Raw genomic sequence first — 54,662 nt, forward strand, 5'->3', positions numbered from 1 at the left:
AGCAGGAGGTGGCGCACACCGAACTCATGACGGCATAGTCGAACCAGCAGAGCCTCACGCGAGAACCGAGCTACACCACTCCGCGGGACGTGACCGGGGCGCAGCCCGCTGGGGCGCAGCCCGCTGGAAGCGGCGTGGGCGTGGCGTCCGGGGCACAGCGCGGGGTGCGGGTGCGACGGAGCACGACCCGGGGCGGCACCCCCCGGGGCGGCACCACCCGGGGCGGCACGACCCGGGACGGCACGACCCGGGACGGCACGACCCGGGACGGCACATCAGAGGCGGTGCGACCGGAGATGCTGCGCCTCGGGCGGTGCGACCGGAGGCGGGGTGGGGGTGATTGGGGGTTATGGGGTTGCTTCGGGGGTGTTTGGCTTTTGCGGGGTGGGGATGTCTGGCTTATTCGATATTCGTGTGGTTTTGTTCTTGATATCGGTACTAGTCCAGAGATTGCGGGAAAGTTCGCGGTTACTCGGGCTTGATGAATACCACAATTCCGTCGTTCTCGCCCGCACGCTGCCACCCCAGGCGCTCATACAGGCGAATGGCGTCGGGGGCGTTCACGGAGGTCAGGAGCCAGCCCCGACTTTGGCCGCACAAAAGGTGCAGAATGCGTCCCGCCAGGCCCCGGCCGCGGGCGCGCGGAGCGACGGCCAGCTCGTCCACCTGGAGGGCGCCGGCCAGCATCCGGGACACCCCGTCCGGGCCGAGCGCCGCGAGCACCTTGCCGTAGCTGCGGCTCTGCGGCAGGGGGGTCGCCGTCGGCCAGGCCGTCCCGAACCCGCACGGGCCCGCGTCGTCGACGGCCAGCACCGCACGGAAACCGGGACGGGCCGCGTCGGCGGCGAACCGGACGCCGAACTCGGCGACCTCGCCCTCCCCCTCGTTCCACGGCGGCCCGGTGAACACCTCGCGGTAGAGGTCGATCAGCTCCGCCCGGCGCGCGAGCGCCTGCTCGCCGGTCAGCAGTTCAAGCCGTACGTCCGTACGTTCCGTCACACTCCACCTCACTGTCTAGTAGCGGTACGACAGTGACGATAGCGGACGTCCGGCCAAACCGGCACCCCCAGGTCCGCGGCGCCGGACGCCCGGAGCGCATGTTCCCGGCAGCGCCGCATTTTCGGGGCGACAGTGCTAGGGAATGATCGAGTCACAGTAAAGCGACACCACCGCTCTTTGTCGCAATAAAACTGGACAAGTCGGCTGTAAGGGCCTGGTAAATCTGGTCAAGCTTTAGGAGCTCATGCCTGTCTTGTCAGAACTCCGAACTCAATGCGCGGGTAAGACTGCTCATGCCGGAGACCGACGGCAGTCGAGAAGTCCCGCGGCGGTTCTGGAAACTTCTGAACGGAAAGCGCGATGAAATCAATGATGAAGAAGCCGGCGGCCGTGCTCGCCACGAGCGCGTGCCTGCTGCTGGGTGGCGGCCAGATGCCGGCCGCTCAGGCCAGCACGGCCGGCACGGCGTCGTATCAGAGCCCAGCCGATGAGAAGCCGGTCCTCCGGGGCGGCTGCGGCTGGCGACACTGCGGTCCTCGCTGGTGGGGCCCGCGCTGGGGCGGCTGGTGGGGCGGCGGTCACCACCACGACCACGACCACGACCACCACCACCGCGTAGGCCCGCGTGGTCCCCAGGGCCCGCGTGGTCCGGAAGGCCCTCCCGGCCGTTCCGTCCACAAGCCGGACCACGACAACGACGACCACGGCCGCGACGACCATGGCCGCGACGACGACCACAACGAGGACGACGACTGGGGCGAGTGGGGCGAGAACTTCGACGGGTTCTAAATGAACCGCGGCGAAGTTCCCGCTGACACACCAGCACGCTGAACGGCGGGGTTCCCGGCGACATGAGCACACCGGCCGTCCGGACGAAGACCGGCTCCCGGTCCGGCGACCGGCCACGCGCCCATGTCCCGGCGAACCCCGCCCTGCAGTCCCCGCCCTGCCGCCCCCACCGCGCACGCCCCTGTCCCGCACACCTCACCCCTGCATGCCCCCACCGCGCACGCCCCTGTCCCGCACACCTCACCCCTGCATGCCTCCACCCCGCACGCCCTCGCCGCTGCATGCCCCGCCCCGCAGGCCCCCGCCCCCACCAGCACCGGAAGCCCCTCCGGACGCCCCCGCCCCACCTCCCCGCCGACCGGGCGCCGCGCCGCCGGACCGGGAACCGGACGGTAATGCCTTTTCTCATCGGCTGGGCTATGGTCGGCCTTATGACGGGACCGTGCAGAACGCCACGAGGCCCCATCGCGCTGTGTTGCGTGGTGGGCCTGGTTCTGCTGTCCCTGCTGGTCGCCGGCCCTTCCTACGCCGACGACCAGACGATCCCGCGCCCCCTGTCCGCCGGTCACGCATGGACCCCGGACCAGAGCGGCGACCGGATGCCGAGCCTGCCGCCCCAGGCGTCCAGCGGCCGTGAGCACCACGTGCTGTCGCTGTGGCCGCCGCTGCGCGGCGCGCGGCACGCCGAGGCCGCCCACCTCGCGCTGCTCCCGGCGCCCGGTTCCGACGCGGCCGCGATCCGCGACCCGCAGCAGGTCGGGCACCGCACCGCGGGCTCGCGCAGCCCGCCGCTGATCTAGCTCCCTCCCTCTTCACGAGTCGCCGCCTCCCGGCCCGCCGAGCGCGCCGCGGGGCCGGTCGTCGCGCCCGGCCCACGCACGGCCGGGTCCACGCGTCGCCCGGCCGCCCGCGGGTTCCGCGCGTTCCCGTACGGCCGGAGGTCGCCGTCGTGGCGTCCCCGCGTGCCGGGATGCGCCCTTTTCTCTCGTCCTTCGCATACGAGTTCTCCGCATACGAGTTCTCCGCGTACGAGTTGTCCGCGTACGAGTTGTCCGCGTACGAGTTCTCCGCGCCAGAGCAAGGAGCCGATCATCGTCATGTCCGACGCCGGATCAGTCCACGAACACTCACCGCGAACATCCGCGGTGCACCGCGCTCACGTGGTGCTCGACCTGGGCACCTCACGCACCCGTTCGCTGTCCCTGGACGGGTTCGCCATCGCCGACCGTCCCTCGGCGGTCGTGGTCCCGTCGCCGGAGAGCGCGGCCGGGATCCCGGTCCGCCCGATCCGCCGCGGCATGGTCGTCGACCCGGGCGCCTGCCTGCGGCTGGTCCATCTCGTGCTGCAGGACGCCTGGCTGGCCGGCGGCCGGCCGCTGGAGCACGTGATGGCCGCGGTGCCGAGGGCCGCGACGGGCAGCGATCGTCAGGCGGTGCGCGCGGCCGTCGCCGAGGCGGCCGGCTGCCAGGTGACGCTGGTCGAGGCGCCGCTGGCCGCAGCCGCGGGCGCCGGTCTGGACGTCGCGGGGCCGGGACCGTACCTGCTGCTGGACGTCGGGGCGGGCATCGTCGAGGCCGTCGTCGTCAGCGGCGGCGCGGTCAGTGACGCGGCGGCGCTCCAGCTCAGCGCCACGACGAGCGCGGGCCTGCTGCCGGACGCGCTGGACGGCGTCGTGGAGATGACCGCCGGCCTGCTGCGCCGCCAGCCCGCCCACCTCCGCCCGGCCGTCCGCGACCACGGCCTGACCGTCACCGGCGGGGGCGCGCTCCAGACGCGGCTGCTGGACCGCCTGCACACCGCCCTTCGCACGCGGATCAACGCCGCGCCGGAGCCGCAGCACGCCACCGTCCGCGGCTTGCTGCGCCTGTGCCTGCGCCCCGCGGCGCCCGTCATCGCCCTCTGAACCCCCGCAATTCACAGCGCGGAAAGGAAACCACCATGACCGACCACCTCAGCACCGTGCAGCTCCAGTCCCTGCGCCAGGACATCGACGAGCAGCTTGAGCGGCGCAGCCGCCACCTGCTGGGCCTGCAGGCCGCGGCCCAGGACGGCAACGGCGCCGACGACACCTGGCAGGAGCTGCTGGTCTCCCTCGCCACCGCCGACCGGGCCATCGCCGAGCTCACCCAGGCCCGCGACCGGCTGACGGCCGGCTCGTACGGCCGCTGCTCGCACTGCGAGGCGGGGATCCCGTTCGAACGGCTCAAGATCCGCCCGCTGGCCCGGTTCTGCATCAACTGCCAGCGCCAGCACGAAGCCGCCTGACCCCGGGACCGGCCGCCCTTCGCGACGTCGGGCGGCCGGTCCACCGACGGCGGCCGAATGGACAGGAATATGCAGACCGGTCTAGTGTGTGCCGCATGGCGGCCAAGGGGGACGAGACGCGGGCGCGCATCATCGCGGCGGCCCGGACGCTGGTGGAGGCCCAGGGCAGTCACGGCACCGGCCTCAACGAGGTGCTGGCGGTGGCCGGCGCGCCTCGCGGGTCGCTCTACCACCACTTCCCCGGCGGCAAGGACCAGCTGGTGGGCGAGGCGCTCGCCGCCGCCGGGCGCGAGGTCGACGCCATGATCGACGACCTGGCCGGCACGCTGCCGGGCGCCAGGGAGCTCGTGCCGGCCGTCCTCGACGCGCTGGCCGACAGGATGGTGGCGGCCGGGTACGCCAAGGGCTGCCCGGTGGCGACCGTGGCCCTGGAGGTCGCCTCCTCCAACGAGCAGCTGCGGCGCGTCTGCGCCGGCATCTACGAAGGCTGGCAGCGCAGACTGGCCGACGCCCTGCGCGCCGACGGGCACGTCACGGCTGACAACACGGCCGGCGACACGGCCGGTGACACGGCCGGTGACACTGCTGACGACGCGGCCGACGAGCTGGCGGCGACCGTGCTCGCGCTGATCGAGGGCGCGCTGGTGCTGGCCCGTGCGAGCCGGTCCCGGACGCCCGTCGAACGGGTCCGCCGCCAGGTCGTCAGGCTGCTGGCCTGAACCGGCGGTTTTTCGTACCTCCAAAATATGCAGATCGGTCTAGAGAGGAATCGTCATGGAAGACGCCGTGGTGTTCGGCGCGACCGGCCTCATCGGCAGATGGACGGTCCTGCACCTGCTGGAACAGGGCCGCGCCGTGACGGCCGTCGTCCGCCGCGCGGACGGCGGGCTGGGCCGCTGGCTGCGCGAGCAGGGCGTGCCCGGCACGCGGCTCACGGTCGTCGAGGGCGACGTCACGGCCGGGCCCGGCCTGGGGCTGAGCGGGTCCGCCGAAGAGACGGCGGGCGTGCGGGACGTGTTCAACGCCGCCGGCGTCTACCGCTTCGGCATGGGACGCGAGGAGGCCAGGACGGTCAACGTCGAAGGCGCGCTCAACGTGCTGAACTGGGCCGCCGCCCGTCCCGCGCTGCGCCGGCTGGTGCACGTGTCGGGCTACCGCGTGGGGCTGGACCCGCGGCCGCGCCATCCGCTCCCGGAGGCCGAACTGGCGGCCCTGTACCGGGACAAAGGGGCGTACGAGGGCTCCAAGGTCGAGGGGGACGCCGCCGTACGGGTCGCCGCGGCGCGGCTCGGCGTGCCGCTGACCGTGGTGAACCCGAGCAGCGTCATCGGCCATTCGCTGACCGGCGAGGCCGGCCAGTACCTCGGGCTGGCCTCGCTGGTCCGCGACCTGTGGGCGGGACGGCTGCCCGCGCTGCCGGGCAGCGCCCGTACGTTCGTCCCGGTGGTGACGGTGGACCATTTCGCCCGGTTCATGGCTGCCGTGCCCGAGCACGACCCCGAGCCCGGCGGCCTGCACTGGGTGCTCGATCCCGCCACGCCCGACCTGCCCGACCTGATCCGGCTGCTCGCCGGCCACCTCGGCGTACGCGCGCCCCGCATGCGCGTGCCGGTGGGCGTGATCCGCCGCCTGCCGTCCGCGCTGACCGGCGCCGAGCCCGAGACGCTGGGCTTCCTGACCGAGGACCGGTATGACACGGGCTCGGCCGACCGGGTCGCCGCGTCCGCGGGGCTGCGGCGGCCACCCGTCGAGCACGCGTTGCGCCGCTGGGCCGACCGGCTGGTCGCCGACCGCTTCGGGGCCGCTCCGGCCGCGCGTCCCGGCGGTTTCCACAGCGTGGCGGGGTCGCGTACGTACGTGGCGGGCGAGCGCACGTCGCCGCGGCTGGTCCTGCTGCACGGGCTTCCGCTCGACGGCGACTCCTGGAACGGCGTGCTCGGCGAACTGGACGGCACCCCGCCCGCGGCCCGCCCCGACGCTGCCGCGGACCGGATTCCTGCGGGTCGCCCAGGAGCTGGCGCGGACCGGTTTCCCGCGCTCGTCGCCGACCTGCCGGGGCTGGGGCGTTCCTCGCCCGCCGAAGGCGCGGCCTCGGACTGGCTGGCCGGGTTGCTGGAGCCCGTGCGCACCCGTCCGGTGATCGTCGCGCACTCGGCCGCCGCCGCCCCGGCGCTCCGGTACGCCGCCGCCCATCCCGGCCGGATCGCCGCCCTGATCCTGGTGTCGCCGTACTTCCTCCAGCGCCGGCCGTCCGCGCTCACGCTGCTGCTCGCGGCCCCGCTCCTCGGGAGGATGGGCCCCGACCGGCTCGCGTCCGCCCTCCTCGGCCCGGCGTCCCCGCCCGAGGACGCGCGGCGGGCGGTCGCGAGCGCCGCGGCCGGGCTCCGCCGTCCCGGGGCCGCCAGGCGCACCGCCCGCGTGCTGCGCGCCGCGCACCGCCCCGCCGAGCGCGCCGCGCTCCGCACGCTGCTCGGCGGCCCGGTCCCCGTGCACCTCGTGGCCGGTGAGCTGGACCCGCTGACCGGCAGCCCCGTCCCGGTGACGGTCGTCCCGGGGGCCGGGCACCACCCGCACCTCACCCACCCGGCCGCCGTCGCGGAGATCGTGCGTCAGGTCCTCCTCCGGCCCGCCGTGGACGATTGCCCTCCGCCGTCCATGCCTGACATCATGACCGGCCCACTCCCTCACCACCTCAGGGAATCATGAGCTCCGTCACCTACACCGAGCCCGCCGAGCCCCAACCCGAGATCCCGCTCGCCGGCGGCGACGTCACCGAAGGCGTCGTACGCGTCGGCGACACCGTGCGCCGCACCGTGGGGCCCAACGCCCCGCTGGTCCACGCCCTGCTGGGGCACCTGGCGGAGGCCGGGTTCGCGGGCGCGCCGCGGTTCCTCGGCATCGACGCCGCCGGCCGCGAGGTGCTGACCTTCGTGCCCGGCGAGGTCGCCGGGCGGCCGCGGCCCGCGTGGCTGGCCGACGAGGAGCGGCTGGCCTCCGTGGGCCGGCTGATCCGGGCCTACCACGAGGCGGTGGCGGGGTTCGTCCCGCCCGACGGCGTGCGGGCGGACTTCGGGTTCACCGAGCCGCCGGGCATGCCGCCCGCGCCGCCGTACCCGCCGGAGCTGGTCGGGCACCTGGACTACACGCCGGACAACATCGTCTTCCGCGACGGCGTGGCGGCCGGGCTGATCGACTTCGACATCGCCAGGCCGGCCACCCGGGCGGAGGAGCTGATGAGCGCGATGATGTACTGGGCGCCGCTGGGCGACCCCGCCGACGCCGACCCGCCCCTGCGCGGGCTGGACGTGCCGCGCCGCTGCCGCCTGCTCGCCGACGCGTACGGGATGTCCGGCGTCGACCGTTCGCGCCTGGTCGAGGTGGCCGTGCTGCGCACCCGGCGGTCGTGGTTCTCGATGCGGCAGATCGCCGAGGAGCGGGGCGGCGGCTGGGCCCGGATGTGGCAGGAGGGCGTCGGCGACCTGATCAAGCGGCGCGAGGCGTGGCTGGAGCGCCACGGCCCGGCGATCGAGGCCGCGCTCACCGCCCCCTGACCGCCCCTCCCCCGGAGCGGCGTCCGCCCTACTGGCCGGGCGGCGGCAGGCGCAGGGCGAGCAGCGCGATGTCGTCGGTACGCGGCGACGGCGCCAGCGCGAGCACCTGCTCGCAGAAGTCCTGGAGCGGACGGCGGGCCAGCGTCGCGGCGTGCCGGCGCAGCCGGGCCAGGCTGTTGTCCAGGTTGACGCCGGGCACCTCGACCAGCCCGTCGGTGTAGAGCAGCAGCGTGCTGCCGGGCGGCAGCGGCGCCAGGGCGTCGTGGCGGGTCACGTCGTCGAGATGCACGCCCAGCAGCAGCGACTGGCCCTCCTCCAGGTAGCGGGCCTGCCCGTGCGCGGTGACCAGCAGCGGCGGCAGGTGGCCGGCGCTGGTCCAGCGCAGGATCCGCGTGTCGGGATCGCTCCCCGGCTGCGGCGGCTCGATCCGGGCCAGGATGGCCGAGGCCGTGAGGGCGTCGCTGGCCACGGCCATGACCTTGTTGAGCCGGTCGAGGATCAGGCTGGGCGACTCCTTGTGGTCGCAGGCCAGGGCGCGCAGCATGTTGCGGAGCTGGGCCATCTGCCCGGCGGCCTCCAGGTCGTGGCCGGCGACGTCGCCGATGGCCAGCGCGGTGACGCCGTCGGGGAGCACGAACGCGTCGTACCAGTCGCCGCCCACCTGGGAGCCGGCCGGGGCCGCCAGGTAGCGTGCGGCGAGCTGCAGGTGATCGACCTGGGGCAGCGCGGTCAGCAGGTGGCGCTGCATGGTGTCGACGATGTCGCGCTGCTGGCCGAACAGGCAGGCGTTGTCGGCGGCCAGCGCCGCGGTGCGGGCGATGTCGGCCACCAGCTCCACGTCGGCCTCCGTGTACGGCCGCGCCGGGTCGGTGCGCGCCACCGTCAGGGCGCCCAGCACGCGGCGCGGCGTGCGCAGCGGCGCCACGATCGCCGACGAGCCGCCCAGCACGTTGAACAGGGCGTCGTGGGCGGCGGCCAGCGGCCCGTCGGGCGGCGCGGCGATCTGCTCGGGCCCCAGCAGCAGGGCCTGCTCCCCGCGCAGCACCCGGACCAGCGCCGACCGGGAGGGGCCCTTCGGCAACGACGGCAGCTCGGCGAACCAGGACGGGTCCACCGGCGCGGCCCCGGCGCAGGCCATGGCCAGGCGGCGCAGCTCGCGCGGCCCGAGGAACATGTCCACCGCCGCCCAGTCGGCCAGGCGCGGCACCAGCAGCCGGCCGAGCCGCGTCATCGCCTCGCGCACGTCCAGCGTCTGGGTGAGGACGGTGCTGATCTCGGTCAGCAGGCGGAACTGCTCGGTCAGCTTCTGGGCGCGGGCGAGCTCTTCGGCCTGCCGGCCGGCCGCGTCGAGGCGTTCGACGACGTCGATGAAGACCACGACGACGCCGGCCGGCTCGCCGTCGTGGTGGAGGGGCGAGGCCAGCCAGGCGACCGGGAGCAGCCGGCCGCCGGCGGTGGCGAAGGTGGCGAACTCGCTGCGCGCGGACCGGTCCTGCCGGCACACCGTCACCAGCTCGCAGCCGGAGCGGGGCGGGAGGCTGCCGTCGAGGCGGCGGTGCAGCGTCTGGTGCGCGTCGGCGCCGCGCAGTTCGTCGGCGGTGAAGCCGAGCAGGGCCGCCGCCCCCGGGTTGACCCACGTGATGCGGCCGGCGAGATCGGTGAGGTAGATGCCCATGCCCGTGCCGTCGAAGGCCGCCCGCAGCAGCCACTCCGCCGGCTGGGCGCCGGAACCGGAGCCGTCCGGCCGGTGTCCGACGTCGCCCCGATCAGCCATCATCACACTACGTTATCGGATGATTACTGACATGCCGACTTCGTGTACCCGGGAACGTGCCGGGCCGGCGCCGGCCGGGCTAGGACCAGGGGAAGGCGCCGCCGGCCATGCTGATGAGGCGGCGATCGGCGGCGCCGGGGGTCTCCGAGGGCACCAGCATGCGCAGCCGCAGCCGCGAGCCGAGGCCGGTCTGCTCCAGCGCGACCGAGTCGCACAGCTGCTGGATCACCCACAGGCCGAACCCGTGGGACGCGGTCGGGTCGACGTCGGCGGCGTCGAGGTGGTCGGGGGTCAGGCGGCCCGCGGTGTCCAGGATCTCCACGCAGACGCCGATCGGGTCCCGGGTCGCGGTGACCAGGCCGGCCGAGCCGCCATGGTCGAGGACGTTGGTGACGGCCTCGTTCACCGCGAGCACCAGGTCCTCCAGCCGCTCGCCGGACAGTCCGCTGTGGTGGCCGTGGATGCGCACCAGGTCACGGATGAACGCCAGATCGGCGCTGATGGGACAGCGCAGCTCGAACTCCACAAGCATGATCGTCTCGTCTATCGGGCGTCGGGAAGGGGTACGCCGGCCCCTCTCAGCTTTCCCGCCGAGTGATCGTCAAACGCGGCCGACCGCTCGGCCCGGCTCGCGGACGGCTCAGGGCATGACCGCTTGGGCGAGGGCGATGCCGCACCAGGCCGCTCCCAGGCCGGCCGCGATGCCGGCCACGGCGTTGAGCGCGGCGTAGGTGCGGGCGCCGTTCTGCAGCAGCCGCAGGGTCTCGTAACCGAAGGTGGAGTACGTGGTCAGCGCCCCGCACAGGCCGGTGCCCAGGAGGGCCTGCGCCCCGCCGGTGGCGGGCAGCGCCAGCAGGAAGCCGAGCAGCGCCGACCCCGTCACGTTCACGGTGAAGGTGCCCCACGGGAACAGGCTGTCGTGCCGGGCCTGGACGGCCCGGTCGATCAGGTAGCGGGCGGGCGCGCCCACGGCGGCGCCCAGCACCACCAGCAGCAACGTCGTCACGGACGCCTCCCACCGCGCGGACCCCGCGCGGCCTGCTCGGGAGCGGCCTCATCGGGGACGGCTTGGTCGGGGGCGGTGGCGAACCGGCCGAGCAGCCCGCGGCCGAGCACCTGGCCCAGGAAGACCGCGGCCAGGGCGGTGACCAGCGTGACCGCCAGGTAGGCGAGCGCCGTGCGCGGCTCCCCCGCGGCCAGCGCCCCCTGGGCGTCGGCGATGGAGGTGGAGAACGTGGTGAACCCGCCCAGAACCCCCACCCCCAGGAACGGCCGGGTCAGCGGATGGGCCTGCCAGACCTCGGTGATGGCCACCATCAGCAGCCCGATCAGCAGGCAGCCGGTGACGTTGACGGCCAGCGTCGGCCAGGCGAACCCGCCGCGCGGCACCGGGAAGGCGGTCAGGACGGCGTAGCGGGCGAGCGCGCCCAGCACGCCGCCGGCCGCGATGACGGACAGCGTGGCGACCGGGGCGCGGGCCAGCTCGCCGCGCTGGGCGGGCACGTGGAGATCGACGTCGGGGTCGACCGCGGCCCGCGGATCGACCTGCGCACCCCGGATGCCGCCGGCGGCATGCGCGCCACCGGCCTCGACGCCTTCGACCGGGGACGGGCCGCCGATCGCCGCCCCTTCGGCGGCGGCGTGCGCCCGGCCGCGTTCAGGCTCGGGTGCGGGCTCGGGGGGACGGGCGTGGGTCATCAGGCATCTCCTACCAGCACATGAGCGTGGCACATCTCTGGCAGGGACCGTTGGCGGCGACACCGCGGTTACCCCCGGACGGGCGGGAGGCGGCGGGCCCCACCGCCGCGGCTCCCGGCACGGGAAGCCGCCCCCATCATACCGGCGACCACCCCGAACCCACCGCCGAGGAGCTTCCCCCACAGGCAGCCGGGGCGTCAGCCGCTGAGCGACAGCCAGACGCGGTCGGGCAGGACGCGGGCCGCCTCGTCCAGGTCGATGTCGGGCGCGCCCGCCAGCCACCGCCTGCTCACCTCGGCCACCGGCCCGATCAGCAGCATCTCCACCTGCGCCGCCGGCAGCCGGGCCACCGCCCCCTCTGCCATGCGCGCGCCGATCCAGGCGTTCAGCCTGCCCAGCCGGGACGCCTTGGCCGCGGCGATGCGCTCGGCGTACGGACCGAGGTCCAGCGCGTACGGCGCGGCGTGGATGAAGCGGGCCTTGTCCGGGTGCGAAGCGGTGAAGCCGAGGTAGGCCGTCACGGCGCGGCGCACGCCGTCACGGGCGTCGGCGGTCTCCTCGGTGACGGCGACCAGCGCGTCGAGCAGCTCGTCCATGCACCGGCTGTACAGCGCGGCGGCCAGCCCTTCCAGGCTGCCGAAGTGGTGGTAGACGCTGCCCATGCTGACGCCGCTGCGCGTGGTCACCGCCCGGAGGGTGAAGTCGGCGGGGTAGACGTCCAGGGCGGTGTCCAGGAGCCTGCGCACGGTCTCCTCGCTGCGCCGGTGCCGGGTCATCGCACCGCGGCCAGCGTCTCGGCCTCGTCCCAGACGCGCCGGGCCAGGTCGGCGTCCAGCGCCGGGCCCTGCAACGGGACCTCGCGGTCCTGGTCGAAGTACCGGCCGGTGCCGGGAGCCCCGGTCAGGGAGACGACGTGCCGGGCGCCCTCCTCGGGCGCGGCCCAGCTGCGCTTGGCGGCCTTGAGCAGCCAGCCGAGCGGGCCGCGGCGGTCGCCGAGCCCGGTGCGGATGACGCCGGGGTGCACGGCGTCGATCGTGATCCCGGCCGTCCGCCAGCGTTCGGCGAACAGGGGCACGGTCAGCAGGTTGCACAGCTTGGTGTCGGCGTACGTGCGCATCGGCGAGAAGTCGGCGCCCACGGCCGTGCGTCCGGGTTCGGCCCGGCCCTTGGCGTACAGGCCGGCGGTGACCTGCACCACGCGGCCGAGCCGGTCCTCCAGCAGGTGGTTGAGCAGGAACGGCGCCAGGTGGTTGACCGCGAACGACTCCTCCAGCCCGTCGTCGGTCAGGACCCGGCGGGCGGGCCAGCGGCCGGCGTTGTGGACGAGCACGTCGATGCGCGGGCAGCGATCCAGCAGGTCGCCGGCCAGCCGCCGGACCGACTCCGCCGTGGTCAGGTCGCCCGCCACGACCTCGACGTCCCCCGCCATCCGCGCGGCGGCCTCGCGGCCCCGCTCCGCGTCCCGCGCGACCAGCAGCACCTTGTGCCCGTCGGCGGCCAGCCGTTCGCACACCGCGTACCCGATGCCCCGGTTGCCGCCGGTCACCACCATGATCGACACATCAGAGCATTTTTCTAGAGAAATGATCTAATTTCAAGAAGGCGGCCCGTCCGGCTTGACCTGGAGTTCGCTCCAGCCCCCAGACTCCCCTTCCGGGGCCTCGTACAGAACGCCACGAACTGGGGAGACAGCATGAAGTACCGGACGATCGGCACGAACCCGGACACCCGCCGCGAGGTGAGCGCGCTCGCCCTCGGGGCGATGTTGTTCGGCTCGGTGACCGACGAGAAGACGTCGTTCGCCCTCCTCGACCGCTACGTCGAGGCCGGCGGGACGTTCATCGACACGTCCGACAACTACGCCTTCTGGGTGGACGGCGGCCAGGGCGGGCAGAGCGAGGAGCTGCTCGGCCGCTGGCGGCGCTCCAGCGGCGCCGGGGACGAGATCGTGATCGCCACCAAGCTGGGCGCGCGGCCGCTCGCGCCGGGCACCAGCTACGTCGACAACGCCGAGGGCCTGTCCGCCAAGGTCATCAGGGAGTCGGCCGAGCGCAGCCGCGAACGCCTCGGCGTCGACCGCATCGACCTGCTCTACGCCCACATCGAGGACCGCACGGTGGAGGTGGCCGAGACCGTCGAGGGCTTCGGCGCCCTGGTGGCCGAGGGCACGGTCGGCCTGCTCGGGGCGAGCAACCACGCGATCTGGCGGGTGGAGCGGGCCCGCGCCCTGGCCGCCGCGTCGGGGGTGGCCGGGTACGAGGTGCTGCAGTACCAGCACAGCCTGCTGCGCCCGCGCTTCGACATGCCGGAGTCGATCTTCCAGGACGGCAGCCTCGGCCACGCCGGAGCCGAGCTGCTGAGCTACCTGCGCGCCGAGCCGGCCCTCACCCTGGTCGCCTACTCGCCGCTGCTCGGCGGGGCCTACACCCGGCAGGACAAGCCGCTGCCGCCGGACTACGACCACCCCGGCACCCCGGCCCGCATGGCGGTGCTGCGCGAGGTCGCGAAGGAGTGCGGGGCCAGCATGAACCAGGTGGTGCTGGCCTGGCAGATCGGCTCGGCGTTCCCGGTGATCCCGCTGGTCGGGGCCTCGTCGGTGGCCCAGCTGGAGGAGAGCCTGGCCGCCGTGGACCTGGAGCTGACCGCCGACCAGCGCGCCCGCCTCGACGCCGCCCACTGACCCGCGCCCGCCCCGGCGCCGGAAGGGCTCGGGGAGGCCGCCGGGGCGCCGTGCCTGAGCCCGGTTCGCCCGGGTAAGGATGGGGCTCATGTTCATCAAAGCGTGTCTGAACGGCAGCCGGACGGCGGGCGAGCACCCCCGGCTGCCCCTGACGCCCGCCGAGCTGGCCGCCGACGCCCTGGCCGTGCGGCGGGCGGGGGCGGCCGCGGTGCACGTCCATCCGCGGGACGCGGCGGGGCGCGAGTCCCTGGCCGCCGCCGACATCGGGGCGGCGGCGTCGGCCGTCAGGGCGGCGGCGCCGGGGCTGCCCGTGGGCGTGTCCACCGGCCTGTGGATCACCGGCGGCGACGCCGCGGCCCGCCTGGACGCGGTGACCGCCTGGGCGGAGCTGCCCGCCGGCGCCCGTCCTGACTTCGCCTCGGTGAACCTGTCGGAGCCGGGGTTCGGCGAGCTGGCGCGGGTGTTGCTGGCGGCGGGGATCGGGGTCGAGGCGGGCGTGTGGACGCCGGCCGACGCCGCGACACTGACCGCCTCGGGGCTGGCCGGACGGATGACGCGCATCCTCGTCGAGGTGATCGACGCGCCGGCCGAGGAGGCCGTCCCCCGGGCCGCGGCCGTTCTCGACCGCCTGGACGGCTCGCCCGCTCCCCGCCTGCTGCACGGCGAGGGGCCGGCGACGTGGCCGCTCGTGGCGGAGGCCGTACGGCGGGGCCTGGCCACCCGGATCGGCCTGGAGGACACCCTGCTCGCCCCGGACGGCGGCCCGGCCGAGGACAACGCCGCGCTCATCCGCCACGTCCTGGCCCTGGCCCGCCCCGGCGGGCAGAACGCGGCGCCCGCCGGTCGGTAGGGGCAGCCCCCGCATGAGGGCGGGTGGTGCCGTGACTGTGGCGAAGCCGCCGATTCGCCACAGTCGGGAAATAACTTGATCGACGCGACAAGGAGTCCCGATGCCTTCCACCGCAGCCCGGCGCGCACTCGCCCTGCTCGTGATCGTCCCGCTGGCGCTCGCGCCGATGGCCCCGGCGTTCGCCGCCGGCCGGGCGCCGTCGGTGCAGTCGCGGCTGGACGCCCTCACCGCCTCCCCCGACGTGCCCGGCGCCGTGGCCTACATCCGCCACCCGGACGGCCGGACCGCGACGGTCGTCTCCGGCACCGCGCGGCGCGGCACGAAGCAGCCCATGCCCGGCGCCGACGGCCGGTTCAGGATCGCCAGCGTGAGCAAGTCGATCATCGCGGCGACCGTGCTGAAGCTGGCCGACCAGGGCAAGGTGAACCTGGACGAGCCGGTCGAGACGTACCTGCCGGGGGTCATCCGCGGCAAGGGCGTCGACGGACGGGACATCACCGTGAAGATGCTCCTGCAGCAGACCAGCGGCCTGCCCGACTTCACCCCCGCCGCCGACTGGTCGAAGATCGGCAAGCAGGACCTGCTCAAGCTGGCCCTCTCCCTCGAACCGACGCCCCGCGGCCGGTTCGCCTACTCCAACACCAACTACATGGTCCTCGGCCTGGTCGCGCAGGCGGTGACCGGGCGCGACTTCCGCGTGGTCAGCCGCGACCTGGTGCTGAAGCCGCTGGGCATGCGGGACACGTACTGGCCGGCCGAGGGCGAGACCGGCATCCGCGGCCCGCACGCGCACACCTACGGCGTGCACCCGCTGCACCCCGGGGACGGCGTCGTCGACGTGACCCGGCTGCCCGGCCACGCGTTCGGCGCCAGCGGCGGGCTGGTCTCGACGCCGCGTGACCTGAACACGTTCTGGCGGGCGCAGTCCGTCAGGTCCGGTTCGTACGTCGACGTCGACCGGCCCGGCTGGCCCAAGGGCGCCCGCTACGGCTACGGCGTCATGGAGATCCCGCTGAGCTGCGGCGGGAAGCTGTGGGGGCACGGCGGCGACGTCCCGGGCGTGTCCACCTTCAGCGGCCGCGACCGCGCGGGCCGCACGGTCACCGTGTACACGACGGGCTCGGCCAACGGCGGCAAGGCCCGCGACCTCCTGATCGCCGCCTTCGACACCGCCCTCTGCACCCGCTGACCGGCGTTCCGGCGGCCCCGCCGACCGGCGTTCCGGCAGACCCGCCGACCGGGGTTCCGGCAGACCAGCGCGCCCGTCAGGCGGACCGGCGGCTCAGCACGGGGTCGGCGATCAGCCGGGCCGCCGGGCACAACGTCTGGCCGTGCTCCCGGAACAGCTCGTCCCGGGAGCCGAAGTACCCCAGGTCGGCGCGGACCCGGGCGGACAGGTCGCACTGGGGCGAGGACGTGCCGTCCCAGTCCACGACCGTCCGGGTGACGGCGTCGAAGAGGGTCTCGGGGCCGTCGTTGCCGAAGCCGGAGGTGGCGCACAGGCCGTCGAACAGCTCCGAGATCGGCACCCAGGCCCCGTCGAGCAGGAACTCCGGCCAGGCCAGGATGACGTCGTCGGGGACCAGCGCCCGCATCCGGGGGAAGCGCGAGTGCCAGAACGCGCCGTCCACCACCCGGCCCCTGACGCGGGTGGCGATCCCCCGTCCGCGGGCCAGCGCCTCCAGCACGGCCATGCGCTGGCTGCACGAGCCCCGGCCGCGGGCGACGGTCACGGAGACCGGCTGCTCGTCGTTCATCGCGTACACCGGGCGGATGGTCCGGCCGACCAGGCTGTGCGCGGCGCGCACCAGGGCGCGCGACGGCGTCCCCTCGCCGGGGAGCCGCGCGGCCAGGGCGGTGACGCGGGGGTGACGCCAATCGAGGATGGGTGTGGCAGCGGTGCCTGATAATCCACCTTCGCTCATGCCTGCCACGGTAACCCGCCCCTTCCGGGCCCGTCCCGCCGCCCCCGGTCGCGGGCGGGGCAGCGGTTCATGTCGGGGCGGGGCAGGGCGGGGGCAGGGCGGGGCAACGCGCGGTCGGGGGCCGGGGGCCCTCCGTCGGTATGGGCGACTTTGGGGAAATTTCCGATTTCGCCATCATTTCTGACCACAACCCGCAATGATCAAGGTCGGCCGGATGCCCACGGGGGGCGCACCGACCGTTGATTGGAGCCCCATTTTGCGGAGAAGACTCCCACTGTTCGCCACCGCCTTCGTGGCGCTGGCGGCGTTGATCCCGGTTCCGGCGGCGAACGCGGCGACGACCGCGAAACCCGCCACCACCACGACGAACGCCATCACCTGGGCGCCCTGCGAGGAGGAGCCCAGCGCCGAGTGCGGCAAGCTGACCGTGCCCATCGACTGGGCCCAGCCGAGCGGGCCCTCGATCGACCTCGCGGTCGCCCGGCGCAAGGCCACCGACCCGGCCGCCAGGGTCGGCTCGCTGGTGATCAACCCCGGCGGTCCGGGCGGGTCCGGCGTGGAGGCCGTCTACGGCGCTCCCGGGTCCTACACCGAGGAACTGCAGCAGCGGTTCGACATCGTCGGCTTCGACCCGCGCGGCGTGGGCCGCAGCCACCCGGTCATCTGCTCGGCGTCGGTCTACAACCAGATGCCGCCGACCGTCATGCGCAGCCAGGCCGACTTCGACGCCTGGAACGCCTTCACCAAGAAGCTGCACCCGGACTGCCGGGCCCGTACCGGCCCGCTCTACGACCACGTGGACTCCGTCTCCGTGGCCCGTGACATGGACGCCCTCCGCGCCGCCCTCGGCGAGGAGAAGCTCACCTACTACGGCATCTCGTACGGCACCCTGATCGGCCAGATGTACGCCGAGCTGTTCCCCGGCCGCATCCGGGCGCTCGCCCTCGACAGCAACATGGACCACAGCCTCGGCGTGAAGGGCTTCTTCGCCACCGAGGCCCTGGCCGTCGAGGACGGCTTCGACCAGTTCGTCGGCTGGTGCGAGCAGGACCCCAGTTGCGTGCTGAACGGCCGCGACATCCGCGCGATCTGGAAGAGCCTGCTGGACAAGGCCCGCCGCGGCGAGCTCGTCTACCCGAGCACCGGTCAGCGGATGACCGAGCTGCAGGTCATCTACAACGCCGCGCTGGGCAACGAGGGCCCCGACTGGCGCACGCTGAGCGAAGTGATCAACTGGCTGAACGGCGGCCCGGCCCCCGAGTGGGTGCCCCCGCTGCCCGGCCGGGGCCCGGTGGAGGGGGACGTCGCCGAACTGCCGACCCGGATCCTCTGCCAGGACTACAACCTCAAGGTGAACAGCTACGCCGAGTACGCCGACCTCATGCGTACCGCCGGCCTGCTGGCGCCGGACACGAAGTACCACCCGTACCCGACCGACGACCTGCCCATCTGCCTCAACTCGGGCGCCCCCGCCAACCCGCCGCACACGCTGCGGTACACCGGCCAGGCCCCGCTGCTGCTCGGCAACTCGATCCACGACCCGGCCACGCCCTGGATCTGGGCCGCCAACGCCACCCGCCAGCTCGGCGCGAAGGCCGTGCTGCTCACGTACGAGGGCTGGGGTCACCGCATCTACGGCAAGGACAAGTGCCAGACCGACATCATCGACCAGTACCTCATCGACCTGAAGGTTCCGCCGCAGGGCACCCGCTGCGCCGTGGGCACGCCTGAGGAGACGCTCAAGAAGCAGACGAAGCGGGCGTGGCCGTCCGACTCGCTGCCCTGGGCCGGATAGTCCGCACGTCCCGGGTACGGCCCCTTCGCGGGCCGTACCCGTCCCCACAAAGGGATATTTGCCCTGGCCAACCCCTCGGTATGGACAATTCAGCGTAAGAAGGTAGCTGACGAGGGGGTGAGCCATGATCGAGGTCAAGAGCATCGACAAGCCCGACGAACGGCGCGACTTCCCGAAGGGCCACCTGGAGATCTGCGAGCTGAGCGGCCTGACCTTCGGCGTCGCCACGTTCGAGCCGGGATGGCGCTGGTCGGAGTCCGTCCGGCCGATCGCCGGCACGTCGTCCTGCCAGGTGCACCACAACGGGTTCGTGGTCTCGGGCCGGATGCGCCTGCGCATGGACGACGGCACCGAGGCCGAGGCGGGGCCGGGCGAGGTCTTCGTCTGCCCGCCCGGACACGACGCCTGGGTGGTCGGGGACGAGCAGGTCGTCCTGTACGACTTCGCGGGCGGCGCCGCCGGCTACGCCAAGGCGAGGAACGGCTGACGCCGCGCGCGCTGCGGACGGGCGCCGCCTAGGCGGGCGCGTGCGACCGTCTGGGAATGATCTCCTCCAGCGCCTCGGCGACGGTGGAGCGTACGCCGAGACGTCCTTCCAGGCCGGTGATGCGCATCAGTCTGGCCGGTTGCGGGGTCGGCGCGGCGACCATCACCGTCCGTCCCGTGGCGGTGATGCGTTTCCACGCGCCGATCAGCGCGCCGAGTCCGGCCGAGTCCATGAAGCCGACGTCGGACAGGTCGATCAAAGTGACGGCGGCCGGCGTGCCGTCGAGATAGCCGGTCGCCCAATCCTCGATGGCGCCGGCGGTGTGCAGGTCAAGGTCCCCGGCCGGGTGCAGAACGACCGTTTCCCCTGCGGAGTTCGCCAGGAGCCGGAAAGTGTCCACTTTCACTGCTATCACTTCCCTCCTTGGTCCGCTCTCCCCTGCTCATCGGCCGACAAACCCCGCGACCCGCCCGCCGGACGCAGCACCGCTGCTCAATGCGGATTTTTTCGCGAAGTAATTAGCGGTGCTCGGCGCGGCAATTCCCGGTGCGAATGCGCGGCCATTTCTTCGACGCCGGACGCATGCCCGTACATGAGTAAAGAAATGCTGGGCAGCGGTAATGGAACGTGTTCGCCGACGTTCGAGGAGAGTGAGAACCATGGTCCTGCTCGGCCTGCTGCTCATGGTCGCCGGGTCGGCCGCCGTGGTCGTCCTGTTCACCCAGACGACGACCACCGCAACCGCCGCCCTGACGCTGATGGGCGTCACCTTCCGGGTGGGCGACCTGGAGCTGTTCGCCGCGGGGGCCGCGACCGCGGCCGCGTTCATCTTCGGCGCCTTCCTGATCGCCGCCGGGACGGGCCGCAGGCTGGCCCGCCGCCGCGAACTGCGCCGCCTGCTGGCCGAGCGCGCCGACGACCGGGCCGCCACCGACCAGACCGTCACGGACCAGAGCGCCACGGACCGGGCCGCCACGGACAAGGCCGCCACGGACAAGGCCGCCACGGACCGGGACGAGCGCCGCACGACGGACCAGCCCGCCGACCGTCTGGTGGCCACCGGGCGCACCGCCGACCGGCAGCCCGGCTCCGCCCCCGCCGCCCGTCACCGGACCCCGGCCGACCGCCTGGTCGCCGGCCGCCGCCGCCCGGCCACCGGCTGACCTGACGACCGAGCCGGGCCCGGACCTGGCTCCCGGGACGTAACAGGACGGGACGGATCAAGCGGGCAGGGCATCGACAGTGGGGACCACCAGGCCGAACAGGTCGCCGATCGTCGTCAGGGCGGCCTCGTGCAGCACGTCGGCAGCCAACGGCGCGCCGCCGGGGCCGGCCAGTGTGCGGGTGGCGCAGGCGTCGGCGACGACCGTGGGACGGTAGCCCAGCCGGAAGGCCCCCTGGGCGGTGAAGGTCACGCACATGTGGGTCATGAACCCCGCCAGCACCAGGTCGGGCCCGGCCTCCATGCCCGCCAGGACGTCCTGGAGCCCGGTCTCGTGGAAGGCGTCGGGGAACGTCTTGACCACCACCGGCTCCCCGTCGCGCGGCGCGACCGGCGCGCTGATCGCCCCGATCCCGGCGCGGACGTCGTAGGGGCTGCCGGGGCCGCCGTCGTTGACGACGTGCACGACGCGGGCCCCGGCGGCGCGGGCGCGCTCCAGCAGGCGGGCGCCGGCGGCGAGGGCCCGCCCGGCGTCCGGCAGGGCCATGACGCCGGTGCTGTAGGTGTTCTGGTAGTCGATGAGCACGAGGGTCGAGTCGGCCAGCCGGGCGGGCTCGGCCGGCAGGCCGACGACCTGGCGCAGGGTGGGCGAGACGGTGCTGCTCATGGCAGGGGGTTTCCTTTCTGGCAGGCTCGCGCCGCCGCCCGGCCGGACGGCGTACGCGAAGAGTGACGGGATCAGGCCACCGTGCGGAAACGGCGGCGGTAGGTGCCGGGGCCGGTGCCCAGACGGCGGCGGAAGGCGCGGTGCAGGGTCTCCACCGAGCCGAGCCCGCTGTCGGCGGCCACCCGGGGCAGCGACAGGTCGGTGGTCTCCAGCAGCCGGCGCGCCACCTCCACGCGCGCCGACTCGACGTACGCGGCCGGGGTGAAGCCGGTCTGCTGCCGGAACACCCGGGTGAACTGGCGCTGGCTCAGCCCCATCCGCGCCGCCAGCTCGACCGTGGTCAGCTCCTCGGCCAGGTGCTCGGCGATCCACAGGCGCAGGTCGTCGATGTCGCGGCGGCCCGAGGCGGCCCGGGTCAGCGGCACGCTGAACTGGCTCTGGCCGCCCTGGCGCTTGAGGTAGACGACCAGTTCGCGGGCCACCGCGAGGGCCGTCTCCTCGCCGTGGTCCTCGGCCACCAGCGCGAGGGTCAGGTCGAGGCAGGCGCTGATGCCCGCGCCCGTCCAGATCCGGCCGCTGGAGCGCAGGAAGATCGGGTCGGGGTCGACGGTGACCCGGGGGTGGTCGGCGGCCAGTTGCCCGGCGGTGGACCAGTGGGTGGTGGCGGTCAGGCCGTCCAGGAGGCCGGCCTCGGCCAGGATGTGCGCGCCGACGCACACCGAGGCCACCCGGCGGGCGCCGGGAGCGGTCCGCCGTACCCAGGCGACCACCTCGGCGTCGGTCAGGGCGCGCGGCCCGTCGGGCGTGACGGTCACCGCGCCGGGCACCACCAGGGTGTCCACCTGGTCACCGACCTGGTCGAAGGTCAGGTCGGCGACCAGCCGCACCCCGGCGGACGTGGTGACCTGGCCGCCCTGGGGCCCGGCCAGCCGCACGTCGTACAGAGCGCGACCGGCGACCCGGTTGGCCAGGGCGAACACCTCGGCCGGGCCGGTGACGTCGAGCAGGTCGACGTCCGGGAAGAGCGCGATGACGACGCGGTGGGCAGCGGGCATGACCCGATTCTCACCGAACCGGCGGAATGTCCGCAACGACAGTTATCTGGCAGATTTGGCCATCGAGCAGGGGACGGACCCGGTCAGCCGGCGTGCAGGTCGGCCGGTTCGCCGAGCCGCAGGGCCAGCAGGGCGACGTCGTCGGTGAAGCCGTCGCCCCGGTGGACGAGCAGCAGCTCGCACATGTCCTCCAGGGGCAGGTGGCGCAGCCTGGAGGCGGTGTGGATCAGGCTCTCCATGCCCCGGTCGAGACCGTGCGCGGGGTCCTCGACGAGCCCGTCGGTGTAGAGCAGCAGCGTGGATCCGGCCGGGATGACCTGCTCGTGGTCGGGCCGCGCCAGGTCGGGGGTGACGCCGAGGGGATGGCCGCCCTCGGCCCGCAGGTAGCGGGCGGGACCGCCGACGGGGAGCAGCAGCGGGGGCAGGTGCCCGGCGGTGGCCCACCTGAGCCGCCAGTCGGTGCCGCCGTACTCCTCCAGGCGGGCCAGCAGCACCGTCGCCATCGGGCCGCCGTGCAGGGCGTGCAGGATCTCGTCGAGCCGGCGCAGGATGTGGGACGGCGGCTCGCAGTGCTCGTAGGCCAGCACCCGCAGCATGTTGCTGATCTGGCTCATGACGGTGGCCGAGCGCAGGTCGTGGCCCATCACGTCGCCGACCATCAGGCAGGGCACGCCGTCGGGCAGGACGATCGCGTCGTACCAGTCGCCGCCGATGCGCGGGACGGTGCTGGAGGGCAGGTAGCGGGCGCAGGCCCACAGGCCGTTCAGTTCGGGCAGCGACGGCAGCAGGCTGCGCTGGAACTCCTCGGTGTTGCGGCGGATGCGCTCGTAGAGGCGGGCGTTCTCGATGGCGACGCCGGCCGCGCTGGCCAGCGCCGCGACGATCCGCTCGTCGTCGCCGGTGAACGGCAGGCCCGACCGCTTGTCGGCGAAGTACAGGTTGCCGTACACGGTGCCGCGGACCAGGATCGGCGTGCCCAGCAGGGTGCGCATCACCGGATGGCCGGGAGGGTACTCGCGGAAGCCGGGGTGGGCGAGCACGTCGTCCACGCGCAGCGGCCTGGGCCGGGCCATCAGCTCCTGGAGCAGGCCGTGGCTGGTCGGCAGGCGGCCGACGGCGTCGTACACCTCTTCGGTGACGCCGTAGGTGAACAGGTCGGCGAACTCGCCCTCGTCGTTGAGCACGCCGAGGGCGCCGTACCGGGCGTCCACCAGGTCGGCCGAGACCTCCACGATCGTGCGGAGGGCGGCGTTCAGCTCCAGCTCGGAACTGATCGCGAGGACCGCCTCCAGCAGGCGCGCCATCCGGCCGTGCAGATCCTCGATCTGCGTCAGGCTCGCCTGCAGCCGCCGGAGCTTCTCGGCGCCGAACGGCCCCAGGTCCCCGCCGTACGCGCCGCCCTCCGGCCGCTGTCCGCCCACCCCACCCCCCGAGATGCCCCTGCCCAGGTCCATGCCCCCGGTCACCGGCATGACACCTGCTCAAGGGCACTGCGGAAGGCGCCTCAGAGCACCTTGGAGGAGGCGGCCGCCCAGGTGTTGCAGGAGCCCGGGTCGCCGGTGGCGAAGCCGCGCTTGATCCAGGAGCGGATGGTGGCGGTCCTGCCCCACGAGCTGTACTTGCCCAGCTTGTCCCCCGCGGGAAGGGTGAGGAGATAGTCCCAGTCCTTCTTCGACCTGCCCTCCAGGGGCCACACGCTCTTGATGAAGGCGCCGCTCAGGCAGTCGGTCTGGAGATTCTTACGCCGGTCCTGCTCACGTCCTTCCGCCTTGGTGGGGTACGGGATCACGTCGTAGGCGTCGTAGATCCCGACGAGGTTCTGCACGTGGTAGGCGTACATCCCGGCCGCCGTGTGGAGCAGCCACAGGTCGCTCGGGTCGTCGGTCCAGCTCTTGCCGATCTGGAAGACCAGCGTGCGCGTCTTCTCGCAGTACCACGTCTGCGAGTCGTCGTCGCCCACGGAGATTCCGCAGTACTTCTTGGGGATGCGGTCCATGTGCCGCACCTTCACCGGCTCGTACGGCAGCCCGGCCGCGGTCAGGTGCTGTTCCCAGGTCGTCTCCAGGCAGGCGACGACCGCGTCCACGTAGGCGCGGGCCTGCTTGAGGTTGCGGCGCTTCACCGGCGGCTCGGCGCAGGTGGTCGTGGGCAGCGGGCCCGCCTCGTAGAGGGGGTTGGCGACCAGCTTGGGGTGCTTGACCGGGTAGGCCGCACTCTCCGCGGCGGCCGTGCCGGCCAGGGAGGCCGTGAGCACGCCCGCCATCGTCAAGATCATGAGGGGTTTCACGAAGGGTGACAATAGGGCCAGAACGCGACTGCCACAAGGCGGTCAGCCGCTCACGGTGGTGACGGTGAGTTGCGGGGCTGAGTGGATCTCGGCGTCGGTGAAGCGTTCGGTGACCCAGCCTCCCTTGGAGAACAGGGTGGTCTGGTCGGTGTGGTGGGGGGAGTTCGGGTTCGCGGACAGGGAGTAGGTGAGGACGGTGCGGGTGCGCGGACCGTCCGGGGTGAGCTCGACGGCCATCATGAAGCTGGAGCCGGTGTTCACCTCGGGGTAGCGCCCGTCCTTGCCGAGCGGGCCGGAGTTGCGGACGCGGTCGAAGCAGCCCTCCCCCTCGGTGCAGCCGGGGATGGGGATCGACGCGTAGTGCTGGGCCTGGCCGGCGGTCAGCGTCAGGGGCAGGCGGTTGTCCAGGAAGAACAGCACGGCGTCGGCCAGGGCGCGCCGCACGGCGGGGTCGTCCCGCCTGAGGCCGCGCGGCGTGGTGAGCGGCCGGGCGGGGTCGAACGGCACCCGCCACCAGCTCCGCGGCGGCTCGCCGGGCTTGACGGGGGCCTGGAGTCCGTCGAAGAACCGCCGCCAGAGCACCGCCCCCTCGCCGTCCAGGGTGGCGCGCCCGTCCCAGCGGGTCAGGGTCCGGCAGGCGTCCCGTACGTCCACCCGCTCCCCCGAGGAGGCCCGCAGCTCGCGGTGCTCCCGGCACAACGCCTTCAGGTCCGCGCGCATGAGCTCGAAGCCGAGATTGCGCTTGCTGCGCGCGGTGGCCTGGAGCGTCTCCAGGGTGAAGCCGGGGCCGCCGAGCCCGTCGGCGCCCTTGAGCCGCCGGTCGATCATGTCCAGGCTGACCCGGGGCCGCAGCTCCACGTCGGTCCGTACGGCGCCCCAGACCTGGTCGTAGCCGGTCAGCGGCGCGGCCGGGTTCGTCATCCACGGACTGTTGTTGGAGTTGGCGACGTAGTCGGCGCGGGTCAGGCCGGGCTGGTTGCGGGGGCCGAAGATGCCCGGCACGACCGCGTCGGCGTCCTTGCCCCACAGGCACGCCGAGGTCGAGCCGTCCAGGACGAACGCGTCGATCGACGGGTCGGGCGACGGCTTGGCGCACCGGCGGGCCTGGGCGTCGGTGACGTGCGGGACGACGGAGGCGTCGGCGAAGGACGCCGTCCCCCCGACGTCGGTGGCCAGCGTGTAGACGAACGGCAGGCCCTGGTGGGCGTCCTGGGCGGCGCGCAGCCCGCGCACGTCGCCGGCCTTGGCCATCGCCAGCCATTCGTCGGCCGCCCGCAGGTTGGCGGCGTTGACGTCGGCCAGCGCGTAGGCGTACCCGTCGCCGCGCCCGGCGGCCAGCACCGGGCCGTAGCGGGAGGTGAGCAGGGTGCGCGAGACGAAGGTGCCGTCCTGGAGCGGCACCACGACCTCCTGGCGGCCCATCGGCTCGGGCCGGCCGTCCACCAGGTAGGTGGTGGGGTCGCCCTGCGCCAGTTCGAGCCGGTAGAGGGTGAACCGCTGGGCGTGGGAGACGGTGTGAGTCCAGGCGACGGTCCTGTTGTGGCCGATCTGCACGACGGGGGTGCCGTACAGGCTGCCGCCGGCGACGTCCAGCACGCCGGGGATGGTGAGCTGCACCTGGTAGAAGCGGCGGACGCCGTTCCACGGGAAGTGCGGGTCGGCCAGCAGCATGCCGTGGCCGTCGCGGGTGGCCTCGCGGCCCAGCGCCCAGCCGTTGCTGCCGGGGGCGCGGCGCGGGCCGTCGTCGCCGCCGTCGCCGCCGACGATGGCCTCCTTGAGCGCCGAGCTGCCCGACATGCGGCCTAGGTCGAGCAGGTTGGCCCAGACGTCCTCGGCGGTGATCGGGCCGACCCAGGACTTGCCGCGGCAGGTGGGGTCGGGCAGGTTGGCCACGCCGGTGTCGTCGAGGTAGCGGTTGTAGCCGGCCACGTACCCGTCGACCAGCTCGCGCAGCTCCGCGCTCGGCCCGATGGGGGCGGGCCGGGCCAGCAGCCGCCGGACGACGCCGGAGTCGGCGACGCTGCGGTGGTAGAGGTCGCTGGTGAGGTTGGCGACCGGGCGCACCGGGTCGTCGGAGCGGGCCTGCGGGCCGAAGTGGCGGGATCGCTCGCCGCGCAACGTCACCACCCACGAGGCCAGCACGCACAGGTTGTCCTGGGCGAAGGCGTACCCGTAGCCGAAGCCCAGGCCGCCGTGGTCCTTGGCGGACACGTGCGGGACGCCGTACTCGGTGCGCCGGATCTCGGCCGAGTAGCGGCCGTCGGCGGCCCCGGCCGGCGGGGCCGTGAGCAGGCCGGCGACCAGGACGAGCACGATCGCCGCGCAGGGCTTTCGCAGCTTCATGGGGCTCCTATTCGAAACGCGCGTTGTCGGGCGAGGTCATGCGCCGCAGCAGCGGCAGGACGGTCGAGATCACCAGCAGGGACGCGGCCAGCCCGCCGCCGACGCCGGCGAAGTAGGCGGGCCCCGGCATCGCCAGGGAGGCCCCCTTCATGGCCAGGGCGTCGATGAACGGCGCCGCCACCCCGAACCCGGCCCCGGCCGCCACGACGGCCGCCAGGACGAGCGGCAACGCCGACTCCAGCAGCACGACCGCGCCCAGGGTGCGGCCGGGCGTGCCGGCCAGCCGCAGCAGCGTGAACGGCTGGCGGCGTTCCACCAGCCCGCCGCCGACCGCCACCAGCAGGCTGCAGCCGCCGGCGAGCAGGGTCAGCGCGACCATGGCCAGCGCGATGTTCTCGGCCTGCGTGTAGAGCGCCGCCCGGACCTGGGCGACCTCGTCGAACGTCATCGGCGGGCCGGTGCTCTGCCCGGCCAGCAGGGTGCGGATCTCCTCCAGGGTCGCCGGGTCGGCCATGGTGACCAGCACGGAGGACAGGTTGAGCCCGTCGGCCGAGACGGGCTCGCTGTCGGGCCCGGCCAGGGGGATCAGCTTGTCGATGGTGAGCGGGTTGTCGGCCTCCACCACCCGGTCGAACCGTCCGGCGACCGCCCGCGCGCCCGGCGGGCACTGCCCGAGCGCCGGGAAGCGGGCCAGGTCGGCGCACTCGACGACCGCCCGGGGCGGCGGCGGCCGCTCGGGGTCGATCACCCGGTTCTCCTCCTCCTTCGCGGCGTGGATCGGCAGCACGCCGACGCCCGGATAGGCGCGGAGCCGGGCCACCAGCTCGGCCCCGGCCCGCGGCGGCAACCCGCCGCCGCCGAGGTCGCCGAGCGGGGCACGCAGCATGCCGGACAGCGTGCCGCCGGCGACCGCCCGCTGGCCGTCCACCACGGCGGGCACGATCCCGGCGATGGCCGTCCCGATGAACACCGCGAGGACGAGCCCGCTCACCGACCTGAAGGCGGCCTTCGGGTCGGCGGCCAGCCGCCGGGCGGCCAGCAGCGTCGCCGCTCCGCCGGTCAGCCGGGCGGCCAGGCGGGCGGCCAGCATCGTCAGCCATGGACCTGCCAGGATCAGCCCGATCATGATCAGCGCCAGGCCCGCCGAGGCCGGCCCGGCGTTCGGCTTGCGGTCGCCGGTCTGGAACATCGGCACCGCGAACAGCGCCAGCCCGGCCAGCAGCGGGATCGCCCGCCAGGCGCGCGGCGGCCGTTGGGCGCCCTTCCTGAGCGCGCCCAGCGGCGAGATCCGGACCCGGCGCAGCGACCACAGCGCGCTCACCCCGGCCAGCAGCGGGACGCCGGCGAGCACGGCCGCGTACTGCCAGGCGGCCGGCGTCACCGTGTCGGGGAAGAACCGGGAGCCGGTGACGCGGACGGCGGCGACCGCCGGACGCAGCAGGAGGAAGAGCGCGATCCCGGCGAGCGTGCCGGTCAGCGCGCCGAGCGCGGAGTCCACCGCGGCGAACAGGTTGACCTGCCGGGACGTCCCGCCCACCAGCCGGATCGCGGCGAAGCGGGCCTCGCGGCGGGCGGCGGCCAGCCGGGTGGCGGTGGTGACCAGCACGAGCAGCGGCAGCAGCAGCCCGACGGCCGCGATCGCGAACCCGAAGTGGTAGATGTCGGCGTCGCCGTCGACGGCGGGCTCGTCGGCCGTCGTGTCGACCTGCCGGGTGCCGAGCAGGGCGGCGACCTGCTCGGGCGTGCGGCCGATCACGATGGTCAGGTCGTCGGGGCCGGTGAGCGCGGCGCGGCCGATCGTCCCGGCCCTCGTGCCGGGGAAGCGGTCGGCGAGCTGCGCGCGCGGCGCCGAGTCCAGCAGTTCGGCCAGCGCCGGGGAGACGTGGTACTGGCCGGGCGCGGGCATGCGGGAGAGCCCGGGGACGACGGGAGCCCGGCCGCCGAGCGCGGCGGCGTCGAGCCGCCTGATCGGGCGTCCGGCGTAGTAGTCCTCGTGGTAGTTCCACAGGGCGCCGGTGGCGGTGGCGTCGAGGGCCCAGCCGCTGGGGGCGGTGCCGCGGGTGCACTCCCAGCAGGTGCGCTCGCCGGCCGTCTGGAAGGCGTTGAACAGGGAGAGCGTGGCCAGCAGCACCGCCACGCCGACCGCCACGCCCGCGACGATCAGCGCGAGCCGGGCGGCCGCCTCCCTGCCTCCGGCCAGCGACAGCCGCAGGCCGAGGGCGATCACCGTGCGACCTGACCGGCGAAGGGGTCGGTGAGCCGGCCGTCGCGGACGATGACCTCCCGGTCGGCGCAGGAGGCGACGCGGGCGTCGTGGGTCACCACGAGCACGGTCGTGCCCTCCTCGCGCGCCAGGCCGACCAGCAGTTCCATGACGTGCTCGCCGGTCAGCGAGTCGAGCGAGCCGGTCGGCTCGTCGGCGAACAGCACCCGCGGCCCGGTCACCAGCGCCCTGGCGATCGCCACCCGCTGCGCCTGCCCGCCGGACAGCTCGCCGATGCGCCGCCCGCCCAGGCCGGCCAGCTCCAGCCGCTCCAGCCAGCCCGCCGCCCGCCGATACGCCTCCTTGCGCCGGGTACGCGCGAGCAGCAGCGGCAGGGCGACGTTATCGGCCGCGGTGAGCTCCGGCACGAGCTGCCCGAACTGGAACACGAAGCCGAACGCCGTGCGCCGCAGCCGGGTGCGCCGGTCGTCGCTCATGGTGTCCAGGCGGCGGCCGTCGAACCACACCTCGCCGCTGTCGGGCGTGAAGATCCCGGCCAGGCAGTGCAGCAGCGTCGACTTGCCCGAGCCGCTGGGGCCCATGACCGCCACGATCTCCCCGGCCGCCACCTCCAGGCCGGCCTCCCGCAGCGCCGGGGTGCGGCCGAAGGAGCGGCTGATCCCGCGGGCCTCCAGGATCACGACGCCCCCCGCACCAGCTCGGCCAGCGCGTCCAGCCGCGCCTGGGTGACGTCGATCCAGCGCAGGTCGGCTTCCAGGTGGAACATGCCGTGGTCGGCCAGCAGCGCGTCGGCCAGCGAGTCCCCCCGCTTGATCTGCGCGAACTCGCGCATGCGCCGCAGGTGGGTGGCGCGCTGGAGGTCGAGGTAGGCCGCCGCGTCGCGGCCCAGCATCAGCGCCAGCACGACCTTGGTGAACAGCACGGTCTGCAGGTACGGCTCGGCCGCGACCGGCTCGCTCAGCCACGCCTCGACCTCGCGCGCGCCGACGGGGGTGATCGCGTAGCGCTTGCGCTCGGGGCCGTCGCCGGGCTCGCTCTCCCCGGCGGTGACCTTGCCGTCCCTGGCCAGCCGGCCGAGGGTGGAGTACACCTGGCCGAAGGGCAGTGACTTGCCGCGGCCGAAGTAGGTGTCGTAGTCGCGCTTCAGGTCGTAGCCGTGGCTCGGCTCCCGCTCAAGGAGTCCGAGCAGCGCAAGAGGGACGCTCATGCCCCCGCACTATATACCGAGGGTATATACGGGGGGCATAATCGCGGTGAAGCCGGTGCGCTTCCCTCAGGAGGTGGCGCTGGGCGCCGGCGTCGGCTGGTGGTCGCCGCCGTGCCGGGGGCCGCCCTTGCCGCCGTCCCTGTCGCCGTTCCTGTCGCCCCAGTGGCCGTCGCCGTGGGGGTGCCGGCCGCGGCCTTCGCGGGCGGTCACGTCGTGGACGGTGACGGCGGTGGCCGTGCCGCCGGTGACCTTGGCGCTGACCATGACCTTCTGGCCGGCCTTGATCGCGTCGATGCCCTGGTCGCGGTTGATCCGGGTGCCGGCGTCGACGGCGTACTCCTTGGTGTAGCCGTCCGCGCTCTTGACCGTGACGGAGTTCTGGCCGACGGCGGTGACGTCGCCGTACTGGGTGGCCACGGTCACGTACGCGCCCCGCCCGTCGGGGACGACGAACTCGCCGTGGACGGGCGGGCCGCCGAAGCCGCGTCCCCAGCCGCGTCCCTTGTCGGACGGCGAGCCCGACGGGACGGCCGACGGGCTCCCGGCGGCCGGCGGCGGGCCGGTGGGCGAAGGCGACGGCGACGGCGACGGCGAGAGCGCCGAGGCGGCGGCCACGCCGGCGCCGGTGGCCAGGACGACCGCGGTGGTCGCGGCGAGCAGTACGGAGCGGGGGAATCGGCGCCTGGGCGGTTCGTTCTCCAGGGTCTCCGCCTTGCCGAATCCGTCAGGCCCAGAGGTCATGATCTTTCCTCTCTATGGGATACAACACCACAACCCTGCCCTGAACCACCTAAAACGGTCGTAAACACCCATCGACCTGCGGCCCGCGTCCCCGCACGCGGGCCGCACCGGCCGCTAGGACGCCGAGACGCGCACCAGCGCGCGGTCGCCGTCACGCAGGACGGCGATCCGGGTGCCGGTGTCCGGCACCTTCACCCCGAGCTGCGGCAGATCCGGGTGCCAGTAGACGCCACGGTGGTCGTCGAACACCGCGACGCCCGGACGCGCCGGGAACACGGCGGGAACGCCCGCCGAGTGCAGCCGGAGCCGGTCCGTGCGCGCGTTGCCGAACGGCGCGTCGAACACCTGGAGCCGCGCCCCCGCCGCCGCCCCGCTGGCCCAGCGCAGCGGCTCGGGCCGGGCGTCGACGGGCAGGATCATGCCCTCGCCGGGGTGGTCGCGGGTGGTGTTGTCGCCGTACCAGGCGTCCCAGAGCCAGATGAGCACGCCCTGCTGGTACGGGTAGTGCTCGACCCGCTGGCTGCCGGTCCACCCGAAGTTGTACGGCCCGGTCCGCAGGTAGGCGTTGTACCCGGTGTAGCGCCGGTTCTCGGCGAGGTAGGCCCGGGAGAAGCGCTGCACGCCCACCTCGCCGCTGCGGGCGAAGCCGACCGCCGTCCACTCGCCCTCGCCCTGCTCGACGTCGTCGGCGAACACGCCGGGCACCTGGACGTCGTCCAGCCGGAAGCCGGACTCGGAGGTGTTGGAGTCGGTCGAGTAGCGGAAGCGGAACCAGATCCGGCCGCCCGCGTACGGGCTCAGGTCGTAGGCGATCTCCCGCCAGTCGGAGCTTCCGGTGAGCGGCTGCCCGACCGGCGTCCAGGCCGCGCCGTCGCGGGAGACCTCGGCGTACAGGAAGTCGTAGCCCTGCTCGATCGCGTAGGCCGCGTGCGCCTTGAGCGTCGGCTCGGTGGCCCGGGACAGGTCGATCTGCCGGGTGAGCGTCTGCTCAAGGTTGTCGCCCTTGCCGCTCCACCACTGCCACTCCCCCTGGTACGGACGGCCCAGCGGGGTGCTGATCTCGCGCGCCGGCAGGTCCACCACGAGCGCCTGTGGATCGCGGGTGTTGTAGGAGCCGACGCCGAGGGTGTGCGTGGAGGGGGTGGCCGCGCGGGCCCGGTCGTAGGCCAGCCAGCCGAGCTGGAGCTTGCTCCAGGCGTCCAGGTCGCCGGCGTACTCGCCGAGCGGGCCGGTCCGCGAGCTCAGGTAGGAGCCGGACGACATCAGCGACCAGAAGTTGACCGAGTTGTCCCCGCCGCCCGCGTACAGGTCGGGCAGGCCGAGGTCGTGGCCGAACTCGTGGGCGGTCAGGCCGACGCCGCTGTTCTCGCCGACCGTCAGGTAGTCGCCGACCCAGATGCCGGTGTCGCCGATCTGGGTGCCGCCGTTGCGGTTGCCCTCGGGGCCGGCCTGGCCGCGCTCGGGCCAGTAGGCGAAGTAGCGGTGGGCCCAGACGGCGTCCGCGCCCTGCGCGCCGCCGCCCCAGGTCTCGTCCACGCCGGCGTGCACGACCTGGTAGTGGTCCAGGTAGCCGTCGGGCTCGTCGAAGTCGCCGTCGTTGTCGTGGTCGTAGCGGTCCCAGACGTCGTACTTGGCCAGTTCGGCGCGGATCTGGTCCGTGGTCCTGCCCTTGGCCTTCTCGGCCTCGTACCAGGCGTTGGCCGAGTCGCGCACCAGGTCCCAGTTGTTCCAGCAGATGCCGCCCTCCTCGGGGGCGCACCGGTCGCTGCCGTAGCGGGCCTCGTTGTACGGCACGCGCACCCAGTCGCTGACGTAGCCGTCGAGGTCGTAGCGGCCGGAGGACTGGAGGCGGTAGTAGTCGCGCAGGGAGTTGCCGCCGGTCGCGAAGTAGGACTTCGCGTAGGAGGCGCGGTCGAAGTCGGGACGCCAGAGGGTGTGGTTGTCGTCGGTGCCGCGCGGGTCGGGGATCGCGTTGTGGCGGGGGCCGGGCTGGCCGCCGTACTTGATCTGGCCGTCGATCTTCGTCTCGTTGTCCACCTTGTCGCCGAACTCGGCCAGGACGACGAAGACCTGGTCCTTGCGTTCCTGGGCGAGCTCGACGTAGCGGTGGCCGACCTTGACCGAGCGGCCGGGCCGCCCCTTGGCCGCCACCGCCGCGTCCGGGGATAAGACGCCTTCGACGGCCTGCCTGCGCAGCGCCGCCTGCTCGCGTTGCTGCGGGCTGAGCGGGGAGATCTCCCTGCTCACCTTCTTCACGGGCGGCGCCGCGGTCTCCGCCGCAGTCTCCGCCGCAGCAGAGACGGAAGGGACGCCGAGCGCGGCGATCGCCAGGAGGGCGGCCGCCGCGGAGAGAGTGATTCGCATGGCATGTAACATGTCACACTCCAAGCCTCCCGTCTCTACCTCCGGCCGATCTTCCGGGGCGCGGATCCCGTCACTCGACGATCAGCTCGACCGGGATGTTGCCGCGGGTGGCGTTGGAGTAGGGGCAGACCTGGTGGGTGGCCTCGACCAGCTCGCGGGCGACCTCGGGGGCGATGTCGTCGGGCAGCTCGACGCGGAGCGTGGCGTCGAGCTGGAACCCGCCCGCGCCGTTGGGCGACAGGCCGATCTCCGCCGTGACGGAGGCGTCGGAGACGTCGATGTGCTTCTGCCCGGCCACCAGCCGCATGGCCGAGGCGAAGCAGGCGGCGTAGCCGGCGGCGAAGAGCTGCTCGGGGTTGGTGCCCTCGCCGTCTCCGCCCAGCTCCTTCTGCAGGGCCAGCTTGACGTCCAGCCTGCCGTCGGAGGAGACCGCGCGCCCGTCGCGGCCCGCGGAGGTGGCGATGGCGGTGTACATGCTCATGACCGGTTGCCCTTCGTTCGGCCTTCACCAGACAGACCTGTCTGTCTGGTTTGTCGAGCCTGAGACTAGACAAGTCTGTCTGGTAACGTCAAGGGGTGAGCACAGCGACGGTGAAGGACCCCCGCCCGAGCCCGGCCCGCACCCGGGTCCTGGAGACGGCGGCGCGGCTGTTCTACGCCGAGGGCGTGCACTCGGTGGGGATCGACCGGATCATCGCGGCGGCGGGCGTCGCGAAGGCGACCTTCTACCACCACTTCCCGAGCAAGGACGAGCTGGTCCGGGCGTACATCGCCGAGCAGGGAGCGGTGCAGCGGGCCCTGGTCGACACGCTGCGCGCGGACTCACCCCGGGAGACGCTGGCGGCCGTCTTCGCGTTCATGTGCGAGTTCGGGTCCGGCCCGGGTTACCGCGGGTGCCCGTTCGTCAACACGGCGGCCGAGTACCCGGATCCGGCGCATCCCGTACGGAAGGCCATCGCCGAGCACCGGCGCTGGCACCGCGACCTGTACCGCGACCTGCTGGCGGCCGACGGCCGCGCCGACGCCGAGCGCACCGCCGACATCCTCCTCCTGGTCCGGGACGGCCTGGTGGTGGGCTTCGACCTGGACGACCCGGCCACCGTCCGCGCCACCGTCCACGAAACCCTGACCCGCATCCTCACCCCCTGACCCCCGCCCCCACCCCACTTCCGGCACGACGACAGCATCCCCTCGCCCCCCTCCCCCCCTCGCCTTCCACCTCCCCGCGCCCTTCGCGCCCCCGGCGCCCTTCGCGCCCCCGGCGCCCTTCGCGCTCCCGCGCGCGCCCCTCGCGCGGCCCCTCCTGCGGCCTCTCCTCGCGCGGCTCGCCATCGCGCGGCCCCCTCTTCCGCGGCATTCACCCCCGATGGCGGTTGGGCTGGGTGATGAGGGTGGGGGAGGTGTGGGAGGTTTTGTGCTGTGTGGGTAGTTTGTCTGGTATTAGTGGGCAGCGCCGTTGCTCCCCTACCACCGCATACGAGGCAGTCATGTCGTTGTCCCGAAATATCAGGAGAAGTGTGGCTGCGGCGGTGGCCGCCATCCTCGCTCTGCTCATCGCCTCCCCCACGCCCCCGGCCTCCGCCACCACCCCGGCCCGGCCGAACATCATCTTCTTCCTGGTGGACGACCTGTCCGCCGACCTGCTGCCCTACATGGACACCGTCCGCGGGCTCGCCGAGGGCGGCACCACGTTCACCGACTACTACGTGTCCGACTCCCTCTGCTGCCCCTCCCGCGCCTCGATGTTCACCGGCCAGTTCCCCCACAACACCGGCGTACGGACCAACCAGGGCTACGACCGCGGCGGCTACGAGGCGTTCGCCCGGCACGAGGGCCGCACCTACGCCGTCCCCCTCCACCAGGCCGGCTACCGCACGGGCTACCTGGGCAAATACATCAACGAGTACCCCGCCCGCCCCGGCTACCAGGTGCCGGACGGCTGGGACGAGTGGCACGTCTCCGCGGGCGGCGGCTACAACGAGTTCAGGTACCAGCTCACCCGCTACGTCAGGGAGGAGTCGGGCGACCGGCGACCGATCGCCCCCTCCAAGGGCGACTACCTGGTGGACGAGCTGGCCCAGCGGGCGACCGGCTTCATCGAGCGCTCCCGCGAGCACGCCCCCGGCCGGCCGTTCTTCCTCCAGGTCTCGCCCTTCTCCCCGCACAACCGGGTGGACGTCAGGCCCGGCGACACCGAGCCGCGTTTCCCGCCCGCGCCGCGCGACCGTCCGAAGGACCGCTTCCCGGACGGCGAGTTCCCGCACGGCGACTGCGGCGGCCCCGACTGCGACGGCATCGACGTGACCACCCTGCCCTCCTTCGACGAGGACACCGCCGACAAGCCCTCCTGGGTGCGCCGGGCCCCGATCGAGGCGAAGCGCGCCGAGGAGCTGCGCGAGGACTTCCGTGACCGGATCCGCATGGTCCAGTCGGTGGACGACATGGTGGGACGGGTGCTGTCCACCCTCACCGAGCCGGAGCGCCGCAACACCTACGTCGTGTTCGCCAGCGACAACGGCTTCCACCTCGGCCAGCACCGCCTGGTCCGCGGCAAGTCCACCGCCTACGACCACGACGTACGGGTCCCGCTGCTGGTCAGGCGGCCGGTCACCGGAGAGCGCGACCGGCGGGTGACCGGCGCCATCGCCCAGAACGTGGACCTGTTCGCGACCTTCCTCGACATGGCCGGCGTCGACCCGGCGATCCGCGACAGCCGGGACGGCCGCAGCCTGCTCCCCCTCGTCCAGGGCCGGCAGGTCGCCGGCTGGCGGCAGGCGGCGCTGGTCGAGCACGTCAGGCCCGACCCGCGGACGCCCGGCAGGCCCGACCCCGACGCCGACCGGCTGAGGCAGGGCAACGCGCAGCCGCCCACCTACAACGCCGTGCGGACCGCGGGAGAGCTGTACGTCGAGTACGAGAACGACCCGAAGCCCGAGTACTACAACACCGTCACCGACCCCCGCCAGGAGTCCAACGACCCCGGCAACGCCCGGACGGCGTACCTGGCCGGGGTCCTGCGCGGGCTGACGACGTGCGGCAGGCCCGGCGCGCCCGACTGCTGGACGGCCGCGCACCTGCGCTGAGACGTACGGCAGAAGTTGACCTCCTTCGGTCCGGCGGTTGACGCGCCGGCCGCCGGTCCCCCCGTACATTGGGGCGGTCGGGAGCCCGAACCGAAGGAGAGCGATGCGGTTCACGTCCGTCCTTGCCGGATTACTGATGGTCGCAGGCACGATCGCAGGCCCAGGAGTGGCGCAGGCGGCCACACGGACGACCGGATGCGAGGCGGTGCTGCCCCGGCCCGACGGCCACGGCATCACCTGCGTCGACGTACGGCGTCGCCCGCAGAGCGACGGCTCGGAGCTGCGGGACGTCACGATGACCTCGACGGCGATCTTCCAGGCGTCCGGCGGCACCCCGGTCATCGACCCGCCGGCGCGCCCGATCACCGTCCGCCTCTACCTGCCGAAGGGCTACGACCCCTCGCGCGCCACCCCCTACCGGGCGCTCTACCTGCTCAACGGCGGCGGCGACAACTACGACTCGTGGACCACCAAGGCCGACCTCGTCTCCCTCGTCCGCACCGCGGGCTCCTTCGACGGCATCGTGGTGATGCCGACCGGCGGGATGACCGGCTGGTACGCGGACTGGGCCGGCCGTACGGACGGATATTTCGCGCCGAAGTGGGAGACGTACCACATCGACCAGCTCATCCCGTGGATCGACGACAACTTCAACACCGTCGCCGACCGGTCAGGACGCGGTCTTGCGGGCCTGTCCATGGGCGGCTACGGCACGCTGCGGTACGCGGCGGCCCACCCCGGCGTCTTCTCGGTGATCGGCGCCTTCTCGCCCGGCATCGACCTGCGCGCCAGGCCCGCCCAGCGCACGATCTCCGACTCCATGTGGCAGTCGGGCGCGGCGATCGAGCTGACCGACCTGGGCGAGTTCCGCGTCAACAAGTACGACAACGGCAGCCCGCTGCCCGTCCTCGACCAGGAGGTCCAGCGCCGCTACCGCCTGGACACCCTGTTCGGCCCGCACACCACCACGGTCTTCCACGGCCGCACGGTCGAGGACTGGCCCGCCGCCAACCCCGCCGACCTGGTCACCCAGGGCAGGTACGCCCCCTATGACGGACGGCTGGCCCTGTACGCCGGCGGCTGCGCGAGCCTCCCGCGCGTCCCGGACGGCGCCGAGCCCGCCCCCGCCGCGTGCGGCTACGACACCAGGGCGAGCGACGACGCCGCGGGCGTCAGCGAGCCGATCCTCGGGGCGTACGCGAGCGAGTTCGACGCGACGCTGACCGGCCTCGGCGTCGGCCACCGCTACTGCTACAGCAGGGGCGGCCACGACTGGAACGCCTGGTCGGCCTACCTGATCGACTTCCTGCGGTACGCCTACGGCACCGCCCCCGCCCGCTGCCCCGCACTCTGACGCCCCAGCCCGCTTCCAAGTCGGCCACAAGTACCGGCCGGTAGTCCTGGACCGGTGACGAACCATCTTCCGGCCCGCGTCCTGACCGCCCTGGGCGCCGCCGTCCTCACGCTGACCGCGCTGAGCACGGCGGCCGCCGCCGGCACCGCCGCCCACACCGCCGCCCACACCGCCGCCCGCACCGCCGCCGATCCCGCGAGCTGGAGGTGGGGCCCCCTGCACTCGGCCGACGGACGGGCGACCGCCCGGGGCAAGGTCGTGGTCGGCCAGTCGGGGCTGGCGGTGACCGGCACCCTCGACGACGACCGCGGCAAGGACTGCTCGTGGGTCCTGATCAGGTACCAGAGCGGGAGCAACGGCCGCTGGCGCACGCACGGCGTCTACAACTGCCTGCCGGGCACCGGCTCCTTCCGCAAGAACGTCGGCGGAGCGCTGCAGATCCGGGTACAGGTGTGCCGGGGCGACGCCGCGCGGCCCGTCGGCCGGTGCTCGCGGTGGCGGACGATCTACACCCAGGGCGGCTGACGCCCGTCCCGCCGTCCCGGGGCGTCAGTCGGCGCGCTTCTTGCTGGCGATGATGTAGAGCACCAGCTCGCCGCAGGCGCGGCAGACCGTCATGTCGCCGTCCCCGCCCAGGTGGGCGGGCACGGACCGCGCGCCGCAGAACGCGCACGGCCGCTCCACCGGCTCCCGCTCGCCCCGCATCGCCCCGGCCGTCGCCAGCAGCGCGCATCCCAGGCAGATCGAGACCGACTTGCCGACGACGAGATCGGCGGGGTCGGGCGCCGCGCCGCAGAAGCCGCACTGGAACACCGCCGTCACCCCGATCCAGTCGCTCGGGCGGGCCTGCTCGCCGGACAGCACCATCCGCAGGACGCGCAGGCAGCGGCCGGCGACCTCATCCGTGACGCCCGCCCGTCCGAGCTCGGCCCGGAGCTCCGCCCGCGCGCCGGGGTCCTCGGGCGGGAGCGCCTTCAGCAGGCCGAGCAGCGCCTCGTCGAGCGCGCGCAGGGCGTCGGCGGCGGAGGCGACGAGATCGCTCATGCCGCGCCGCCCGTGAGCGGCCGGCCCGGAATGTCACGCGCTTCCTCGTACGTCCACTCCGCGCGGCCGCGGCATTTGCCCGCGCGGCTTGTGCGTAATATCGCGACGCGCATCCGCCGCGCGTTATCACCAGTCGCACCGGAAACGCTTCCCGGCGATGACCGTTCTAGAATTCTGCACCACCCCGAGTCAATGGACGGGACCTCCGGGCCGAAGGGCATGAATTCATGCGCCCGGAATTCGGCGGCGAACTCGGTCCGGGCGGCGCGCAGGAGCGCCGCGGCGCCGGGCGCGGGCTTCATCTGCTCAGCCCCTGCCACCGCCCGTCAAGAACCCGCAGCTCACGGCCGCGTTCCGGCGCTCGGCGGGCACGCCGGCGGGCGTCCCGGGGCGTCGAGTATTCGCATCCTTAAGCAGGGTCACGCATTCCCTCATTTCCGGCGGAGGCGCGGGCGCCCCTTTCGCGGCCATCATCGCCCCGGCCCAATAAAGCGTCAACGGGCGACGGCCCTACATTTTCCCTATATTGCGGCGTGGCGCCGTCTTGCGCGCCCCGGGTTGTCCCGGCACGCTGGCAGACGTGGCGGATAACCGTACTGGAAAGGGCCGCGCGCGAGCGGCGCGCAGATGGTCGGCCGCGCCGCGCAGCCAAATGTTCAGCCTGCCGGAAATCCTCGCCAAGCTCGCCGACCCCGACCGCGAGGCGCCCGGCGATCCGGAGCTGCGTGACTTGTTCGAACGCGACCAGGCCGACCGGCGCGACGACGCGCCGGGCGACGGCGGCGAGCGCGGCCCGGCCCGGCGGGCGCGGTGCATGGAGAAGTTCGCGGCCGGAGAGGTGCGCTCGCCGGGCGACTACTACCACCTGGCCGCGGTGATGCAGCACGGCGGGCTGGCCGAGCACTACCACCTGGCCTTCGAGCTGGCGCGGCGGGCGGCCGACGCCGGTTGCCGGCCCGCCCGCAGGCTGGCGGCCTCGGCCCTCGACCGATGGCTGCTGCAGATGGGCCTGCCCCAGCGGTACGGCACCCAGTACGTCGACATCGGCGGCCGCTGGTCCCTCTACCGCGTCGACCCCGTCACCACGGACGCCGAACGCACGGTCTGGGACGTCCCGCCCCTGGCCGAGGCGCTGGACCGGGCCGAGGAGATGAACCGCGCCGACGGCCTGGGCTGACGCCCGCGCCCGACCGCCGGACGGGGCCGCGCCCGGCCTCTCCCGCCGGAAACCGGACACGACCTTTGCCACTGGTTTTCGCGGAATTCCCGGGTCGCGGCGGGCCGGCGGGCGAACCTGACCATGACATGTTCCCGTCCCGGTCGAAACAGGCAGGTTCCCATGGTCAGACGGGCTCTCGTGGCGCCGGTCCCGCTCGCTCTCTCGCTGGTCGCCGTTCTCGCGGTCGCGCCGCCGGCCCAGGCGGTGACGCTGGAGGAGAAGCTCGCCGCGCTCTCGGGATTCACGCAACCCACCGCGTCCAGCGCCGCGGCCTGGCGGGACGCCTGGGCCGACCAGGGGTCGTGGTCCGACTTCGACTTCGACTGGTCGAGCGACGGCTGTACGAGCAGCCCCGACCAGCCGCTCGGCTTCGACTTCTCGATCCCGTGCCGGCGGCACGACTTCGGCTACCGCAACTACCAGGCCGTCGGCGACTTCCCGGCGAACAAGGAGCACATCGACAAGGCGTTCTTCTTCGACCTCAAGCAGGTGTGCACCCAGTACTCGATCTTCCGTCAGCCGAGCTGCAACGCGCTGGCCAAGCTGTACTACCAGGCGGTCCGCCACTACGGCTCCCCGCGCGGCACCGGCGGGGAGATCGTGCGGGTGCCGGACAGGGAGGCTCTACGACAGCAGGGCGCCGCTGAGCCCGCAGACGGCGGTGACAAGATGTTCGCCCAGAGCGCGCCAGGATTCTTCGACTGAACCGGCGGCGACGTGGCCGGCCGCCAGGTCGGCCTCCAGCTCGGCGCCCATGTGCACGACGAGCAGCCGGATCATCGCCGCCTGCCGCTCGGACAGCTCGCTCTCCAGGTCGCGCATCGAGGGCGGGCGCAGCAGCTCCAGCCGGCGGAACGAGGGCGTGCTCAACGTCGCCCGCGCCGCGTACTCGCGCAGGGACGGCTCCACGACGGCCTGGGCGAGGAACCGCCCGTACCAGGACGGGGTGCCCAGCTCGATGTGGTGCTCGATGCTCGGCGCGATCGCGCACGTGATCCAGTCGCGCAGTGACACCTCGCCCGCCGCCTCCAGCGCGGCCACCATCGGCAGGCGGTGCCGGTCGACGGCGGCCGCGTGACGGGACAGGATCGCGTGGATCAGCTCGTCACGGGTGCTGAAGTGGTATTGGACGGCGGACTTGTTCCGCTGGCCCGCGGCCTCGCGGATCATCCTGATCGACACGTGCGCGAAGCCGTGCTCGGCGTAGAGCCGCTCCGCGGTCTGCATGATCCTGTCCTTGGCCCGGATCGAGCGGGGAGACGGCGCGGCGACCGCCGTACTGACGTCCATGACCGGTCCTCGATCTCGTTTCCACCACCGTCCCCGAACGCTATCCCATGCCGCCTGCGGAGGTCATCGGGTCACCAGGTGACCCACACGTCCTGGAGGCCGCCGGACAGGCCGCCCGTGCGCAGCCGCAGCTCGCCGGGGTCGTCGCGGAGCCGCAGGCCGGGCAGCCGCCGTGCCAGCAGGCCCAGGACGACCTGCAGCTCCAGCCTGGCCAGCGGCTGGCCGAGGCAGTAGTGGCGGCCGGCGCCGAAGGTGAGGTGCTGGCTGCTGTTCTCCCGGCGCGGGTCGAACCGGTCGGGGTCGGCGAACTTGGCGGGGTCGCGGTTGGCCGCCGGGATGTTGGGGATCAGCGTGCTGCCGGCGGGCACGGTGACCTCGCTCAGCTCGACGTCCTCGGTGATGAACCGGGGCACGCCGCCGATGGCCGACAACGTGCTGTCCAGCCGCAGGACCTCCTCCACGGTGCCCGGGATCAGGTCGGGGTCGTCGATCACGGCCTCGTAGCGCCGCCGGTCCGACAGCAGCATCGCCGTCATGATGGCGATCATGTTGGACGTGGTCTCATGGCCGGCCAGCAGCAGCCCGCGCACGGTGGCGATGAGCTCGTCCTGGCTGAGCCTGCCGTCCTCGGCGTCGGTGATCTGGGTCAGCTCGCTGAGCAGGTCGTCGCCGGGGTGGGCGCGGTTGCGGTCGATCAGGTCCGAGACGTACGCGTTGAACTCCCGGTAGGCCGTGTCGACCTCCTCCTGCGTGTTGCGGGTCAGGGTCAGCATCGTGCGCGACCAGTGCGCGAACTTGTCCTGGTCCGAGCTCGGCGCGCCGACCAGCGCGCAGATGACCCGTACCGGCAGGGGCAGGGCCAGGCCGGACGACAGGTTGCCCGGGGAGCCCTTGGCCAGCATGGAGTCGAGGAGGTCCTCGGCCATGGCCTGGACCCGGGGGCGCCAGACCTCCATCTTCCTGGCGGTGAACCAGCGGCTCAGCAGGCGTCGCCACCGCATGTGGCCCTCGCCCTCGCCGATGTCGCCGGCGCCGTCCTTGCGCCGGTTGAACAGGCCGCCGTCCTCGGTGGTGGACAGCCGGGCGGCGCCCTCGCGGGCGAGGTTGCGGCTGAAGCGGGGGTCGGCCATGACGGCGCGGGCGTCGTCGTACCTGGTGACCAGGGCCGCCACGTCGCCGCTGGGCAGCCGTACGTGGGCCACGGGGCATTTCTCCCGCAGGTCGGCGAGTTGCGGGGGCGGTTCCAGCGCCGTGGGGCGGTCGAAGGGGAAATCGGGGATCGCGTCAGCGGTCATGCGTCCTCCAGCTTGAAAGCCCGACACTTCGGAATATAAGGCGATCGACTTATTTGAGGCAATCGTCTTGACTGGATGGATTACTTCGGGTGCGGGAAATCTTCCGACGCGTTGCATCCCCTTGGGGGACCTCCCGGCCACCGAACCGGCACGTATCGGATTACCGCGATACGTCGCTATGCTGGCATCCATGGCGGAGGCTCCACTTATGACCGATTCCGAGCTGTCCGACGCGTTGCGGGCGCTGGCGAACCCGACCCGGCTGCAACTGCTGTCGTGGTTGCGGGAGCCGGAGCGCCACTTCTCCCTTGAGGGCGCGATCGCCGACCCGGTGGAGGTCGGGGTCTGCGTGACGCACATCCAGGCCAGGGTGGGGCTGGCGCAGTCGACGGTGTCGGCGTACCTGAGCGAGCTGCAGCGCGCGGGGCTGGTCCGCGCCACCCGCGTGGGCAAGTGGACGCACTACAAGCGCGACGAGCGGCGCATCGCCCAGCTCGTCGCCACACTCGGCCGCACACTGTAGAAGCCGCGCGCCGCAGAAGCCGCGCACCGCAGAAGCCGCGCCCTTCCCTCCCGGAGGCCACCCGGTTTCCATGTATCGACATTTTGCGATATGTCTATCCATCTAGGTATCGACACACGACGAGGGGACGTCCCATGGGCAGCATCGACGGCCTGGACCTCGGCACGTTCGGGATCTACACGTTCGACTTCGAGCACGTGCCGGCCGCGCAGATGCGCGAGTCGATCCAGGAGCTGGAGGAGCAGGGGTGGCGGGCGTTCTGGATGCCCGAGCTGCTCGGGCGCGAGGCGCTCACGCACGCCGGCTTCCTGCTGTCGTGCACGCGGCGGATGCACATCGTGAACGGCATCGCCCAGATCTGGGCCCGCGAGGCCAGGTGGACGTACGGCGCCGCCCTGCTGCTGGCCGACGCCTACCCCGACCGGCACGTCCTCGGACTCGGCTTCGGCGGCGCCCCCCGTCCAGGGACGACCCCGCTGACGGCCATGCGGGCCTACCTGGACGAGCTGGACGAGCTGGAGACCGTCAACCCGGCCCCGAAGTCAGGCATGCGCCGCCTGCTGGCCGCGTACGGCCCCAAGATGCTCGAACTGGCCCGCGACCGCGCGGCGGGCGCCCAGACCTACCACGTCAACGTCGCGCACACCGCCGAGTCACGGCAGCTCCTCGGCCCGGACGCGTTCCTGGCCGTCGAGCATCCGGTGCTGTTCGAGACCGACCCCGCCAAGGCCCGCGCCGCCGCCCGCGAGCACCTGCGCCCCTACCTGAGCACGCCGTACAACGTGGCGAAGTTCCGGCGGCTCGGGTACGCGGAGGAGGAGATCACCGGCGGCGGCAGCGACCGCCTGGTGGACGACTTCGTCTTCTGGGGCGACCTGGACACCGTCGTCGGCAAGCTGCGCGCCCACGTGGACGCGGGCGCCGACCACGTCGCCGTGCAGGTGATCGGGATCGAGCCGGGCCGGACGGCGATGCCCCACTGGCGGGAGCTGGCCGGTGCCCTCTCCCCCGGCCGCGCCTGACCGCCATCCCCCGCGATATACAAACGATCGGTCGTTAATATAGTTTGGCGGCATGACATCCGAGACCGGCCGGCGCGCCGCGTGCTGACCTCCCGCTGGATCCCCGGCCCCGAGAGCGACCGGCCGGGGCCGCTGGTCGCCGCCCTGACGGACTTCCGCATGCGGCGGCTGCTCGACCTGCCCGGCATCGCCCGGAGCGGCCGGTCCCTGAGCCGCCACTGGCCCGGCCTGCCGGGCGCGGTGGGCATGTGGCTCTGGGCGGACCTCGCCGGCCGCCGGGTCGGCTCGCTGTCGGTGTGGCGGAGCGAGGAGGATCTGCGGGGGTTCGTCCGGTTGCCCGAGCACGTCGCGATCATGCGCGCCTACCGCGACCGGGGCGCCCTGCGCTCCCGTACGTGGCCCCTCGACGCCCTCGACCGCGGCGCCCTGCTGCGGTCGCTGCGCTGACCCGCCGGTCGATCGGGCCGGCGGGCCCGCTCATGGCGGACCGTTCCGCGGGCACGCTAGGGTCGGGCGGGAACGGCAGCCGGAAGGCGGGGACGGATGGCGTGGGCAGCCCGGGTGGTCGCCGTCGTCATGGCCGTGCTCTCGCCGGCGCTGGTGCTCGCGGCGCTCCTGATGTACGCGGCGCTGCCGCCGCAGTGGCGGCTGCCGGAGATCTTCAGCCCGCTGGCCGCGGCCGGGGTCACCTTCCCGGCCTTCAGCGCGTTCCTCATCGTGCACCGGCCGCGGCTCAGGCTGGCCTGGCTGATGTGCGCGGGCGGTCTCGGCGGCGCGGTCAACACGTTCTGCCAGTCGGCGATGCTGGCCGCCGCGGCGGGCGGGGATCTGGCGCTGGCGGGGCTGCTGAGGTTCCCCGCGCAGGTCGGCTGGGCGGTGTCCGGGCTGCTGCTGGAGATGTTGCTGCCGCTGTACTCCCCCGACGGCAGGCTGCCGTCGCGGCGCTGGCGTCTGGTGGTGCTGCTCGGCGCGGTGTCGACCGCGGTGGAGCTGGCCCACATGTTCCTGCGTCCCGACCCGCCGGCCGAGGGCTATCCGCTGCCCGCGGTCATCCCCAATCCGTTACAGGTCCCGGAGCTGGCGCCGATCTGGCCGGTGGTCACGGTGGTGGCCTGGACCGGGATCCTCGCGACGCTGCCGCTGGCGGCGTGGTCGATGCTGCTGCGCTTCCGCCGGGCCGGCCCGGACGTGCGGCGGCAGATCGGCTGGCCGCTGTTCTCCTTCGGCGGGTACATCGTCTTCATGCTCGCCGGCCTGGTCGTGCCGGAGCTGTACTGGTTGTCGATCGGGTGGGCGACGGTCATCCCCGTGTCGATGGTGATCTCGGTGACCCGCTACCGGCTCTACGGCATCGACACCGTCGTCAGCCGGACGTTCGTCGCCGCCGGGCTGCTGGCCGTGGTCGGCGGGGTCTACTTCGGGGTGGCCACGCTGTCGAGCCTGCTGGTGTCGGGCTACCACCAGGTCGCCGGGCTCGCCTCCGCGCTGCTCACGGGCGCGTTCTTCCAGCCGTTGCGGCGGGCGCTGCAACGCGCGGTCGACCGCCTGCTCTACGGGCCGGTGGGCGATCCGCGGGTGCTGGCCGAGCGGCTGGCGCAGGAGGTGCGCAGGGGCGATCCGGCGCAGGCGCTGGCGGCGGTGATCGGCGTGCTGCGCGAGGGCCTGGCGGTACGCGGCGTCGCCGTCGAGGTGACCAGCGGCGAGCCGGGCAACCCGGTCAGCGTGGCCAGCACGGACCGCGGGCAGCTCGGCGACTCACCGCGCGAGGTGCCCCTGATCTGGCACGGCGAATGGGTGGGCCGGCTCCTGGTAGGGCCGCCCGCCGCGCGCCGCTTCCCCGCCGCGCACGACGAGCGGGTGCTGGACACGCTGGTCCCGTACGCGGCCGACGTGGCCCACGCGGTCCGCCTGGCCGCCGACCTGCAACGTTCGCGCGAACGCATGCTGGCCGCCCGCGAGGAGGAGCGCCGCAGGCTGCGCCGGGACCTGCACGACGGCCTGGGCCAGACGCTCAGCGGGCTGGCGATGACCGTCAACATGGCCAGGCTCAGCCTGAAGAGCTCGCCGGAGGCGGCCGACGGGCTGCTGCGCGAGCTGCGTGCCGGCATGGACGCCGTCACGGGCGACCTGCGGCAGCTCGTCCACGGCCTGCGCCCGCCCGCCCTGGACGACCTGGGCCTGGCCGCCGCCGTGCGGGCGCTGGCCGCGCCGGACGGCCCCGCCGCCGAGGTGATCGCCGAGGGCGACCTGACCGGCCTGCCGGCCGCCGTCGAGGTGGCCGTCTACCGCATCGCGCAGGAGGCGCTGACGAACGTGCGGCGGCACGCGCGGGCCACCCGCGTCCGGGTCGAGCTGCGCCGCGAGCCGGGGGCGCTGCGCCTGCTGGTCGCCGACGACGGCCGGGGCCTGCCGCCGGAGCACCGTTCCGGCGTCGGCCTGACCTCGATGCGCGAGCGCACGGCCGAGCTGGGCGGCATCTGCCTGGTCAGCGGCGCGCCGGGGACGGGCACCACGGTCGAGGTCATGCTCCCGGTCCAGCCCTGACCGTGCGCCTTACCGGCCCGACCTCCTCCTGTCACGTAGAGTGCTGGACGATCACTTTCGGTAACTCCCATGGAGGTGTCCATGAAGCTCATGGGCCGTATCACCTGCGCCGTGGCCGGTGGCGCGCTGCTGGCCGTCGCGCTCACCGCCCCGGCCGCGGCCGACTCGCTGGCCGCCGGCGGGCCCGTCGGCGCGCTGCTCCAGCCGGTGCTGGACGTGCTCAACGCGGTGAACGACACGTCCACCCTCGGCGCTCTGCTGCCCGGCGGCATCATCACTGCCCGCTGACGCTCGCCCTCCCCCCGGGGCGACCGCGCACTGCCCTGCGGGCCCGTCCGGGGCGTACCGTGGTGCGCGGCGGTCATGGCGGAGGGCGGGAGCAGCGTGCAGGGGTGGGAGCCGTCCACTGTCGTCAGTGACGAACTGGTCGATCCGTCGCCGGTCGCCGCGCTCGCGGCCCTGTTCGACGACGGCGTGCCGGTCCCGGGGCCGGGCGCGGAGCTGCCGCCGCTGTGGCATTGGGCGGCGCTGGCGCGCTGGCCCGTCTCGTCCGTGCTGGGAGGCGACGGGCATCCGGTACGCGGCTCGTTCCTGCCGCCCGTCGGCCTGCCGCGGCGGATGTTCGCCGGGGGCGAGGTCGTCTTCCACGGGCCGCTGCGGGTGGGCGAGACCGTACGCAGGCAGAGCACGGTGGAGTCGGTCACCGAGAAGTCCGGGCGGTCGGGACGGCTGGTCGTGGTGGTCGTGCGCACCCGGCTGACCGGCCAGGACGGCAGTCCCGGGCTGGAGGAGCGGCAGGACCTGATCTACCGGGAGGCCGTGGCCACCACCGGCCCGGCGGCGGCGGCCGAGGAGGCCGTGGCGGCGCGGGCCGCCGGTTCCCCGTTCCGCAGGGCGGGCGCCTGGGAGTGGCACTTCGACACCGATCCGACCCTGCTCATGCGGTTCTCGGCGGCCACCGCCAACGCCCACCGCATCCACTACGACTGGCCGTACGCCACCCGCGTGGAGGGCTATCCCGGCCTGGTGGTGCACGGGCCGCTGATGACGCTCGCCCTGGCCGAGACGCTGCGGCTGGAGAGGCGTCCCGAGCGGGTGACGCGCATCGCCCACCGCAACGACCGGCCGCTGTTCTGCGGGCAGCCGGCACGGCTGCTCGGCCGCAGGACGGCCGACGGCTTCGCGCTCGACCTGGCCGGCCCGGCGGGCGCGGCCACCGGCCCGCACACCACCCTGGCCGTGACGGCCGGTTAGACCGGGCAGGCGCCGCCCGTCAGACGGCGATGACGTGCTCGGCGAGCTCGCGGGCGGCGGCGCCCGGGTCGGTGCCGGGGCGGGTCGCGCCGACGGCGAGGGTGCCGTCGATGAGGATGAGGAGCTGGTCGGCGGCGCGGCCGGGGCGCGGGTGGCCGAGCGCGGTCAGCTCGCGCGCCAGCAGCTCGTGCACCTGGCGGCGGTAGTCGCGGGTGACCTCGTGCGCGGGATGGGCGGGGTCGGTCAGGCCGAGGTCGGCGGCCAGGTAGCGGCAGCCGTGGAAGCCGGGCCTGGCGACGATCTCGCCGATCCGGTCGAAGACGGCCAGCAGGCGCTCGCGCGGGTCGTGGCCGGCGGCGTCCATGGTGCGGCGGTAGTCGGCGGCGTCGGCGTCGGCGGCCGACCTGAGAACCTCGACGATCAGGCCGTCCTTGCCGCCGAAGTGCTCGTACAGCGAGCGCCGGGCCACGTTGGCGGCCTTGAGCAGGGCGTCTACGCCGACGTTGACGCCCTGGCTGTAGATCAGCTGGTCGGCGGCCGTCAGCAGGCGCTCCCGGGGGCCCGGTCCCGTGCGAACAGTCATGAAGCCAGGTTGCCACGGGTTGACGAGTAGATCAACCGGTCGATATATATAGATAGACCGATCGATCTACCAGCTTCCTTCTGGAGTAACCGTGTCCTTCCCCACCACCGCCGACGTCATGGAGCGCTTCAACCGGGCCTTCGTCGAGCGCGACCGCGGCCTGCTCGACGACCTGGTCGCCGAGGACTGCGTGATGGAGTCCGTGCAGCCGGCCCCCACCGGCGAACGCGTCACCGGCCGCCGGGCGTGCCTGGACTGGTGGGGCGCGCTCGTGGACGACCAGACCAGCGCGTTCGAGCCGCAGGAGGTCGTCGTCGCCGGTGACCGCGCCACCATCCACTGGCACTACCGCTACGGCCCCGGCCCCTCCGACTGGGTCAGCGGCGTGAACCTCATGCGCGTCCGCGACGGGCAGATCGTCGAGGCGCTCGGCTTCAGCAAGACCGCCGGCGAAGTTCCCCTGGCCACCGCCTGATGAACGTCATGCGCAGCTACCACGTCGACAGCGGAGCCGGCATCGAGGGCCTGTCGGTCAAGGAACACCCCGTCCCCGCTCCCGGCCCCGGGCAGGTGGTGGTCGCGGTACGGGCCACCTCACTCAGCTTCCGCGAGCTGATGATCCTGCGCGGCGACTACGTGCTCCCGGTGAGACCGGACGTCGTGCCGGTCTCCGACGGCGCCGGCGAGGTCGTCGCGACCGGCCCCGGCGTCGAGTCGGCCCGCGTCGGCGACCGGGTCACCGCCACCCTGTTCCCGAGCTGGCAGGACGGCCCGTTCGCCCTGCGGCACCTGCCGCAGCTCGGCGGCTCGCTGGACGGCATGCTCACCGAGTACGCGCTGCTCGACGAGCACGCGCTCGTGCCGATCCCGGCCCACCTGTCCTACGAGGAGGCCGCCACGCTGCCCTGCGCCGCGGTCACCGCCTGGAACGCCCTGACCGGCGACGGCACCGGCTCGCTGACCGGCCGGACCGTCGTCACCCAGGGCACCGGCGGGGTGTCGCTGTTCGCGCTGCAGTTCGCCAAGGCGCTGGGCGCCCGGGTGATCGCCACGACCAGCAGCCCGGCCAAGGCCGAACGCCTGTACGCGCTGGGCGCCGACGAGGTCGTCGACTACCGGGCCACCCCCGACTGGGCGGCCCGGGTGCGCGAGCTGACCGGGGGCGAGGGCGCGGACCACGTCATCGACGTCGCCGGCGACCTCGGGCTGTCACTGGCGGCCACCGCGATCGGGGGCCAGGTCGCCAGCGTCGGGTTCGTCCTCGGCGACCCGCCGCCCCTCGACGCGCGGGCGGTCTTCAGCGCGGGAGCCACGCTGCGGGGGATCGCCGTCGGCAGCCGCGCGCAGTTCCTGGCCATGAACCGGCTCATCGAGGCCCACCGGCTGCGTCCGGTCATCGACCGCGTCTTCCCCTTCGACCAGGCGCCCGACGCCTACCGCCACTACGCGTCGGGCAGCCCGTTCGGCAAGGTCGTGATCACGGTGTGAGCCTGCTGGAGCCGCGCGCGGCTTCGTCCTAGCAGGGGGTCTCGTGGAACTCCGGGTACGAGCCGCGGGTGCCCACCCACGTCACGTCGCCCACGCAGTTCTCGTACTTGACGCCGACCAGCGTGGTCCGGGTGGAGTCGCTGTAGTAGTACGTCTCGCAGTGGTAGTCGATCTGGCAGGCGCGGGCCTGGGCGGGCGAGCCGGCGACGGTGAGCGTGCCGAGGGCGAGCAGGACGGCGAGCGATGCGCGACGAATCATGGAGATCCTCTCTGACGCGAGGAAGCGCTACTGCCCCTGATGATCGATCGCCGGAGCGAACAGTTCAATACGGTTCATCACGGTTCATCGCACTTCAATGCCGACAATGCCCGGTACCCCATCGCGAAGGCGAAATGATCGCCCCTGTCATCGACATAGGATCTTTTCATCTGGTAGATGGCCGATTGTCGAAGGGCTTCCATGACCCACCCCCTCAGCCGCCGGTCCGCCCTGCTGGGGGCCGCGGCCGTGGCCGGAATCGCTCTGTGGGAGAAGCCGGCCGAGGCAGCCGGCGCCGCCGCGTTCGACGCGGCCCGGGAGCGATGGGTGAGCCTGCTGGCCGGCGACACGTACGACCCGGCGTACCTGGACAAGACGCAGGCCGTCGAGGGCTCGGCCAACGCGGTGCTGCGCAAGATGGCGCCCGCTCCGGGCCGGCCCAGCCTGTGGCCCGACCTGCCGCTCGACGACCCCCGTACGGGCAACTTCAACCGCTCCTACAACCGCATGCGCACGCTGGCGCTCGGCTGGGCCACGCCGGGCACCGACATGCACCGCGACCAGCGGGTCGCCGAGGCCGCGGCCACGGCCCTGGACTTCCTGTACGAGCACGCCTACCGCGAGGGCCTCGACCGCCGCGGCAGCAACTGGTACTGGTGGGAGATCGGCGTCCCGCGCGCGCTGACCGACACCTGCGCCCTGCTCTACGACGGCCTGCCCAAGGACGACCTGCGCCGCTGGCTGCGCCCGCTGCGCCACTGGTGCCCCGACCCCGAACGCCGCGTCAGCCACCCCGGCGTCGTCGAGACGGGCGCCAACCGGGCGAGCAAGGCCATGGCGGTGGCGATGCGCGGGCTGCTCACCCACGACGCCCGGCTGCTCAAGCGGGCCAGGAAGGCCGTCTCCGACCTGCTGCGCCGCACCGGCGGGCCGGGCGACGGCTTCTACCGCGACGGCTCCTTCATCCAGCACGGCGTGTTCCCCTACAACGGCAGCTACGGCGTGGACTACCTGGAGAGCGTGGCCAAGCTGATCGCCATGCTCGCCAGGTCACCGTGGGAGATCCGCGACATCGGGAACATCTACCACATCGTCGACCGCTCGTTCACGCCGTTCATCTTCGACGGGCTGATGATGGACTGCGTGCGCGGCCGGCAGATCTCGGTGCAGGGCCACCGCGACCACCACTCCGGGCAGAAGGCGGTCGAGGCCATCCTGACGCTGCTGGAGACGGCGCCCGAGCGCCACGCCCGGCGCTGGCGGCCGATGGTGAAGGGCTGGCTCACCCGCAACCAGGCCGTCCCGTACGCCGCGGTCGCCCCGCTGGCGAGCGTCGCGCGGGCGCAGGCGCTGCTTTCTGACGCGTCCGTGCCGGTCGGCCCCCGCACGACCGGCACGTACGTCTTCGCCGACATGGACCGGGTCGTGCACCGGCGTCCCACCTGGGCGTACGCCATCGCGATGAGCTCGGAGCGCATCGGCGCGGCCGAGGGCATGAACCAGGAGAACCTGCACGGCTGGTACACCGGCGACGGCATGACGTACCTCTACACCGCCGACCTGACCCACTGGAACGACGACCTGTGGCCGACGATCGACCCGTACCGGCTGCCGGGCACCACGGTCGACACCCGCGGGCGCGCCGACCTCCCGCACGGCGCGCGCCGCCTGCCGCCCACCCCGTGGGCGGGCGGCGCGGCGCTCGACGGCGAGTACGGCGTGGCGGCGATGAGGCTGATCGCCGACGGCTCCTCGCTGCGGGCCAGGAAGGCGTGGTTCCTGCTGGACGACGGCGTGATCGCCCTCGGCGCCGGCATCACCGCCTCCGACGGCCGCCGCGTCGAGACCGTCGTGGAGAACCGCAACACCCACGGCGCCCATCCCCCGCTGACCCGCGGCGACGGCTGGATCCACCTGTCCGGCGTGGCCGGGTACGCGCTGCTCGACGGCGCCGAGGCGAAGGTGATCCGCGAGCGGCGCACCGGCCGCTGGCGCGACATCGACACCGGCGCCACCACCGGCGGCGACCGGACCCCCGTCACCAGGCACTACACCACGATCCTGGTCGACCACGGCATCGATCCGCGCCGGGCCCGCTACGCCTACGCCGTGCTGCCCGGCGCCACCCCCGGGCAGACCGCGGCCTACCGCGGGCGGGTCGAGATCCTGGCCAACTCCCGCACGGTCCAGGCCGTCAGCCGGGACGACCTGATCGCCGCCGTGTTCTGGCGCGCGGGAACCGTCGAGACCCCGCACGGGCCGCTGGCAGCCGACGGGCCGTGCGCCGTGCTGTTCCGCCACGACCGCCACCGGGTCCGGCTGGCCGTCTCCGATCCGTCCAGGACCGCCGACGAGGTGCGGATCAAGCTGCCGTGGCCGGTCAGGTCGGTCAAGGAGGGCGACCGGGGGGTGCGCCGGTCCAAGCGGGCGGTCAAGATCGAGGTCGGCGGCAGCCGCGGGCACACCCGCACGGCGGTCCTGGGCGTCTGAGCCGCCGGTCATGAGCCGGTGGTCATGAGGCGCCGGTGGGGGCGTGCGGCAGGAGCTCCGCCGCCGGGACGCCGGGGTCGGCCAGCCGGCGCGGATCGGCGGTGTGCCCGGCGGCGACCAGGGCCCGGAGGTGGCCGGCGGCGTCCTGGCCGTCCATGGTCAGCGCGGCCACCGGGACGCCGCGGTCGAGCCAGAAGGCGGTGAACCCGGGCTCCCCCGGCTCGCCCCTGGTGACGACGCGGTCGGAGGCGGTGGGCAGGCCGACGTATTCGAGGGTGGACCCGTACTGCGTGGAGAAGAAGTACGGGACGTGGTCGATGGTGACCGGCTCGCCCACCAGCGTGGCCGCGGCGGCGGTCCCGTGGACGACGGCGTTGTCCCAATGCTCGATCCGGACCGGTTTCAGGTAGCGCGGGTGCCGGTGGCGGGCGACGTCGCCGGCGGCCAGCGCGGCCGGGTGCGAGGTGCGCAAGTGCCCGTCGGTGACGATGCCGCCGTCGACGCGCAGCCCCGCCGCCTCGGCCAGCCCGGTCTCGGGGACGGCGCCCACGGCGACCACGACGAGGTCGGCCGGGACGCGCCGCCCGGCGACCGTGCGCACCGCCTCGACCGAGCCCGTCCCGAGCACGGCCTCGACGCCGTCGCCGGTGAGCAGCTCCACGCCGTGGTCGAGGTGCCGGCGGGCGACCGCGCCGCCGATCCGGTCGCCGAGCACGTGGTAGAGCGGCGTGGGCAGCGGGTCCACGACGGTCGTGGGCACGCCGAGCGCGCGGGCGGCGGCGGCGACCTCGCAGCCGAGCCAGCCGGCGCCGACCACGACGACGGCGGAGGCCGCGCGCAGGGCCGCGCCGAGGCGTTCGCTGTCCTCGCGGTCGCGCAGGTAGTGGACGCCGTCGAGGTCGGCGCCCGGCACCCGCAGGCGGCGCGGGCGGGCGCCGGTGGCGATCAGCACCTGCCCGAACGGCAGCTCCACATTGCGCCCCAGCTTCACCCGCCGGCCGTCGAGGTCGAGCAGGGTGGCGGGGGCGCCGAGGGCGAGGGCGACGTCCTGGGCGGCGTAGAACCGCGGGTCCAGGACGTCTAGCTCGGCGGCCTCGGTGGCGCCCAGCAGGTAGCCCTTCGACAGCGCGGGACGCTGGTAGGGCAGGTGGTGCTCGGCGCCGACGAGCGTGAGCGGCCCGTCGTAGCCGTGGTCGAGCCGCAGGGCCCGCGCGGCCTGGGCGCCTGCGAGGCTGGCGCCGATGATGACGATGCCGGGATCGGCGGGCATGGGGACGCTCCTTGTGAACGGGATCGGGCCGGCGCGAGAAGGGTCAGACGACCTGGAGGTTGGCCATCATGGCCATGTCCTCGTGCTCGGCGTTGTGGCAGTGGAAGAGGTAGCGGCCGCGGTAGCCGTCGAACCGGGTGATGATCTCCACCGACTCGCCCGGACGCAGGGAGACGGTGTCCTTCAGCCCCGCGTCGTGGGGCAACGGCGGCCGGCCGCTGCGGGAGAGCACCCGGAAGCCGACCAGGTGCAGGTGGACGGGGTGGTGGACGTCGGCGACCATCCGCCACACCTCGACGTCGCCGAGGCCCACCGTGACGTCGGACCGGGCGGGGTCGAACGGCAGCCCGCCGATCAGCCAGCCGCGGCCGTCGTGCATGCGGCCGGCGCGGAAGGACAGCTCGCGCACCCGTACGGCGTCCGCCCGCCGCCACTCCGGCAGGTCGGTGGACAACACGCGCGGGACCCGGCTGTCGTCGGCCGCGGCGCGCGCGACCCGGAAGGCCATCACGTCCCGGGTGCGGCCCGAGCCGAGCCGGTTCACGATCCGGACGCGCCCGCCGACCGGGACGCGGGCGAAGTCCACGACCACGTCGTAGCGCTCGGCCGGCGCGATCGGCAGGACCCGGTGGGTGACGGGGGACGCCAGCAGCCCCTGGTCGGCGCCGATCTGCACGAGGTCGAGCCGCCGCCCGTCGTCGAGCACGGCTTCGAGCTCGTAGTGGCGGGCGTTGGAGGCGTTCAGCAGGCGCAGCCGGTGGCGGGCCGCGTCCACCTCGTGGACCGGCCAGGGGGCGCCGTTGACCAGGATCACGTCGCCGAGCACCCCGGCGATGTACGGTTCGAGCACGCCCGGCCGCTCACGCAGGGTGGGGTCGAGGGCCGGGTAGGCGAGCTCGCCCTCGGCGGTGAACGCCCGGTCGGCGATCATGAGCGGCAGCTCGCGCGGCCCCGCGGGCAGGCCGAGCGCCTGCTCGGCGTCGTCGCGGACGATCTGCAGCCCGGCCAGGCCGCGCCAGATCGCGGGGGCGGTGAAGTCCATCCGGTGGTCGTGGTACCAGAGCAACGTCGGCCGCTGGT

Annotated in this window: 55 protein-coding genes (1 of these 55 running past the window's edge); 28 read left to right on the top strand and 27 right to left on the bottom strand. The window is 73.6% G+C overall.

Annotation, left to right across the window (positions count from 1 at the left end):
• Positions 1 to 468 precede the first annotated feature (468 nt).
• A complete protein-coding gene (locus ACIBST_RS13960) occupies positions 469 to 999 on the bottom strand; it encodes a GNAT family N-acetyltransferase (protein ID WP_397171665.1) in 531 nt (176 codons plus the stop codon).
• A gap of 360 nt (positions 1,000 to 1,359) precedes the next feature.
• Between ACIBST_RS13960 and ACIBST_RS13965 the strand changes: the two genes are divergently transcribed.
• The 7 genes from ACIBST_RS13965 (at position 1,360) to ACIBST_RS13995 (ending at position 7,605) form a co-directional block, all read left to right on the top strand.
• Entirely contained in the window at positions 1,360 to 1,788 is a 429-nt protein-coding gene (locus ACIBST_RS13965; RefSeq protein ID WP_397171667.1) for a hypothetical protein, read from the top strand.
• Positions 1,789 to 2,267: 479 nt separating this feature from the next.
• Positions 2,268 to 2,588 carry a hypothetical protein gene (locus tag ACIBST_RS13970; protein ID WP_397171669.1) on the top strand — a complete coding sequence of 107 codons (321 nt, stop codon included), beginning with the start codon at positions 2,268 to 2,270 and terminating at the stop codon, positions 2,586 to 2,588.
• Between the two features lie 360 nt (positions 2,589 to 2,948).
• Entirely contained in the window at positions 2,949 to 3,692 is a 744-nt protein-coding gene (locus tag ACIBST_RS13975) for a rod shape-determining protein (protein ID WP_397171671.1), read from the top strand.
• A 35-nt stretch (positions 3,693 to 3,727) separates the two neighbouring features.
• A complete protein-coding gene (locus ACIBST_RS13980) occupies positions 3,728 to 4,054 on the top strand; it encodes a TraR/DksA family transcriptional regulator (RefSeq protein ID WP_397171673.1) in 327 nt (108 codons plus the stop codon).
• Between the two features lie 95 nt (positions 4,055 to 4,149).
• On the top strand, positions 4,150 to 4,773 hold the full coding sequence (locus tag ACIBST_RS13985) for a TetR/AcrR family transcriptional regulator (protein WP_397171675.1): 624 nt from the start codon (positions 4,150 to 4,152) through the stop codon (positions 4,771 to 4,773).
• A 55-nt stretch (positions 4,774 to 4,828) separates the two neighbouring features.
• Positions 4,829 to 6,760: an alpha/beta fold hydrolase gene (locus ACIBST_RS13990; protein ID WP_397171676.1), complete on the top strand. Its 1,932-nt coding sequence runs from the start codon at positions 4,829 to 4,831 to the stop codon at positions 6,758 to 6,760.
• Positions 6,757 to 7,605, top strand: coding sequence for a phosphotransferase (locus tag ACIBST_RS13995; RefSeq protein WP_397171678.1), 849 nt, complete (start codon positions 6,757 to 6,759; stop codon positions 7,603 to 7,605). The genes ACIBST_RS13990 and ACIBST_RS13995 overlap by 4 nt, the downstream gene beginning before the upstream one ends.
• 28 nt (positions 7,606 to 7,633) lie before the next feature.
• Here ACIBST_RS13995 and ACIBST_RS14000 read toward each other — a convergent pair whose 3' ends face one another.
• From ACIBST_RS14000 to ACIBST_RS14025, 6 genes are all read right to left on the bottom strand, one after another.
• Complete coding sequence (locus ACIBST_RS14000) at positions 7,634 to 9,382, bottom strand: SpoIIE family protein phosphatase (RefSeq protein WP_397171680.1); 1,749 nt, start codon at positions 9,380 to 9,382, stop codon at positions 7,634 to 7,636.
• Positions 9,383 to 9,458: 76 nt separating this feature from the next.
• Complete coding sequence (locus ACIBST_RS14005; RefSeq protein WP_397171682.1) at positions 9,459 to 9,911, bottom strand: ATP-binding protein; 453 nt, start codon at positions 9,909 to 9,911, stop codon at positions 9,459 to 9,461.
• 108 nt (positions 9,912 to 10,019) lie between these two features.
• The gene (gene crcB, locus ACIBST_RS14010) at positions 10,020 to 10,385 is read right to left on the bottom strand and encodes a fluoride efflux transporter CrcB (RefSeq protein WP_397171684.1); all 366 of its coding nucleotides are present in this window, start codon (positions 10,383 to 10,385) and stop codon (positions 10,020 to 10,022) included.
• On the bottom strand, positions 10,382 to 11,077 hold the full coding sequence (locus tag ACIBST_RS14015; RefSeq protein ID WP_397171685.1) for a fluoride efflux transporter FluC: 696 nt from the start codon (positions 11,075 to 11,077) through the stop codon (positions 10,382 to 10,384). The genes crcB and ACIBST_RS14015 overlap by 4 nt, the downstream gene beginning before the upstream one ends.
• A 197-nt stretch (positions 11,078 to 11,274) precedes the next feature.
• Entirely contained in the window at positions 11,275 to 11,853 is a 579-nt protein-coding gene (locus ACIBST_RS14020; protein WP_397171687.1) for a TetR/AcrR family transcriptional regulator, read from the bottom strand.
• Entirely contained in the window at positions 11,850 to 12,629 is a 780-nt protein-coding gene (locus ACIBST_RS14025; RefSeq protein WP_397172574.1) for an SDR family NAD(P)-dependent oxidoreductase, read from the bottom strand. The genes ACIBST_RS14020 and ACIBST_RS14025 overlap by 4 nt, the downstream gene beginning before the upstream one ends.
• A 141-nt stretch (positions 12,630 to 12,770) precedes the next feature.
• Here ACIBST_RS14025 and ACIBST_RS14030 point away from each other — a divergent pair, with 141 nt between their 5' ends.
• The 3 genes from ACIBST_RS14030 (at position 12,771) to ACIBST_RS14040 (ending at position 15,796) form a co-directional block, all read left to right on the top strand.
• Positions 12,771 to 13,757: an aldo/keto reductase gene (locus tag ACIBST_RS14030; RefSeq protein WP_397171689.1), complete on the top strand. Its 987-nt coding sequence runs from the start codon at positions 12,771 to 12,773 to the stop codon at positions 13,755 to 13,757.
• Positions 13,758 to 13,845: 88 nt separating this feature from the next.
• A complete protein-coding gene (locus ACIBST_RS14035) occupies positions 13,846 to 14,607 on the top strand; it encodes a 3-keto-5-aminohexanoate cleavage protein (RefSeq protein WP_397171691.1) in 762 nt (253 codons plus the stop codon).
• 100 nt (positions 14,608 to 14,707) lie between these two features.
• On the top strand, positions 14,708 to 15,796 hold the full coding sequence (locus ACIBST_RS14040; protein ID WP_397171693.1) for a serine hydrolase domain-containing protein: 1,089 nt from the start codon (positions 14,708 to 14,710) through the stop codon (positions 15,794 to 15,796).
• 76 nt (positions 15,797 to 15,872) lie between these two features.
• Here the strand turns inward: ACIBST_RS14040 and ACIBST_RS14045 are convergent, their stop codons facing one another.
• A complete protein-coding gene (locus tag ACIBST_RS14045) occupies positions 15,873 to 16,532 on the bottom strand; it encodes a transglutaminase domain-containing protein (RefSeq protein ID WP_397171695.1) in 660 nt (219 codons plus the stop codon).
• Between the two features lie 256 nt (positions 16,533 to 16,788).
• Between ACIBST_RS14045 and ACIBST_RS14050 the strand changes: the two genes are divergently transcribed.
• Positions 16,789 to 18,327: an alpha/beta fold hydrolase gene (locus tag ACIBST_RS14050; protein WP_397171697.1), complete on the top strand. Its 1,539-nt coding sequence runs from the start codon at positions 16,789 to 16,791 to the stop codon at positions 18,325 to 18,327.
• 124 nt (positions 18,328 to 18,451) lie between these two features.
• Entirely contained in the window at positions 18,452 to 18,814 is a 363-nt protein-coding gene (locus ACIBST_RS14055; protein ID WP_397171699.1) for a cupin domain-containing protein, read from the top strand.
• 28 nt (positions 18,815 to 18,842) lie between these two features.
• On the opposite strand, the gene ACIBST_RS14060 is transcribed toward ACIBST_RS14055, so the two are convergent.
• Positions 18,843 to 19,220 (bottom strand): STAS domain-containing protein, encoded by a 378-nt coding sequence (locus ACIBST_RS14060; protein WP_397171701.1) that lies wholly within the window; start codon positions 19,218 to 19,220, stop codon positions 18,843 to 18,845.
• Positions 19,221 to 19,464: 244 nt separating this feature from the next.
• Between ACIBST_RS14060 and ACIBST_RS14065 the strand changes: the two genes are divergently transcribed.
• On the top strand, positions 19,465 to 19,977 hold the full coding sequence (locus ACIBST_RS14065) for a hypothetical protein (RefSeq protein ID WP_397171702.1): 513 nt from the start codon (positions 19,465 to 19,467) through the stop codon (positions 19,975 to 19,977).
• Positions 19,978 to 20,034: 57 nt separating this feature from the next.
• Here ACIBST_RS14065 and ACIBST_RS14070 read toward each other — a convergent pair whose 3' ends face one another.
• The 11 genes from ACIBST_RS14070 to ACIBST_RS14120 form a co-directional block, all read right to left on the bottom strand.
• Complete coding sequence (locus tag ACIBST_RS14070; RefSeq protein ID WP_397171704.1) at positions 20,035 to 20,643, bottom strand: isochorismatase family protein; 609 nt, start codon at positions 20,641 to 20,643, stop codon at positions 20,035 to 20,037.
• A gap of 71 nt (positions 20,644 to 20,714) precedes the next feature.
• Entirely contained in the window at positions 20,715 to 21,698 is a 984-nt protein-coding gene (locus ACIBST_RS14075; RefSeq protein ID WP_397171705.1) for a GlxA family transcriptional regulator, read from the bottom strand.
• A gap of 83 nt (positions 21,699 to 21,781) precedes the next feature.
• Positions 21,782 to 23,170, bottom strand: a complete 1,389-nt coding sequence (locus ACIBST_RS14080; RefSeq protein WP_397171707.1) for a PP2C family protein-serine/threonine phosphatase — start codon at positions 23,168 to 23,170, stop codon at positions 21,782 to 21,784.
• A gap of 32 nt (positions 23,171 to 23,202) precedes the next feature.
• Complete coding sequence (locus ACIBST_RS14085; protein WP_397171709.1) at positions 23,203 to 23,973, bottom strand: hypothetical protein; 771 nt, start codon at positions 23,971 to 23,973, stop codon at positions 23,203 to 23,205.
• 54 nt (positions 23,974 to 24,027) lie between these two features.
• Positions 24,028 to 26,328, bottom strand: a complete 2,301-nt coding sequence (locus tag ACIBST_RS14090; protein ID WP_397171710.1) for a penicillin acylase family protein — start codon at positions 26,326 to 26,328, stop codon at positions 24,028 to 24,030.
• A gap of 7 nt (positions 26,329 to 26,335) precedes the next feature.
• On the bottom strand, positions 26,336 to 28,555 hold the full coding sequence (locus ACIBST_RS14095; protein ID WP_397171712.1) for an FtsX-like permease family protein: 2,220 nt from the start codon (positions 28,553 to 28,555) through the stop codon (positions 26,336 to 26,338).
• A complete protein-coding gene (locus ACIBST_RS14100; RefSeq protein WP_397171714.1) occupies positions 28,552 to 29,232 on the bottom strand; it encodes an ABC transporter ATP-binding protein in 681 nt (226 codons plus the stop codon). Before ACIBST_RS14100 ends, ACIBST_RS14095 begins: the two co-directional genes overlap by 4 nt.
• A complete protein-coding gene (locus tag ACIBST_RS14105) occupies positions 29,229 to 29,759 on the bottom strand; it encodes a PadR family transcriptional regulator (RefSeq protein ID WP_397171716.1) in 531 nt (176 codons plus the stop codon). The genes ACIBST_RS14100 and ACIBST_RS14105 overlap by 4 nt, the downstream gene beginning before the upstream one ends.
• 66 nt (positions 29,760 to 29,825) lie before the next feature.
• On the bottom strand, positions 29,826 to 30,500 hold the full coding sequence (locus ACIBST_RS14110; protein ID WP_397171718.1) for a hypothetical protein: 675 nt from the start codon (positions 30,498 to 30,500) through the stop codon (positions 29,826 to 29,828).
• Between the two features lie 114 nt (positions 30,501 to 30,614).
• Entirely contained in the window at positions 30,615 to 32,864 is a 2,250-nt protein-coding gene (locus tag ACIBST_RS14115) for an immune inhibitor A domain-containing protein (RefSeq protein WP_397171720.1), read from the bottom strand.
• A 70-nt stretch (positions 32,865 to 32,934) separates the two neighbouring features.
• On the bottom strand, positions 32,935 to 33,345 hold the full coding sequence (locus ACIBST_RS14120; protein WP_397171722.1) for an organic hydroperoxide resistance protein: 411 nt from the start codon (positions 33,343 to 33,345) through the stop codon (positions 32,935 to 32,937).
• 95 nt (positions 33,346 to 33,440) lie between these two features.
• Between ACIBST_RS14120 and ACIBST_RS14125 the strand changes: the two genes are divergently transcribed.
• The 4 genes from ACIBST_RS14125 (at position 33,441) to ACIBST_RS14140 (ending at position 37,826) form a co-directional block, all read left to right on the top strand.
• Positions 33,441 to 34,013: a TetR/AcrR family transcriptional regulator gene (locus ACIBST_RS14125; protein ID WP_397171724.1), complete on the top strand. Its 573-nt coding sequence runs from the start codon at positions 33,441 to 33,443 to the stop codon at positions 34,011 to 34,013.
• Positions 34,014 to 34,381: 368 nt separating this feature from the next.
• Positions 34,382 to 35,947, top strand: coding sequence for a sulfatase (locus ACIBST_RS14130; RefSeq protein WP_397171726.1), 1,566 nt, complete (start codon positions 34,382 to 34,384; stop codon positions 35,945 to 35,947).
• A 103-nt stretch (positions 35,948 to 36,050) separates the two neighbouring features.
• Complete coding sequence (locus tag ACIBST_RS14135) at positions 36,051 to 37,301, top strand: alpha/beta hydrolase (RefSeq protein WP_397171728.1); 1,251 nt, start codon at positions 36,051 to 36,053, stop codon at positions 37,299 to 37,301.
• A 54-nt stretch (positions 37,302 to 37,355) separates the two neighbouring features.
• Positions 37,356 to 37,826 carry a hypothetical protein gene (locus tag ACIBST_RS14140; protein WP_397171729.1) on the top strand — a complete coding sequence of 157 codons (471 nt, stop codon included), beginning with the start codon at positions 37,356 to 37,358 and terminating at the stop codon, positions 37,824 to 37,826.
• 24 nt (positions 37,827 to 37,850) lie between these two features.
• On the opposite strand, the gene ACIBST_RS14145 is transcribed toward ACIBST_RS14140, so the two are convergent.
• Positions 37,851 to 38,345 carry a hypothetical protein gene (locus ACIBST_RS14145; RefSeq protein ID WP_397171730.1) on the bottom strand — a complete coding sequence of 165 codons (495 nt, stop codon included), beginning with the start codon at positions 38,343 to 38,345 and terminating at the stop codon, positions 37,851 to 37,853.
• 652 nt (positions 38,346 to 38,997) lie between these two features.
• On the opposite strand from ACIBST_RS14145, the gene ACIBST_RS14150 reads away from it, so the two are divergent.
• Positions 38,998 to 39,522: a hypothetical protein gene (locus ACIBST_RS14150; protein WP_397171731.1), complete on the top strand. Its 525-nt coding sequence runs from the start codon at positions 38,998 to 39,000 to the stop codon at positions 39,520 to 39,522.
• Between the two features lie 162 nt (positions 39,523 to 39,684).
• A complete protein-coding gene (locus ACIBST_RS14155; RefSeq protein ID WP_397171733.1) occupies positions 39,685 to 40,269 on the top strand; it encodes a phospholipase in 585 nt (194 codons plus the stop codon).
• Here the strand turns inward: ACIBST_RS14155 and ACIBST_RS14160 are convergent.
• Together ACIBST_RS14160 and ACIBST_RS14165 are read right to left on the bottom strand one after the other, a co-directional pair.
• The gene (locus ACIBST_RS14160) at positions 40,189 to 40,854 is read right to left on the bottom strand and encodes a TetR/AcrR family transcriptional regulator (protein WP_397171735.1); all 666 of its coding nucleotides are present in this window, start codon (positions 40,852 to 40,854) and stop codon (positions 40,189 to 40,191) included. The genes ACIBST_RS14155 and ACIBST_RS14160 overlap by 81 nt on opposite strands.
• Positions 40,855 to 40,925: 71 nt before the next feature.
• Complete coding sequence (locus ACIBST_RS14165) at positions 40,926 to 42,149, bottom strand: cytochrome P450 (RefSeq protein ID WP_397171736.1); 1,224 nt, start codon at positions 42,147 to 42,149, stop codon at positions 40,926 to 40,928.
• A gap of 208 nt (positions 42,150 to 42,357) precedes the next feature.
• Between ACIBST_RS14165 and ACIBST_RS14170 the strand changes: the two genes are divergently transcribed.
• From ACIBST_RS14170 to ACIBST_RS14195, 6 genes are all read left to right on the top strand, one after another.
• On the top strand, positions 42,358 to 42,672 hold the full coding sequence (locus tag ACIBST_RS14170) for an ArsR/SmtB family transcription factor (RefSeq protein ID WP_397171738.1): 315 nt from the start codon (positions 42,358 to 42,360) through the stop codon (positions 42,670 to 42,672).
• A 134-nt stretch (positions 42,673 to 42,806) separates the two neighbouring features.
• Positions 42,807 to 43,694, top strand: coding sequence for a TIGR03620 family F420-dependent LLM class oxidoreductase (locus tag ACIBST_RS14175; RefSeq protein WP_397171739.1), 888 nt, complete (start codon positions 42,807 to 42,809; stop codon positions 43,692 to 43,694).
• An 81-nt stretch (positions 43,695 to 43,775) separates the two neighbouring features.
• Positions 43,776 to 44,141, top strand: coding sequence for an antibiotic biosynthesis monooxygenase family protein (locus ACIBST_RS14180; protein ID WP_397171740.1), 366 nt, complete (start codon positions 43,776 to 43,778; stop codon positions 44,139 to 44,141).
• A gap of 96 nt (positions 44,142 to 44,237) precedes the next feature.
• Entirely contained in the window at positions 44,238 to 46,238 is a 2,001-nt protein-coding gene (locus ACIBST_RS14185) for a sensor histidine kinase (RefSeq protein ID WP_397171742.1), read from the top strand.
• An 81-nt stretch (positions 46,239 to 46,319) separates the two neighbouring features.
• The gene (locus ACIBST_RS14190) at positions 46,320 to 46,526 is read left to right on the top strand and encodes a hypothetical protein (RefSeq protein WP_397171743.1); all 207 of its coding nucleotides are present in this window, start codon (positions 46,320 to 46,322) and stop codon (positions 46,524 to 46,526) included.
• Between the two features lie 75 nt (positions 46,527 to 46,601).
• On the top strand, positions 46,602 to 47,492 hold the full coding sequence (locus ACIBST_RS14195; protein ID WP_397171744.1) for a MaoC family dehydratase N-terminal domain-containing protein: 891 nt from the start codon (positions 46,602 to 46,604) through the stop codon (positions 47,490 to 47,492).
• A 19-nt stretch (positions 47,493 to 47,511) separates the two neighbouring features.
• On the opposite strand, the gene ACIBST_RS14200 is transcribed toward ACIBST_RS14195, so the two are convergent.
• The gene (locus ACIBST_RS14200) at positions 47,512 to 48,075 is read right to left on the bottom strand and encodes a TetR/AcrR family transcriptional regulator (RefSeq protein ID WP_397171746.1); all 564 of its coding nucleotides are present in this window, start codon (positions 48,073 to 48,075) and stop codon (positions 47,512 to 47,514) included.
• Positions 48,076 to 48,166: 91 nt separating this feature from the next.
• Between ACIBST_RS14200 and ACIBST_RS14205 the strand changes: the two genes are divergently transcribed.
• Together ACIBST_RS14205 and ACIBST_RS14210 are read left to right on the top strand one after the other, a co-directional pair.
• On the top strand, positions 48,167 to 48,550 hold the full coding sequence (locus tag ACIBST_RS14205; protein ID WP_397171748.1) for a nuclear transport factor 2 family protein: 384 nt from the start codon (positions 48,167 to 48,169) through the stop codon (positions 48,548 to 48,550).
• Positions 48,550 to 49,563, top strand: a complete 1,014-nt coding sequence (locus ACIBST_RS14210) for an NAD(P)-dependent alcohol dehydrogenase (protein WP_397171749.1) — start codon at positions 48,550 to 48,552, stop codon at positions 49,561 to 49,563. Before ACIBST_RS14205 ends, ACIBST_RS14210 begins: the two co-directional genes overlap by 1 nt.
• Before the next feature lie 28 nt (positions 49,564 to 49,591).
• On the opposite strand, the gene ACIBST_RS14215 is transcribed toward ACIBST_RS14210, so the two are convergent.
• The gene (locus tag ACIBST_RS14215; protein ID WP_397171751.1) at positions 49,592 to 49,822 is read right to left on the bottom strand and encodes a DUF6289 family protein; all 231 of its coding nucleotides are present in this window, start codon (positions 49,820 to 49,822) and stop codon (positions 49,592 to 49,594) included.
• 201 nt (positions 49,823 to 50,023) lie between these two features.
• On the opposite strand from ACIBST_RS14215, the gene ACIBST_RS14220 reads away from it, so the two are divergent.
• Positions 50,024 to 52,312 carry a polysaccharide lyase 8 family protein gene (locus tag ACIBST_RS14220; protein WP_397171752.1) on the top strand — a complete coding sequence of 763 codons (2,289 nt, stop codon included), beginning with the start codon at positions 50,024 to 50,026 and terminating at the stop codon, positions 52,310 to 52,312.
• Between the two features lie 22 nt (positions 52,313 to 52,334).
• Here the strand turns inward: ACIBST_RS14220 and ACIBST_RS14225 are convergent, their stop codons facing one another.
• Positions 52,335 to 53,582, bottom strand: a complete 1,248-nt coding sequence (locus ACIBST_RS14225) for an NAD(P)/FAD-dependent oxidoreductase (protein ID WP_397171754.1) — start codon at positions 53,580 to 53,582, stop codon at positions 52,335 to 52,337.
• Positions 53,583 to 53,625: 43 nt separating this feature from the next.
• On the bottom strand, positions 53,626 to 54,662 hold the 3' portion of the coding sequence (locus ACIBST_RS14230) for a multicopper oxidase family protein (RefSeq protein ID WP_397171756.1). The gene runs 574 nt beyond the window's last position; only the last 1,037 of its 1,611 coding nucleotides appear in the window; the start codon falls outside the window, past its right edge — the gene reads right to left on this strand; its stop codon occupies positions 53,626 to 53,628.

Source organism: Nonomuraea sp. NPDC049684 (assembly GCF_044465345.1).
In the GTDB taxonomy this organism is placed as follows: Bacteria; Actinomycetota; Actinomycetes; order Streptosporangiales; family Streptosporangiaceae; genus Nonomuraea.

What these genes read in the sequence shown, in the direction of transcription:
- ACIBST_RS14055 (WP_397171699.1), top strand. Translation starts at nt 18,452, where the DNA reads ATGATCGAGGTCAAGAGCATCGACAAGCCCGACGAACGGCGCGACTTC.
- ACIBST_RS14020 (WP_397171687.1), bottom strand. Translation starts at nt 11,853, where the DNA reads ATGACCCGGCACCGGCGCAGCGAGGAGACCGTGCGCAGGCTCCTGGAC.
- ACIBST_RS14075 (WP_397171705.1), bottom strand. Translation starts at nt 21,698, where the DNA reads ATGCCCGCTGCCCACCGCGTCGTCATCGCGCTCTTCCCGGACGTCGAC.
- ACIBST_RS14170 (WP_397171738.1), top strand. Translation starts at nt 42,358, where the DNA reads ATGACCGATTCCGAGCTGTCCGACGCGTTGCGGGCGCTGGCGAACCCG.
- ACIBST_RS13980 (WP_397171673.1), top strand. Translation starts at nt 3,728, where the DNA reads ATGACCGACCACCTCAGCACCGTGCAGCTCCAGTCCCTGCGCCAGGAC.
- ACIBST_RS14045 (WP_397171695.1), bottom strand. Translation starts at nt 16,532, where the DNA reads ATGAGCGAAGGTGGATTATCAGGCACCGCTGCCACACCCATCCTCGAT.
- ACIBST_RS14190 (WP_397171743.1), top strand. Translation starts at nt 46,320, where the DNA reads ATGAAGCTCATGGGCCGTATCACCTGCGCCGTGGCCGGTGGCGCGCTG.
- ACIBST_RS14040 (WP_397171693.1), top strand. Translation starts at nt 14,708, where the DNA reads ATGCCTTCCACCGCAGCCCGGCGCGCACTCGCCCTGCTCGTGATCGTC.
- ACIBST_RS14030 (WP_397171689.1), top strand. Translation starts at nt 12,771, where the DNA reads ATGAAGTACCGGACGATCGGCACGAACCCGGACACCCGCCGCGAGGTG.
- ACIBST_RS14200 (WP_397171746.1), bottom strand. Translation starts at nt 48,075, where the DNA reads ATGACTGTTCGCACGGGACCGGGCCCCCGGGAGCGCCTGCTGACGGCC.
- ACIBST_RS14160 (WP_397171735.1), bottom strand. Translation starts at nt 40,854, where the DNA reads ATGGACGTCAGTACGGCGGTCGCCGCGCCGTCTCCCCGCTCGATCCGG.
- ACIBST_RS14135 (WP_397171728.1), top strand. Translation starts at nt 36,051, where the DNA reads ATGCGGTTCACGTCCGTCCTTGCCGGATTACTGATGGTCGCAGGCACG.
- ACIBST_RS14210 (WP_397171749.1), top strand. Translation starts at nt 48,550, where the DNA reads ATGAACGTCATGCGCAGCTACCACGTCGACAGCGGAGCCGGCATCGAG.
- ACIBST_RS14015 (WP_397171685.1), bottom strand. Translation starts at nt 11,077, where the DNA reads ATGACCCACGCCCGTCCCCCCGAGCCCGCACCCGAGCCTGAACGCGGC.
- ACIBST_RS14220 (WP_397171752.1), top strand. Translation starts at nt 50,024, where the DNA reads ATGACCCACCCCCTCAGCCGCCGGTCCGCCCTGCTGGGGGCCGCGGCC.
- ACIBST_RS13985 (WP_397171675.1), top strand. Translation starts at nt 4,150, where the DNA reads ATGGCGGCCAAGGGGGACGAGACGCGGGCGCGCATCATCGCGGCGGCC.
- ACIBST_RS14155 (WP_397171733.1), top strand. Translation starts at nt 39,685, where the DNA reads ATGGTCAGACGGGCTCTCGTGGCGCCGGTCCCGCTCGCTCTCTCGCTG.
- ACIBST_RS14115 (WP_397171720.1), bottom strand. Translation starts at nt 32,864, where the DNA reads ATGCGAATCACTCTCTCCGCGGCGGCCGCCCTCCTGGCGATCGCCGCG.
- ACIBST_RS14225 (WP_397171754.1), bottom strand. Translation starts at nt 53,582, where the DNA reads ATGCCCGCCGATCCCGGCATCGTCATCATCGGCGCCAGCCTCGCAGGC.
- ACIBST_RS13990 (WP_397171676.1), top strand. Translation starts at nt 4,829, where the DNA reads ATGGAAGACGCCGTGGTGTTCGGCGCGACCGGCCTCATCGGCAGATGG.
- ACIBST_RS14090 (WP_397171710.1), bottom strand. Translation starts at nt 26,328, where the DNA reads ATGAAGCTGCGAAAGCCCTGCGCGGCGATCGTGCTCGTCCTGGTCGCC.
- ACIBST_RS14110 (WP_397171718.1), bottom strand. Translation starts at nt 30,500, where the DNA reads ATGACCTCTGGGCCTGACGGATTCGGCAAGGCGGAGACCCTGGAGAAC.
- ACIBST_RS14215 (WP_397171751.1), bottom strand. Translation starts at nt 49,822, where the DNA reads ATGATTCGTCGCGCATCGCTCGCCGTCCTGCTCGCCCTCGGCACGCTC.
- ACIBST_RS14070 (WP_397171704.1), bottom strand. Translation starts at nt 20,643, where the DNA reads ATGAGCAGCACCGTCTCGCCCACCCTGCGCCAGGTCGTCGGCCTGCCG.
- ACIBST_RS14000 (WP_397171680.1), bottom strand. Translation starts at nt 9,382, where the DNA reads ATGATGGCTGATCGGGGCGACGTCGGACACCGGCCGGACGGCTCCGGT.
- ACIBST_RS13965 (WP_397171667.1), top strand. Translation starts at nt 1,360, where the DNA reads ATGAAATCAATGATGAAGAAGCCGGCGGCCGTGCTCGCCACGAGCGCG.
- ACIBST_RS14025 (WP_397172574.1), bottom strand. Translation starts at nt 12,629, where the DNA reads ATGGTGGTGACCGGCGGCAACCGGGGCATCGGGTACGCGGTGTGCGAA.
- ACIBST_RS14145 (WP_397171730.1), bottom strand. Translation starts at nt 38,345, where the DNA reads ATGAGCGATCTCGTCGCCTCCGCCGCCGACGCCCTGCGCGCGCTCGAC.
- ACIBST_RS14175 (WP_397171739.1), top strand. Translation starts at nt 42,807, where the DNA reads ATGGGCAGCATCGACGGCCTGGACCTCGGCACGTTCGGGATCTACACG.
- ACIBST_RS13995 (WP_397171678.1), top strand. Translation starts at nt 6,757, where the DNA reads ATGAGCTCCGTCACCTACACCGAGCCCGCCGAGCCCCAACCCGAGATC.
- ACIBST_RS14035 (WP_397171691.1), top strand. Translation starts at nt 13,846, where the DNA reads ATGTTCATCAAAGCGTGTCTGAACGGCAGCCGGACGGCGGGCGAGCAC.
- ACIBST_RS14165 (WP_397171736.1), bottom strand. Translation starts at nt 42,149, where the DNA reads ATGACCGCTGACGCGATCCCCGATTTCCCCTTCGACCGCCCCACGGCG.
- ACIBST_RS14120 (WP_397171722.1), bottom strand. Translation starts at nt 33,345, where the DNA reads ATGAGCATGTACACCGCCATCGCCACCTCCGCGGGCCGCGACGGGCGC.
- ACIBST_RS14150 (WP_397171731.1), top strand. Translation starts at nt 38,998, where the DNA reads ATGTTCAGCCTGCCGGAAATCCTCGCCAAGCTCGCCGACCCCGACCGC.
- ACIBST_RS14080 (WP_397171707.1), bottom strand. Translation starts at nt 23,170, where the DNA reads ATGCCGGTGACCGGGGGCATGGACCTGGGCAGGGGCATCTCGGGGGGT.
- ACIBST_RS14195 (WP_397171744.1), top strand. Translation starts at nt 46,602, where the DNA reads ATGGCGGAGGGCGGGAGCAGCGTGCAGGGGTGGGAGCCGTCCACTGTC.
- ACIBST_RS14005 (WP_397171682.1), bottom strand. Translation starts at nt 9,911, where the DNA reads ATGCTTGTGGAGTTCGAGCTGCGCTGTCCCATCAGCGCCGATCTGGCG.
- ACIBST_RS14105 (WP_397171716.1), bottom strand. Translation starts at nt 29,759, where the DNA reads ATGAGCGTCCCTCTTGCGCTGCTCGGACTCCTTGAGCGGGAGCCGAGC.
- ACIBST_RS14085 (WP_397171709.1), bottom strand. Translation starts at nt 23,973, where the DNA reads ATGATCTTGACGATGGCGGGCGTGCTCACGGCCTCCCTGGCCGGCACG.
- ACIBST_RS14185 (WP_397171742.1), top strand. Translation starts at nt 44,238, where the DNA reads ATGGCGTGGGCAGCCCGGGTGGTCGCCGTCGTCATGGCCGTGCTCTCG.